The organism is Psychrobacter sp. I-STPA10 (assembly GCF_021012795.1).
In the GTDB taxonomy this organism is placed as follows: domain Bacteria; phylum Pseudomonadota; class Gammaproteobacteria; order Pseudomonadales; family Moraxellaceae; genus Psychrobacter.
On the sequence record NZ_VFYU01000004.1, the window covers coordinates 57,672 to 115,342 of the forward strand.

51 protein-coding genes and 1 pseudogene (2 of these 52 cut by a window edge) are annotated in these 57,671 nt (G+C 39.3%); 17 read left to right on the forward strand and 35 right to left on the reverse strand.

Annotated features, from left to right (window positions below):
• A protein-coding gene (gene tsaB, locus FHK89_RS02130; RefSeq protein ID WP_230656160.1) for a tRNA (adenosine(37)-N6)-threonylcarbamoyltransferase complex dimerization subunit type 1 TsaB crosses the window boundary here: on the forward strand, positions 1-611 show its 3' portion. 70 nt of this gene lie to the left of the window's left edge; 611 of the gene's 681 nt are visible here — the last part of the coding sequence; its start codon lies beyond the left edge, outside the window; its stop codon occupies positions 609-611.
• A gap of 90 nt (positions 612-701) precedes the next feature.
• Here the strand turns inward: tsaB and FHK89_RS02135 are convergent, their stop codons facing one another.
• From FHK89_RS02135 to FHK89_RS02145, 3 genes are all read right to left on the reverse strand, one after another.
• The gene (locus FHK89_RS02135) at positions 702-2,117 is read right to left on the reverse strand and encodes a T4 RnlA family RNA ligase (RefSeq protein ID WP_230656163.1); all 1,416 of its coding nucleotides are present in this window, start codon (positions 2,115-2,117) and stop codon (positions 702-704) included.
• A gap of 137 nt (positions 2,118-2,254) precedes the next feature.
• Positions 2,255-3,076, reverse strand: coding sequence for a 2,3,4,5-tetrahydropyridine-2,6-dicarboxylate N-succinyltransferase (dapD, locus tag FHK89_RS02140; RefSeq protein ID WP_230656166.1), 822 nt, complete (start codon positions 3,074-3,076; stop codon positions 2,255-2,257).
• Positions 3,077-3,179: 103 nt separating this feature from the next.
• Positions 3,180-4,103, reverse strand: a complete 924-nt coding sequence (locus FHK89_RS02145) for an alpha/beta fold hydrolase (protein WP_230656168.1) — start codon at positions 4,101-4,103, stop codon at positions 3,180-3,182.
• Positions 4,104-4,732: 629 nt separating this feature from the next.
• Between FHK89_RS02145 and FHK89_RS02150 the strand changes: the two genes are divergently transcribed.
• The 3 genes from FHK89_RS02150 to FHK89_RS02160 all read left to right on the forward strand — a co-directional run bounded on the left by FHK89_RS02150 (position 4,733) and on the right by FHK89_RS02160 (position 7,230).
• On the forward strand, positions 4,733-5,902 hold the full coding sequence (locus FHK89_RS02150; RefSeq protein ID WP_230656171.1) for an MFS transporter: 1,170 nt from the start codon (positions 4,733-4,735) through the stop codon (positions 5,900-5,902).
• Positions 5,903-6,012: 110 nt separating this feature from the next.
• Positions 6,013-6,492 carry a hypothetical protein gene (locus FHK89_RS02155; protein ID WP_230656174.1) on the forward strand — a complete coding sequence of 160 codons (480 nt, stop codon included), beginning with the start codon at positions 6,013-6,015 and terminating at the stop codon, positions 6,490-6,492.
• Between the two features lie 291 nt (positions 6,493-6,783).
• Positions 6,784-7,230, forward strand: a complete 447-nt coding sequence (locus FHK89_RS02160; RefSeq protein ID WP_230656177.1) for a hypothetical protein — start codon at positions 6,784-6,786, stop codon at positions 7,228-7,230.
• An 83-nt stretch (positions 7,231-7,313) separates the two neighbouring features.
• Here FHK89_RS02160 and FHK89_RS02165 read toward each other — a convergent pair.
• Positions 7,314-7,919 (reverse strand): annotated as a pseudogene (locus FHK89_RS02165) (IS5 family transposase); the annotation flags it as partial.
• A 375-nt stretch (positions 7,920-8,294) separates the two neighbouring features.
• Here FHK89_RS02165 and FHK89_RS02170 point away from each other — a divergent pair.
• On the forward strand, positions 8,295-8,903 hold the full coding sequence (locus FHK89_RS02170) for a class I SAM-dependent methyltransferase (RefSeq protein WP_230656179.1): 609 nt from the start codon (positions 8,295-8,297) through the stop codon (positions 8,901-8,903).
• A 116-nt stretch (positions 8,904-9,019) separates the two neighbouring features.
• Here the strand turns inward: FHK89_RS02170 and FHK89_RS02175 are convergent, their stop codons facing one another.
• Together FHK89_RS02175 and FHK89_RS02180 are read right to left on the reverse strand one after the other, a co-directional pair.
• Positions 9,020-10,282: an LptF/LptG family permease gene (locus FHK89_RS02175; protein WP_230656182.1), complete on the reverse strand. Its 1,263-nt coding sequence runs from the start codon at positions 10,280-10,282 to the stop codon at positions 9,020-9,022.
• Complete coding sequence (locus FHK89_RS02180) at positions 10,282-11,661, reverse strand: LPS export ABC transporter permease LptF (RefSeq protein ID WP_230656185.1); 1,380 nt, start codon at positions 11,659-11,661, stop codon at positions 10,282-10,284. The genes FHK89_RS02175 and FHK89_RS02180 overlap by 1 nt, the downstream gene beginning before the upstream one ends.
• Before the next feature lie 419 nt (positions 11,662-12,080).
• On the opposite strand from FHK89_RS02180, the gene FHK89_RS02185 reads away from it, so the two are divergent.
• The 3 genes from FHK89_RS02185 to sstT all read left to right on the forward strand — a co-directional run bounded on the left by FHK89_RS02185 (position 12,081) and on the right by sstT (position 15,688).
• Complete coding sequence (locus tag FHK89_RS02185; protein ID WP_230656188.1) at positions 12,081-13,733, forward strand: leucyl aminopeptidase; 1,653 nt, start codon at positions 12,081-12,083, stop codon at positions 13,731-13,733.
• A gap of 33 nt (positions 13,734-13,766) precedes the next feature.
• Complete coding sequence (locus FHK89_RS02190; RefSeq protein WP_230656191.1) at positions 13,767-14,216, forward strand: DNA polymerase III subunit chi; 450 nt, start codon at positions 13,767-13,769, stop codon at positions 14,214-14,216.
• 266 nt (positions 14,217-14,482) lie between these two features.
• On the forward strand, positions 14,483-15,688 hold the full coding sequence (sstT, locus tag FHK89_RS02195) for a serine/threonine transporter SstT (protein WP_230656194.1): 1,206 nt from the start codon (positions 14,483-14,485) through the stop codon (positions 15,686-15,688).
• A gap of 310 nt (positions 15,689-15,998) precedes the next feature.
• Here sstT and FHK89_RS02200 read toward each other — a convergent pair whose 3' ends face one another.
• From FHK89_RS02200 to FHK89_RS02255, 12 genes are all read right to left on the reverse strand, one after another.
• A complete protein-coding gene (locus FHK89_RS02200) occupies positions 15,999-16,352 on the reverse strand; it encodes a chaperone modulator CbpM (RefSeq protein WP_230656197.1) in 354 nt (117 codons plus the stop codon).
• Between the two features lie 46 nt (positions 16,353-16,398).
• Entirely contained in the window at positions 16,399-17,397 is a 999-nt protein-coding gene (locus FHK89_RS02205) for a DnaJ C-terminal domain-containing protein (RefSeq protein ID WP_230656200.1), read from the reverse strand.
• Between the two features lie 122 nt (positions 17,398-17,519).
• Positions 17,520-19,697: a lipoprotein N-acyltransferase Lnb domain-containing protein gene (locus FHK89_RS02210; RefSeq protein WP_230656203.1), complete on the reverse strand. Its 2,178-nt coding sequence runs from the start codon at positions 19,695-19,697 to the stop codon at positions 17,520-17,522.
• A gap of 88 nt (positions 19,698-19,785) precedes the next feature.
• A complete protein-coding gene (locus tag FHK89_RS02215) occupies positions 19,786-20,277 on the reverse strand; it encodes a DUF3015 family protein (protein WP_230656206.1) in 492 nt (163 codons plus the stop codon).
• Positions 20,278-20,420: 143 nt separating this feature from the next.
• Positions 20,421-20,972: a lysozyme inhibitor LprI family protein gene (locus FHK89_RS02220; RefSeq protein WP_230656209.1), complete on the reverse strand. Its 552-nt coding sequence runs from the start codon at positions 20,970-20,972 to the stop codon at positions 20,421-20,423.
• 133 nt (positions 20,973-21,105) lie between these two features.
• Positions 21,106-21,966, reverse strand: coding sequence for an NADPH-dependent 7-cyano-7-deazaguanine reductase QueF (queF, locus tag FHK89_RS02225; protein WP_230656212.1), 861 nt, complete (start codon positions 21,964-21,966; stop codon positions 21,106-21,108).
• Positions 21,967-22,036: 70 nt separating this feature from the next.
• Positions 22,037-22,909 carry a hypothetical protein gene (locus FHK89_RS02230; RefSeq protein WP_230656215.1) on the reverse strand — a complete coding sequence of 291 codons (873 nt, stop codon included), beginning with the start codon at positions 22,907-22,909 and terminating at the stop codon, positions 22,037-22,039.
• Positions 22,906-23,748 carry a hypothetical protein gene (locus FHK89_RS02235; RefSeq protein ID WP_230656218.1) on the reverse strand — a complete coding sequence of 281 codons (843 nt, stop codon included), beginning with the start codon at positions 23,746-23,748 and terminating at the stop codon, positions 22,906-22,908. The genes FHK89_RS02230 and FHK89_RS02235 overlap by 4 nt, the downstream gene beginning before the upstream one ends.
• 45 nt (positions 23,749-23,793) lie before the next feature.
• A complete protein-coding gene (locus FHK89_RS02240; RefSeq protein ID WP_230656221.1) occupies positions 23,794-24,705 on the reverse strand; it encodes a hypothetical protein in 912 nt (303 codons plus the stop codon).
• A gap of 92 nt (positions 24,706-24,797) precedes the next feature.
• Positions 24,798-25,571, reverse strand: a complete 774-nt coding sequence (locus FHK89_RS02245; RefSeq protein WP_230656365.1) for an ABC transporter permease — start codon at positions 25,569-25,571, stop codon at positions 24,798-24,800.
• Positions 25,572-25,582: 11 nt separating this feature from the next.
• Positions 25,583-26,572 (reverse strand): ABC transporter ATP-binding protein, encoded by a 990-nt coding sequence (locus FHK89_RS02250; RefSeq protein WP_230656224.1) that lies wholly within the window; start codon positions 26,570-26,572, stop codon positions 25,583-25,585.
• 610 nt (positions 26,573-27,182) lie between these two features.
• Positions 27,183-29,180: an ABC-F family ATP-binding cassette domain-containing protein gene (locus tag FHK89_RS02255; protein WP_230656227.1), complete on the reverse strand. Its 1,998-nt coding sequence runs from the start codon at positions 29,178-29,180 to the stop codon at positions 27,183-27,185.
• A 543-nt stretch (positions 29,181-29,723) separates the two neighbouring features.
• Between FHK89_RS02255 and erpA the strand changes: the two genes are divergently transcribed.
• From erpA to def, 7 genes are all read left to right on the forward strand, one after another.
• Complete coding sequence (erpA, locus tag FHK89_RS02260) at positions 29,724-30,056, forward strand: iron-sulfur cluster insertion protein ErpA (RefSeq protein WP_230656230.1); 333 nt, start codon at positions 29,724-29,726, stop codon at positions 30,054-30,056.
• 560 nt (positions 30,057-30,616) lie between these two features.
• Positions 30,617-30,973, forward strand: coding sequence for a roadblock/LC7 domain-containing protein (locus FHK89_RS02265; protein ID WP_230656233.1), 357 nt, complete (start codon positions 30,617-30,619; stop codon positions 30,971-30,973).
• Between the two features lie 488 nt (positions 30,974-31,461).
• Positions 31,462-33,039 carry a glutamate--cysteine ligase gene (gene gshA, locus FHK89_RS02270; protein WP_230656236.1) on the forward strand — a complete coding sequence of 526 codons (1,578 nt, stop codon included), beginning with the start codon at positions 31,462-31,464 and terminating at the stop codon, positions 33,037-33,039.
• Between the two features lie 79 nt (positions 33,040-33,118).
• Positions 33,119-33,643 carry a disulfide bond formation protein B gene (locus tag FHK89_RS02275; protein WP_230656239.1) on the forward strand — a complete coding sequence of 175 codons (525 nt, stop codon included), beginning with the start codon at positions 33,119-33,121 and terminating at the stop codon, positions 33,641-33,643.
• Positions 33,644-33,698: 55 nt separating this feature from the next.
• Complete coding sequence (mpl, locus tag FHK89_RS02280) at positions 33,699-35,237, forward strand: UDP-N-acetylmuramate:L-alanyl-gamma-D-glutamyl-meso-diaminopimelate ligase (RefSeq protein ID WP_230656242.1); 1,539 nt, start codon at positions 33,699-33,701, stop codon at positions 35,235-35,237.
• A gap of 191 nt (positions 35,238-35,428) precedes the next feature.
• Complete coding sequence (locus FHK89_RS02285) at positions 35,429-35,683, forward strand: GlsB/YeaQ/YmgE family stress response membrane protein (protein WP_230656245.1); 255 nt, start codon at positions 35,429-35,431, stop codon at positions 35,681-35,683.
• A gap of 255 nt (positions 35,684-35,938) precedes the next feature.
• Positions 35,939-36,469, forward strand: a complete 531-nt coding sequence (gene def, locus FHK89_RS02290) for a peptide deformylase (protein ID WP_230656248.1) — start codon at positions 35,939-35,941, stop codon at positions 36,467-36,469.
• A gap of 84 nt (positions 36,470-36,553) precedes the next feature.
• Here the strand turns inward: def and FHK89_RS02295 are convergent, their stop codons facing one another.
• From FHK89_RS02295 to dapB, 4 genes are read right to left on the reverse strand one after another with little or no spacing between them, the layout of a single operon-like run.
• Positions 36,554-37,411, reverse strand: coding sequence for a hypothetical protein (locus tag FHK89_RS02295; RefSeq protein WP_230656251.1), 858 nt, complete (start codon positions 37,409-37,411; stop codon positions 36,554-36,556).
• A complete protein-coding gene (locus tag FHK89_RS02300) occupies positions 37,395-37,892 on the reverse strand; it encodes a hypothetical protein (RefSeq protein ID WP_230656254.1) in 498 nt (165 codons plus the stop codon). The genes FHK89_RS02295 and FHK89_RS02300 overlap by 17 nt, the downstream gene beginning before the upstream one ends.
• Positions 37,893-39,170 carry an AAA family ATPase gene (locus FHK89_RS02305; protein ID WP_230656257.1) on the reverse strand — a complete coding sequence of 426 codons (1,278 nt, stop codon included), beginning with the start codon at positions 39,168-39,170 and terminating at the stop codon, positions 37,893-37,895.
• A gap of 40 nt (positions 39,171-39,210) precedes the next feature.
• Positions 39,211-40,047, reverse strand: coding sequence for a 4-hydroxy-tetrahydrodipicolinate reductase (gene dapB / locus FHK89_RS02310; protein ID WP_230656260.1), 837 nt, complete (start codon positions 40,045-40,047; stop codon positions 39,211-39,213).
• 212 nt (positions 40,048-40,259) lie between these two features.
• Here dapB and FHK89_RS02315 point away from each other — a divergent pair, with 212 nt between their 5' ends.
• Positions 40,260-40,898 (forward strand): PH domain-containing protein, encoded by a 639-nt coding sequence (locus tag FHK89_RS02315; RefSeq protein WP_230656263.1) that lies wholly within the window; start codon positions 40,260-40,262, stop codon positions 40,896-40,898.
• Between the two features lie 185 nt (positions 40,899-41,083).
• On the opposite strand, the gene FHK89_RS02320 is transcribed toward FHK89_RS02315, so the two are convergent.
• Together FHK89_RS02320 and FHK89_RS02325 are read right to left on the reverse strand one after the other, a co-directional pair.
• Positions 41,084-41,506 carry a tetratricopeptide repeat protein gene (locus FHK89_RS02320; protein WP_230656265.1) on the reverse strand — a complete coding sequence of 141 codons (423 nt, stop codon included), beginning with the start codon at positions 41,504-41,506 and terminating at the stop codon, positions 41,084-41,086.
• A gap of 333 nt (positions 41,507-41,839) precedes the next feature.
• Positions 41,840-43,714: an FAD-binding monooxygenase gene (locus FHK89_RS02325; RefSeq protein WP_230656268.1), complete on the reverse strand. Its 1,875-nt coding sequence runs from the start codon at positions 43,712-43,714 to the stop codon at positions 41,840-41,842.
• Positions 43,715-44,391: 677 nt separating this feature from the next.
• On the opposite strand from FHK89_RS02325, the gene FHK89_RS02330 reads away from it, so the two are divergent.
• Positions 44,392-45,801, forward strand: coding sequence for an APC family permease (locus FHK89_RS02330; protein WP_230656271.1), 1,410 nt, complete (start codon positions 44,392-44,394; stop codon positions 45,799-45,801).
• A 260-nt stretch (positions 45,802-46,061) separates the two neighbouring features.
• On the opposite strand, the gene hpaR is transcribed toward FHK89_RS02330, so the two are convergent.
• From hpaR to FHK89_RS02385, 11 genes are all read right to left on the reverse strand, one after another.
• Positions 46,062-46,490, reverse strand: coding sequence for a homoprotocatechuate degradation operon regulator HpaR (gene hpaR, locus FHK89_RS02335; RefSeq protein WP_268992912.1), 429 nt, complete (start codon positions 46,488-46,490; stop codon positions 46,062-46,064).
• A 449-nt stretch (positions 46,491-46,939) separates the two neighbouring features.
• The gene (locus FHK89_RS02340) at positions 46,940-47,731 is read right to left on the reverse strand and encodes an aldolase/citrate lyase family protein (RefSeq protein WP_442966549.1); all 792 of its coding nucleotides are present in this window, start codon (positions 47,729-47,731) and stop codon (positions 46,940-46,942) included.
• Positions 47,732-47,867: 136 nt separating this feature from the next.
• Positions 47,868-48,683 (reverse strand): 2-oxo-hept-4-ene-1,7-dioate hydratase, encoded by an 816-nt coding sequence (gene hpaH, locus FHK89_RS02345; RefSeq protein WP_230656280.1) that lies wholly within the window; start codon positions 48,681-48,683, stop codon positions 47,868-47,870.
• 116 nt (positions 48,684-48,799) lie between these two features.
• Entirely contained in the window at positions 48,800-49,195 is a 396-nt protein-coding gene (locus FHK89_RS02350) for a 5-carboxymethyl-2-hydroxymuconate Delta-isomerase (RefSeq protein ID WP_230656282.1), read from the reverse strand.
• An 87-nt stretch (positions 49,196-49,282) separates the two neighbouring features.
• The gene (gene hpaD, locus FHK89_RS02355) at positions 49,283-50,194 is read right to left on the reverse strand and encodes a 3,4-dihydroxyphenylacetate 2,3-dioxygenase (RefSeq protein WP_230656285.1); all 912 of its coding nucleotides are present in this window, start codon (positions 50,192-50,194) and stop codon (positions 49,283-49,285) included.
• Position 50,195: 1 nt separating this feature from the next.
• Positions 50,196-51,650 carry a 5-carboxymethyl-2-hydroxymuconate semialdehyde dehydrogenase gene (gene hpaE / locus FHK89_RS02360; protein WP_230656288.1) on the reverse strand — a complete coding sequence of 485 codons (1,455 nt, stop codon included), beginning with the start codon at positions 51,648-51,650 and terminating at the stop codon, positions 50,196-50,198.
• 159 nt (positions 51,651-51,809) lie between these two features.
• Positions 51,810-53,276, reverse strand: coding sequence for a fumarylacetoacetate hydrolase family protein (locus tag FHK89_RS02365; RefSeq protein ID WP_230656291.1), 1,467 nt, complete (start codon positions 53,274-53,276; stop codon positions 51,810-51,812).
• 347 nt (positions 53,277-53,623) lie between these two features.
• Positions 53,624-54,937 carry an NAD(P)/FAD-dependent oxidoreductase gene (locus FHK89_RS02370; protein ID WP_230656294.1) on the reverse strand — a complete coding sequence of 438 codons (1,314 nt, stop codon included), beginning with the start codon at positions 54,935-54,937 and terminating at the stop codon, positions 53,624-53,626.
• A gap of 32 nt (positions 54,938-54,969) precedes the next feature.
• Positions 54,970-55,386, reverse strand: coding sequence for a RidA family protein (locus FHK89_RS02375; protein WP_230656297.1), 417 nt, complete (start codon positions 55,384-55,386; stop codon positions 54,970-54,972).
• A gap of 257 nt (positions 55,387-55,643) precedes the next feature.
• Positions 55,644-56,804: a tyramine oxidase subunit B gene (locus FHK89_RS02380; protein WP_230656300.1), complete on the reverse strand. Its 1,161-nt coding sequence runs from the start codon at positions 56,802-56,804 to the stop codon at positions 55,644-55,646.
• A 163-nt stretch (positions 56,805-56,967) separates the two neighbouring features.
• Positions 56,968-57,671: the final stretch of an aldehyde dehydrogenase family protein gene (locus FHK89_RS02385; RefSeq protein WP_230656303.1), read on the reverse strand. Its footprint extends 718 nt past the window's final position; only the last 704 of its 1,422 coding nucleotides appear in the window; the start codon falls outside the window, past its right edge; its stop codon occupies positions 56,968-56,970.

Genomic DNA, 57,671 nt, shown 5'->3' on the forward strand with positions numbered 1-57,671 from the left:
TAAGTTTAGATACTAAGATGGGCAATCGTGAGCAAACACAGCAAATTTTGCCAATGATAGACACAGCGTTAAAAAATGCTGATGTCAACTTATCTGCATTACAGGCCCTTATCTTTAATCGAGGCCCGGGCGCATTTAGTGGTATTCGTATCAATACGGCGGTGGTGCAAGCGTTATCAGTAGCACAAGACATTCCCTGTGTGGGTGTGTCAAGTTTACAAATACTGGCACAAACGGCACATAAAGAGCACGGTATTAGCCAGTGTCATGCCCTACTCGATGCCAGAATGAAACAAGTCTATTGCGCACAATATCAGCTGCAAGCAGGCATCATGACCCAAGTGGAAAATAGCCAAGAATATCTACTTGATTATGATTCTTGCCTAGACGATACACTGGCTTTGGTGGGTAATGGTGCTCGGTTAGTAGAAGCAGCGCAAGCAGAAGTCTATGCAGATATCGAGCCAAACGCTGCGATTTTGGCAACACTTGGCAAAGTACAGTTTGAGCAAACGGGTGGCGTTGATGCTACCCATGCACTGCCCGTCTATCTGCGCAATGATGCGTGGAAAACGCTAAAGCAACAAAAAGCGCATAAAGGATTGGCTTAACTGAACAAGTTAGTTGGCTTAATCGATTGAATTAATTGCAACAGCTTAAGCCAATTGGGCGATTTGGGCGATAGTAATAAAAGCCATCACTTAATTTTTAGATTTATCCAACACTGCCATCATATCCAAAATAAAGCGTTTTTGGGCATTGGCGGTCATTCTGGCAAAATTTTCCTCAATCCCATGTCCTGATAGCAAGCTCAGGGCTAATTGTGCAATGCCTTTGGTCTGTGCCTGTGAAAAAACAAACTTCATCATCGCAGACACCAACTCAGGTTTGCCTTGAGCTTGCACTTGAGCCGTTATCATGGCTTTATAATCTTTTCCCACCTCGATATTTTCTTGCGTGATGTCTAAAAACTGCGCAACCACTTGATAAAATAACTGCTGTGCTTGAGCAATGGCAGTATCTCTTACACTAACATAAGGCAATATTTGTGAAGCATCATCAGGGAATGTTGCTAGCCACTCGTCTTCCTCAAAGGCAAAAATAATCTCAAACATGCGATTGGGTGACAATTCATTGTCATCACCTTGATGATGACGTGCGACAAACGCAGGCGACTTGATTTTTACCTTTGGTAAGCCATTGATGTATACCACATAACCCTCGCCATTTTCTTGCAGGGCTTTGGCAGACTCAATCATGTCATGCACCGTATTAAACTGATAGCTTTGGGGATACCGTATCGTAGGTGTGCTAAATGGCTTGTCTTGACTGCTATGGGCGATGGTGGTTTGTTGCCGTTGCAGCGCATCTAACAGTTGTTGTGCCTCGCCTTGATTATCATCAAGGCTGTCTGGCAAATAATGTATCTCATTCATCTCATCTTGCTGATTGTACAAACTTGCCAAAAAATACACGCTTAACGGATAAGTTAATACCCCTTTATTCAGTGGCGAACACAGCTCAAACACATAGGTGACATTGGGGTCTAAATTCTCAGATTGGGCAAATTCTTGTAAAAACTGCTGATTGCTTGCCAACTGATTTTGCGACAGCTCTTTTCTTTTGATAGTAAAGTTTTGTACCTCTTGTTCGCTTAATATTTTGCCTTGCAACGCCCAAACAAATAAATCGTAAAAATTAAGCTTGGCATTTGGCACATTGGTATCAGCAATGGCAGTACTGCGTGTGCCAACATACCAAACACCTTGATAACAAAACAACTTCATTAATGAGCCATCGATTTTTTCAAGAGTTTGACAATCAAACTGCGGACTATCCATCGCTGAGTCTAACAATAGCTGATAGTTTTGCTCATAATAATTAAAAAAACGGCTAAATGGACGTGCCACCACCGCCAATGTTTGTTTGTCTAATACCAAGCCACGACAACAGTTGGTAAAAAAATCATTGGAGCTGGCATTTGCTGAATAAGACAAATTAACCAAATTTATCTCAGGGTGTTCGGATATTTTAATATTGGCTTGCTGACACCGCTTTTCTAACTGGGCAAAATCTTTTAGTTGAAATTTTTCTTTAAACCAAAATTCATTGTGCATATTCTTTCCTTAGTTTTAATTTTATGATTTCCTGTTCATTATCCATAAAAAAAACAAGCCCAAAATGGACTTGTTTTATTGTTTTTAGCGATTGCTTAACTTTATTGTTAATCGCTTATGATATAAAAACAATCACGTTAATCCAAACGTAACAACTCATTTACCGCTGTTTTTGCCCGAGTTTGTGCATCGACTTTTTTAACAATCACCGCACAATATAAACTGTGCGTACCATCTTTGGCAGGCAGGCTACCGGGAACAACGACCGATCCTGCTGGTACACGCCCATAATGAATCTCGCCCGTTTCACGGTCATAAATCTTGGTGGACTGACCAATAAACACACCCATCGAAATCACTGAACCTTCCTCAACAATCACCCCTTCAACGATTTCTGAGCGTGCGCCGATAAAGCAGTTATCCTCAATAATGGTCGGATTGGCTTGCAATGGCTCTAATACACCACCGATACCAACACCCCCTGATAAATGCACGTTTTTGCCTATTTGCGCACATGAGCCAACCGTTGCCCATGTATCCACCATCGCGCCTTGGTCAACATACGCACCGATATTAACGTATGATGGCATTAACACCGCACCACGAGCGATAAATGAGCCTTTACGGGCAACCGCAGGTGGCACAACACGCACGCCAGCTTCACTAAACTGCTCGGCTGTCCAATCGGCAAATTTGGTAGGGACTTTGTCATAAAACTGTACAAACTCACCGCTTGGCATTGGCGCATTGTCATGTAGGCGAAATGACAGCAATACCGCTTTTTTTGCCCATTGATTGACCACCCATTCACCGTCCTTTTTTTCGGCAACACGTAAGCTACCGTTGTCTAGCTGCTCAAGTACAGATTCAACTGCCTCACGTACCTCTTGTGGCATAGTGCTTGGGCTATAATCAGCACGATTTTCAAAGGCTTGTTCGATGGTATCTTGTAATGACATAAAAATTCCTATTAAACTAAAATGATTATTAGAAAAAGCGACTCATTGTCGCTAATTTTATCCAGTTTGGCAAATCTGTCTTTTTTTAACATGATGCTACGCCCTACTTAGGTAGGTGCTGTAACAACCAATTTAACAAATCTCGATATACACGCTGATTATCTGTTTCATTCAGCGGCTCATGACGCATATCAGGATACAAATAATAGTCCACACCCGTATAACCCTGCTGCTCTAATCGAGCTACCAACTGGTGAATTCCCTCGCCCATATTACCAATCGGGTCATCTGCACCACTGACAAACAGCATGGCAAAGTCTTTATCAATACTCGCAGCCCACTGTTTATTTAGCCCTCTATGCATCAGTTGCATCAATGCCATAAAGCCATTATTGGTAAAGTCAAAGCCACATAACGGGTCTGTTTCATAGTCCTGAATATTATCAGGATTTTCACTGACCCATGCATAGTCAGAATCAAGATATGCCTCACCAAGCTTGGCATTTAACAGCTTATTCATCGTTTTGGCAAATAACTTATTACGCTGTTTGGGTGCAACCTTATTTAATACCTGAGTAACAGGCAAAAATATCTTGATTAATGGGTCAAAATCTCCTGTCCCCATCAAAATTGCGCCTGCAAACTCACTGGCATGATGCTGTAATACATTACGCACAATAAATGAGCCCATCGAATGTCCCATAATAAAATGTGGCACGTCAGGATGACGAGCTTTCAGGGCATCTGCCATGATAACGGTATCTTTGAGTAACGCTTGCATTGGATACTTTGGCGCAAAATACCCCAGTTCATCTGCATTTTTTGCGGTTTTACCATGTCCTAGATGATCGTAAGTAGCAACAGCAATGCCATTATCTGCCAAAAACTGCGCAAACGTTGTATAACGTCGACTATGTTCTGTCATACCATGAGCAATTAATAACGTGGCTTTGGCATCAGTTTTTGGGGTAAAAAAAGTATGGTGTAAATTGTGCTTTTTATCACTAGATAGTATTAAATCGCTCATAAACTGTCCTTGCTTTTGAGTCATATTTCCATTCTTGTTTATCTTTAAGTTTTCTATTCATGCTATCGTACCTAATAAAGACGCCTATATAGTCAATTTAAGCTTACTGATACTAGCAAGCCAAGCGAAGGTGTACAAGTAGTACTACAAGTGAGATAAACAACGTAACAGTTTTAGAACCTGTATTCATAATCCAAAATCAGGGGATTTTTAAACTAAAATTGCGTAATACAAGGCAAATTTGGGGGCGAATAGTCACTCTATTTAATCCAAAATTTAACGCCGTAGTACGTCTATTTTAGGCAAAAAGCCACCACTATGGGTTGTGAATACAGGTTCTTATAATATAGCTTCTTATATTGATATGACTATACTTAGCCTCTTATCATACGGCAAAATCCCACTTTTACGGCTAAAATTTTGCAACGCTCTGTGCCGTCCTTTCAACTTTTAGCAAAAATAAGATAAAAATTTCCCATTTTTCAGTATTTATTTCCCGTTTCTCTCATAATGACACCCCAAAAGCTACTGAAATAAAAGTAGAATACCTTTGTTTCAGACAAATAATAATAATTATCATCTAAGTCGCTTTATAAAATAAAATCCCTGATTACCCTGAGAGTATCTCCATGAAATCACTTTGGTCACTGCTCATCGCAAATGCCTTATGTACTGCCAGTTTGTTTGCGTTTATTCCTGTCATTGGTCCCATCATTCGTGAGCTACATTTAGCCGAGTGGCACAGTGGCATTATTGTTGGTATTGCTGGTATTGTCTGGATGATTTGCTCACCACTTTGGGGACGCTACAGTGATAAAGTGGGACGCAAACATATTTTACTCATTAGTATGCTGGGATTTGCCTTAGCTTATTTTGTGTTAGGTAGATTTTTGGGATATGTACTGGCAACACCGCTAGCTGCTAGCTATATGCTGACCATATTTATTGTATTGCGTGCCATCATGGGTGGGTTTTATGCCGCCATTCCGCCCGTCAGTGCCGCCAGAATGGCAGATGCCACCACCAGCTCACAGCGAACGGCTGCCATGGCAGTATTGGGTGCCTCTAACGCCATTGGTATGGTCATCGGTCCAACATTGTCAGGGCTGGTTGCCAAAAATAATCTGGCTCTGTCCTTATATATTGCCGCTGCCCTACCCTTTATTGCTTTTGTTTTACTGTGGGTATCTCTTCCCAAATCCACGCACTTTGTATCCTCTACCAATAACATTCGCATCAAGCTATTTGATGCACGGGTACGTTTGCCAGTCATCACCAGCTTTGTGTGTCTCAATACCATCATTACTGCACAGATGTTGGTGGGGTTTTTGGTCATGGATAGGCTTGGTATGGACAGCAATACGGCAGCAAAAACGGCAGATATGGTGATGGGTACTGTGGGTATTACTCTCATTGTGACTCAAGGGGTAATGAGTAAAGTCAGTGGGGTCAGTAATCAAACTTGGATTCGCTGGGGCGTTTTGTTCGCTTCAGTTGGTACATTTTGGGTACCATTTGCCACCAATCAATTTATACTGATGTTGACATACGCCATTGCAGCAGTCGGCTTAGGGGTGAGCTTGCCCGCCATGCAGGCATTTGCAGCAAATGTTGTTAATCAAGATGAGCAAGGTAGCGTAGCAGGAGCGGTGTCAGCAGCGCAAGGGCTGGCAATGGTGCTCACCCCTGTTATATCCACACTTTTGTATGGCATCAATATCCTTCTGCCGTTTATGTTGGCAGGCAGCTTGCTGGTTGTCTTAAGCTTTAGTGTGACTTACCTAACTCGACCCACCTAACTGGTACGCCACTCTCAACTTCATTCTCGGGTGAATTTGCTACGCTGTTTGGTCATACTAAGTTCCTTTTTTAAGTTAGTATAACCTCTTAGTTGCTGTCCAGTTTTATTATGACACTACAGGTACTGGTATCGTGTTTATGTAGCTCTAGTGTTTTAGCGAGTAATAATGCCTCACTACAAATTAATACAGTTAAGAGTTTGTATAATCAATGCATTGGTTACGAGAAAGAGAATAGAAGAAATATTGACAATCCTTACTATGAAAGTAAGGATTGTCGAGAAATTCTATATAAACTTGCAAGCAATGACTTTAAAAAAGCAATAGCTATGGAAAAAGATTTTGAAAAAAAATATTTTAATGAGGGATATATATGTGATGCTATATATATATGGGATTCGCAAGACCCAGATTATAATGCTAAACTGACATTTACTAACTTACCCAATAATAAAGTTAAAGTAAAGTTTGGCTATGGTGGACATGTCACCTATTCACTATCTTGCAATAAAAATAAATGTCAAATTACAGACTTATTCAATAGAAATAATTTATCACAAAAGAATATTATATTTCAAGAATGTCAGTAACAAAATATTTTATTCATATATTTAACATACTTACAAAATAAAATTAACAACATATTGACTTTAAATAATAATTTGTAAGAAATATTAACTTTATAGATTCTGCTAACACTAGACCTATTTTCTATAATGGATATCCAAATTGAGAATTTGGATATATTTTTTTCAAAGTATGACAGTATTATTATATTTATATATTGAAAAAGAAAATGATTTACAAAACTAATCATTAGTATGCTAAATTTTATATATTAAAAGACTAGGCTGAATACCTATTCTTGCTAAGGAAAAATTATGAAAGTTTTGACTAAAACAACACTAACCATATTATCCCTCTCGCTGGCAACTTCCTCTTATGCAATATGTGATAATCTATTTAGCTGTACTGTGAAAAGTAATCATAAAAAAGTGCAAGTATGTGATAGAGGCAACGGCTATATTAATTATCGATTTGGTAAAAACTTAAACAAACCTGAAATAAGTTTGACACAACCTTATAGAAAGACCAGTATATCTAATCAGTGGTATACTGGACGTTTTCGTGGTAGCGTATTGAGTATACCCAATGGCAATACTACATACAGTTTATTCCATTACTTTGATAGCTTCACTGATACCAAAGCTTTTCAAACTGGTATTGATGTAATAGTAAATGATGAATATGTAGCAAAACTAGAGTGTATACCTCATTCTGTAGAATCTAATTTAGCAAATATTGATTATCTGCCAGAAGTTCACTAGTGATAATTGCAACTAACTATTACATCGAAGACTAGGCTTAATGCCTAGTCTTTTTTTGCCATTAAATGACGGATTTTGTATTAATGCCAATCCATATGCTCATCTGATGACTTACTATTTTTTCTTCTTGGGATATTGGTATAAGTATCGGTTGCCTGTATTTGTTGCCTAAATGCCTCACTATCATAACCTTTATCAGCACAAAGCATGACAACATCTGTTAAGTCTACCTGTTCTATTAAATCAGGAACTACTTTAACATCATGTGTTGTACCCTCTGTAATAATAAAAGAAATTAGATTACCATGAGCATCAACGGCTAAAACGCCTAAGTATATTTTTGTGGTATTACCACCTGCACTTTTTGCAATACCTTGTGATTTGGGGTCTGCACCACTGCTATGTTGATGTGCTTTGACATAACTTCCATCAATAAACACCCATTCCATATCTGGTTCTTCAATAATTCGGTTAAACAGCTTTATCAGCTTGTTCGATTTTGACCACCGATTAAAGGCCTTATATACAGTGTTATGTCGTCCAAAATATCTTGGTAAATCTCGCCATGGTATACCTGTTCGCATTCAATACAAAATACCTTCTACTATCTTTCTTAAATTGGCTTTGTCATATATTCCTATTTCTAGCAGTATAGACTTTAGCTTCAGCCATCGCTTTTTATTGAGCATGAATCGGGGCTTAGCGAGTAGTTTTCTTTTTGGGTCAGAGCTTAAAGTTTACTATTTCGCTATTTTTTTGTCTCTAGCTTCTTACTCTCATACCCTCAATATTCAACACGTCCTAATATTGATGCACCACTAATGTAACAGAAACTATCTGTTAGTTGTAGTACAAAGATTATTGCTGCGTCAAATAATGACGCAGCAATATAAATATGCAAAAGAGCAATGAGTGTCGTCAAAGGTGACCAAAATAAATAAAATGGCATTTTTGATATCTAGTTAATTTGTATATAGTGATAGGTAACGTTAAACTTAAGAATAAACTCATAGTATACTAATGCTCATTTACTTTTATGAACCATGTTTAGCTAAGGCATACCCATGACTCACACCCCAAACTCAGAACTACTGACCAAAGCCCAACGCTGGCGTGAAGACATCGCCTTTACCCAAGATGTCTTAGGCAAGCCGTTTCACTTTACCACCACATGGGGTATTTTCTCTCCTGAAAAGCTCGATGACGGCAGTCTGATGTTGCTTGATTATGTGGATTTTCAAGCTAATGATGACTCCATAGATTTGGGTTGTGGTTATGGGGTTTTAGGTATGACAGCCGCTAGAGAATGCCCACAAGGTCAGCATACACTGATTGATAAAGACTTTATGGCGGTAGAATACGCACGCAAAAATTGCCAAAAAAATGGGCTAAATAATGTTGATGTGCATCTATCCAATGGCTTTAACCATGTAGATAGCAATAAAGATTTTAGTTTAGTGATGTCCAACCTGCCAGCCAAAGTTGGCAAAGAACAGCACTATCTATATCTGCTCGATGCTTATAGCAAGATGCGTGAGGGTGGGCGGTTTTATGTAGTGACGATTAATGGATTACGTCAGTTTATGAAACGGGCATTTACCGAAGTCTTTGGCAATGCGGATAAGGTAAAACAAGGCAAAACTTATACAGTGACACTGGCGATAAAAGAGTAGGATGCATTGCAAGCCTAATAATAATACAAAATACACAAGCCAAAAAAACGCCAGTATTGAGTCAATACTGGCGTTTTTTATATCTGTTTGTCCCTGCTTCATGCTCCATTGCATAGCTAACTTTGGCGTTTAATCAAGTACAACCCCAATAATGTACTCACAATAATGGGTAACAATACCATCAACAGTGGTGAGACACCTGTGGCTAATGAAACAAAGCCAGTTAAATCTTGTAGGTAACTAAACAATAAACCAAATAACAATGCCACCACAATACGCAGACCTAAGCTGTGGCTACGTAGCGAGCCAAATACAAATGAGCATGCCACAATCACCAATGATAAAATAGAAAATGGGGACAATAGCTTTTTCCATAAGGTAAGCTCATGCTCTAATGAGCGTGTACCTTGATGCTGACTATAGCGATAATACTCAACCAACTGAGTCAATGATAAATCGTTAGGCGGTCGGGTCAAAAGATACACTGAGCTAGGAGCAATAGGCAACGTGATGTTAACTTGCCGCTCTCGCTTTAATTGGGCAATGGGTACAGCATGAGTCATGATAGAAGCATCGCTTATTGCTACATTGGTTATGTCACTGGTTGCGTTAGAGTTTAGTGTGGATGCTCTCAAATCCGCTTGTGGTGATAATAATTGCAATTGCGTCAAATTATTAAGCTGCCACTGATATTGTGTCTCTGCCGATGTATTGTTGTGCACATTTGCTGCAACGGTATGTTTTGGATCAGCATGACCATCAATATAGTATCCATCAGTAGCTTTAGAGACTGCTGTTAGATTATTAGCAGCATCTAAGTGCCAGCGTTTTACTTCTCCAATATTGCCTTTCTCATCGGCATAATCAATAAAAACCACATCACTACTTACCTCACCCTCATCACTAGTATTATTTTGTACTGTCCAATAACCACTCACTGTGGCTAAAGGTGCGCTATCTGTCTGCTGTATTTGATGCGCTTTTTGATTGCTCAATGGCAATACAAACTGGTTAATTGCCAGCGACAATAGCACAAACAATAAGGCAGGCTGTAATACCCAAAGTACAATACGATAAATACTCACACCAGCAGCTCGCATCACCACCAACTCGCTTTTATTTGCAAGCAGACCCAAACCCACAACCGCCCCTAATAATGCACCTGTAGGCGTAAACTGCACCAAAAATTGCGGCGAACGATAACCAATGTATTGTAGTGCCTGCCAGTAACTATAGCTGTCTGAGACTTCATCTAACTCCGCAAGATATGAAAATAATAGCTGTAATCCCCATAAAGCAATAACCGCACCCAATATCGCAAAAAATGCATTTTTTTTGACATAACGAGATAAAATTTGTCCTGATCGTACTGCTTTCATCATCGTCCCCCTACATTACTGTCATTACCATCATGGCTATCATCACTGTGTAGCACACTTTGACGGCTAAAGCCAAAGCGTAATCGATGATGAATACGACTTGCCCAGTTCATATAAAGTGCGACTACCATAAACGCAACGATGGTGATAGGGTATGTCCAGACACCCAGTGTGCCTTTGGAGACGATATTTTTTAGTGACATGAGAACCAAGGCGCAACTGGCAAAAATCAAAATGGCTGGCAACAAACGTAGCCAGCGACCTTGACGAGGACGTACTTGTGCCAAAGGCACAGCCAACATTGGGGCAATAATCATAAGCCAAGGCAGTGCAAAACGATAACCCAGCTCAGCTTGAGCAGGTAGCTTGGCAATAACGCCTGTTGCTGCTGTATTGGACTGAGTAGCACTACACCAAAGTTTGGGAAGAGTTTGTGCGCTAATATTATCACTGGTGACCGTTTCGGTCGATGGCTTGGTCATACTAATACGATATTTTTCAAAGCTAACTTGGTTATATACCAGACTGTCTGCACCAATCTCATAGCGACGACCCTGATAGAGGTCAATCTGAGTTGTTGGGCTATCTTCCTCCCCTTCTACTTGTACCGCTCGCTTGGCAAGTATCACCGTATCTTTAGCCTCTAACTGCTTTGGCATGGTTGGTAAGCGGGCAAAATCACTGCTATTGGTATGAGTATGAGCGGCAGTATTATTGGTCTGATCCCTGTTATTGATCACCTCGCTTTCTAAAACATCATCTGAGCCTGTACTTTCACGGTTATTTTGCTTACTTTTACTTTGAATTAAAATAACATCTTGTAGCTGCTTTTTATCCTCACTAAAGCTACCCACATACAGGTGATAGTCATTGCTACTAATAAACTGCTTGGGGCGAATCAAATCAAAAGCACTGCTTAACGCTTGCTGTTGCCACACACTCTCAGCATGTCGCACCCCCCAAGGTTTACCATATAAAGAAAGCCCTGCTTCAATCACAAATAACAGAACTATCAAAGGCGTCATAAGGCGAGCCAAACGTCCACGAGAAATACCACTGCCATTGATAACTGCCATTTCATGGTCAACATATAATCGACCAAATACCAGCATCAAGCCAATAAAAAATGACAAGGGTAAAATCAACTCTAAAAAATAAGGCAGATTATAACCAATAATCGAAAATAACAGCCCCACATCAAGCCGCCCTTCTGCGGCAATACCAAAATAACGAATTAAGCGTCCACCAAGCAAAAGCACCACCAAAAATCCTAAAACAATGGCGGTGGTAGAAGCAACTTGCTGGGTTATATAGCGACGTAATATCACAAACAATCTCTTATGGTTGGCTACTTTTGCAATAGTGGCAAAATGGCTCATATTAATACTAGCCGCTAATGCTAGCATATTTTTATAAAACTGGCTGTGACAAGTGTTTACAAATATGACATTCTATTCAAAAGTATGCTTCAATATCATCATTAGGTCTTATGCAGTTTTAAAGATTATTGGCAATTGTTTATTTTGTTACACTGAGCCTGTCTGCCACCCTATCAGTTTGTTATCATAAGCCAATGTCATACTTTTTATAAGATTGACCATAGTATTTATATAAAATGACCACAATATAGTAGAGGTTCATATAAACATTGAATCATTGTATTTTGGTATCGTATTTTGGTGATGTTACAAAAATATGCCGTGGCTATTTTTCGTCCATCACCATGATTTCTGCCCTCTTTATTTTTTATTAAATCTTTTTATTAAATTTCATTCACAATTTAAAACAAGGAGCAGTCATGAAACTGTCTGTTATTCCCACGTTAACCAACAAAAAATCTGGCACTAAAAAAAGTGATAAAAACACCAACACTGAACAAAATAACTGCTTAGTGGTATTGGTTAATGAAAATAAACAGCCCATTGGTACAACGGACTTAAACAAAAGTCTGCCTGCCTATCAAGCACGTATTGATAACTTAATCACCGTAGCGCAATTTACAGGAAAATTGGGGGAAAGTGTCGCTGACTATGCCCTAGCCAGTGACAGTAAAAAAGCACCTCTACCTTTATTATTGGTCGGTATTGGAGATAGCAACAAACTATCTGCCACCAACTTACAAAAGATAGCCACGGCTATTTATAAAGCCATGAGCAAGCGAGTGACGACGCTGACCATTGCACTATCTGATGCTTTGGATACAGAGCAAAACACTCAGTTTGCCTTAGCCCTACTCAATGCCAGCTACCGCTTTGATAAATACAAAGCAGAAAGCAAAGCAGACAGCCTTGAACAAATCAATGTTGTTAGTAAAAGCATCACACAAGCAGATATTGACTATATTAATGCAGTTTTTGTAGGACAAACCACTACTCGCAATGTTGCCAATGAGCCGGGCAACGTCTGCTTTCCTGAATATATGGCGCAGCAAGCACAAGACATGGCAAAACGCTACCCTGAGTTACTCAAAGTATCTGTTCTTGGTGAAAAAGAGATGCAACAGCTGGGTATGGAGTGCTTTTTGGCAGTGGCGAAAGGTTCTGCCAAAGAAGGCAAACTGGTCATCATGGAATATCAAGGCAAATCTGCGGCTGCCATAACAAATACCACAAACCCAAACAGCCTAACTGCCAACCTAAAAGAAGCGGTCACCAGCAAGCTACCTGCTGCAATAGGCAAAAATAAAGCCAAAGCAAAATCTGCCAAAACAGACGCAAACAGCAACGATACCGATGCCCCAATTGTCTTGGTTGGTAAAGGGGTTACCTTTGACTCAGGTGGTATCTCTATCAAACCGGGTGCAGCCATGGATGAAATGAAATTTGACATGGGCGGCTCAGCCTCAGTACTTGGAACAATGCAAGCCTTATGCGAAGCTCGCCTGCCCATCAATGTGGTTGGTGCATTGGCATGTGCTGAAAACATGCCATCAGGAGATGCCACTCGTCCTGGTGATATTGTTAAAGCAATGAATGGTAAGACCGTAGAAATATTAAACACCGATGCCGAAGGACGCTTAGTATTGGCAGATACATTATGCTATGTGCAACGTTATAACCCCAAAGTTATCATTGATGTGGCGACACTGACAGGGGCATGTATCATTGCGCTAGGGCATGTCCGCTCTGCTGTCTATAGCAATGATGAAGATGTGTTATTTGAACTAGAAAACGCCAGTGAGCAGTCAGGTGATTTGATTTGGCACATGCCCCTAGATGATGCCTACCAGTCTCAGCTTGACTCTCCAATTGCAGATATCCAAAATATTGGTGGTCGTCCAGCAGGTTCAGTCACAGCGGCGTGCTTCTTAAAACGCTTTATCAAAGAGGGACAAGCTTGGGCACACTTAGATATTGCTGGCACAGCTTGGAACTCTGGTAAAGAAAAAGGTGCAACAGGTCGTCCTGTGCCTTTATTTATGCAGTATCTAAAAAACTGTAGCCAATGTTAAATGCGCTGCGCTAAGTCAGGCTAATTACTTATCATGCAAGCCAGCTTTTATGTATTAAATGCACACACTGCATCAGACACTCAAGCCGTCTTGGATTTTGTGTGCAAACTGATACAAACGGTTCTTAAAAAAAGCGAACATAGCCTTGTTGTTGTCGACAATGATGACGCAAGGCTTGTTATGCTTGACAAATACTTATGGGAGTTTGAAGCAACCAGCTTTATTCCGCATCAACTCAATATCTCAAATGCTATCAATACACCAGATATACGGTCTCCTGTACTACTTACTGACACCTTCCCCGCCCACTTTGACGGCATTATCCTAAATCTTAGTCCCACTGCTGTTCCCTTAAATAACCAACTTACACCTGAGCGTATCCTAGAGATTATCACTCCTGATAATGACAGTCAGCAACAGGGTCGAGACAAATATAAGCACTACCGTAGCTTAGGACTTACCCTGAATCACTTTAAGTTATAAATACCTCTTAAATTCAGAAAAATAAGCGCAACGCTCTTATTACTGCCACCCATATCCTGCTCAAATATGACTACATAGTAAAAACTAAATGATTATCATTAACAATGTTGCGCTAAAATAAAAAGCTTTGTGGGTAGGTATGGTTATTAAAAAAGCTTCTTTAATCTAGTAATTGGTATATTAATTATTTTTCTACTGCTTAAAAAATGCTACTATCCCGCCCCAACGTATTACTTTAGTATCTTTTTTTATCATAAGGATTGCTCATGAACTCACTAGTGACACTATACCGACGCATAGGACTTGTGCCACTGATTATTATTGGTTTAATAGTTGGTATATTGATTGGCTGGCTAGCACCGTCTATTGGTATCAGTATCGGTCTACTAGGTACATTATTTGTCGGGGCGTTAAAAGCAGTTGCCCCTATTTTAGTATTTGTACTGGTCATTGCTGCGGTGTGTCAGCATCGCTCAGGCAATAAAGTATATGTCAAACCTGTGTTAATTTTATATATCTTCGGCACATTTTTGGCAGCGTTAACCGCTGTTACCGCCAGCTTTTTATTTCCAACCAAACTGGTTCTGATTCAAGGTTCCATTGAGCAAATCCCACCCGCCACACTACAAGAAGTATTAACCACCCTGTTAATGAATCTGGTAGCAAACCCTGTCAATGCGATTGCCAATGCCAACTATATAGGCATTTTGGCATGGGCATTGGTCATCGGTTTTGCCCTGCGTCATGCCAGTGAGGGTACTCGTCAAGTGGTTGCAGATTTTTCCGATGCCATCTCACAAGTGGTCAAATGGGTCATTGCCACTGCCCCACTGGGTATCATGGGATTGGTTGCCAATACAGTTGCTGAAACAGGATTTTCGGCATTACTTGGATACGCACGTATCTTAGCCATATTGGTTGGTTGTATGTTATTTATTGCATTGATTGTTAACCCCATCATTGTTGCTGTCAAAACTGGTAAAAACCCTTATCCATTGGTATTTACTTGCTTACAAGAATCTGGCATCACCGCCTTTTTTACCCGTAGTTCAGCAGCAAATATTCCAGTTAATATGAACTTGGCTCACAAACTTGGTCTACACGAAGACACCTATTCAGTTACCCTACCACTAGGAGCAACCATTAACATGGCAGGGGCAGCAATTACCATTAATGTACTCACCCTTGCAGCGGCATACACACAGGGTATCGATGTCAGCTTTGGCTCAGCATTATTGCTCAGTGTTGTTGCTACCATTAGTGCGTGTGGCGCATCGGGCGTCGCTGGCGGTTCTTTATTACTGATTCCATTGGCATGTAGCTTATTTAGTATACCTAATGACATCGCCATGCAAGTTGTCGCCATTGGCTTTATTATTGGGGTAGTACAAGACTCAGCAGAAACCGCTCTCAACTCTTCTACTGATGTGCTATTTACAGCAGCCGCTGACCCTAAATATGCCCGCTCATAAAAGCGACACCCATCTCATACTCATGGCAAAAGCTTGTATGTCAGCGGTCTAAATATCATAAAAAAAGCATCACCATTATGATGGTGATGCTTTTTTATTATTACGTTCAAGATATATAAAACAACTCAATCTAAGTTAGGAGTTACGCATTTTTATAGATTATTAGCCACCAGTCATCATTTACTCACTGGCTGTACGTAGTTCCAGAAGCTCAATATAATTCCCAGTCACTTTATAAGACTAATATCGTGTACTTTTGCGTAAATCCTATAAATAATGGTGACTCATTATATCCAATCTAGATAACCAACTATTCCCACGTCACCTCAACCACCTGTGTGCTCTGTGGCTCAAACTGCCGCTTAAACTGTCGTAATTGTTCTACTTCTTCTAGTAACTCTAAAATCAAACCAATCGCTGGCACACTAGCATCAAAATCTCGACTCAGCCGTGATGCTCGGCGTACAGTTGATAATTGATAGCCAGAAAAATACTGACTGCTACTATCAGCCGTCACTCTTTGCTCATTTACTTTTGGACTCACATCAGGGGTAATGATGCTTTCTTCAATTAATGCCAATACCCATGTACGCTCTTGACCACAAGCCGTTACCAGTTCATCCAAACTCATAATAATGTCATTTAATTCTGTTGAATGTTGCATTATTTTATCCTTATTTATCTGTCACTATGCTTATCATTCTAAGGTATCAACGTGCAATTTGTGTATCATTAAAAGCCGCTTGTAATGCTGCAAATGCCGCTTTTTGTGCGTCAGTACTGACTTCTGGATTCACAATATTCAACGTCAAATATAAATCTCCAGCATTTTTAGCCGGAATACCTTTGCCTTTGAGACGTAAATGACTACCTGACTTACTATTTTTGGGAATGGTCACACCAAGCGTACCTGCAGGCGTGCTCACATTAATTTTATCTCCCAAAGCAGCTTCCCACGGTGTGATATTGACTGTCTGATACACGTCCGCACCATCAAGGCGAATATTATCGGCATGGCTGATGTTCACTTTTAAGAACAGATCACCATTGTCACCACTCCCCATACTTGCCGCACCCTGACCTGTTAGGCGGATTTGCTTGCCCTCAGTAATGCCTTTGGGTATTTTTATTTTTAGGGTTTTGTTTTCATGGGTTACTTGTCCATTTGGCTGACGCACAGGCACATTTAATTTAATGTTGTATTCATCGCCTTGATATACAGAATCCAATGCCACAGAGATCTCAGCATGTTGATCTTGACCTTTACCAGCGCCAGATGCAAAGCCTTCAAATCCAGTGCCACCCGCACCATGATGATTTTGATGGCTTTGACGACCTTGTCCGCGTGCACCAAAGGCAGAGAATATGTCATCAAAACGGAAACCACCATCACCAAATGCCTGTCCTTCACCAAACTGACCTTTTAGATCCTCCCAGCGAAAGCCACCTTGTCCACCCGCACTAGAACCAGTAAAACCACCTTGACCAGCAAACGGATTGGCTTGGATTGCATCATACTCAGCGCGCTTATCTTTATCGCGCAAGGTCTCATAGGCATTGTTAATTTCGGCTATCTTTTCATCTGCATTGGGCAAATCACTGACATCAGGGTGATATTTTCGCACCAGCTTACGGTAGGCTTTTTTAATATCCTGCTCTGATGCATCTTTTTTCACCCCTAAAATGTCATAATAGTTTTTTTCTGCCATGTTATTTATCCTTGGTTATATCCACAGTTTATATAATTATATAGATAAGGTCACATCAAGAGAGTTTAAAGAGAATGAAGGTATAAAATACGTAAGTACGGTTATATGCAATCAATTGTATGCTACCAATAATGATGCCATACCACACTCAAGGCATTGTCTTTATCACTGCTGCTATGTTGATTATTTATGTTCTGGTGATTATCTTGTGAATCTTGATGTATATAGTCTGCTACTAACCTAATGTCATTATTTTTATTGATTTGTTGGCGTAGAGTCAATTGTGCTTGTTGCACAATCTCATGACTGGCTCGCTTGGTGGCAGTATAAGATAACTGCGCTGATTGCTTTTGTTGCTTGGGATTTTTGATCCGTAAGCCCAGCTCAACACTGGTATCTAAATGACTGTCTTGATCATGTATACTGGCATTGACCATGCCATAACCAAGCAGATACTCTCCTGACTTTGCCCCCACACCCACACCTGCCTGTGCATAAACACTGTGCTTATCTGGCTCAAACAAATCTGGCTTCACCCCCGTTTGCAATTGCCAAGACATTTTTGGTTCACCTGCCAATGGCTGAGCCATATTTTCAATCTGCTGCATGTCCAAAAAGACAAATTCATCAAATTCAGGCTTATCTTTATCATAATCATAGCGCACCGAAAGTTGCACTGCCTTAAAACGTTTATCAATGTCTGTATAAGTATTGAGTGGGTCTTTGACAAATAAAGCAACGCCCAATTGACTGTCATTTGTCCCCAAAGAGACATGCGCCTGACTGGTCTTGTTACTCAAGGCTGGAGACGGTTTGTCTTGTAATGCTAAATTAGACAATCTCTTTCCTGCTGGCAACATAAAACGCTTACTAAGCAGTTGCTTTTTAATAGCGTGATCATGCTCATTGTCATCTTGTGACAGTTTATAATTACGATGGCTGATCAAAAACTCCAACGCCAGTGCTTGCTTTTCTGGATTTAATGTCTCTAATACACTGATATCTTCATGACGAATAAAGTCATTAATCACTGTTTGCAACGGTTTTTCTAATTGCACAAACTGCTGACGTAACTGGGTCTGCTCTGATGGCAAATAGCGCACAGACTCAATCAATGGTTCACCTTTATCATCACTATACTCAACAAGCTGATCAAAAACAAAGTCTGGCGCATACCAAGGTGATGTACGTTGGGTGGTTTTAATATCACTGACCAGCTCTAATAACTCTCCTGAGCGATAACCACAGTTTTGCTTAATAAAATAGTAGTCAAAGCGTGCCGACTTAGCTTCGTATAAGTGATAATTTAATAATTGGGTATTAAATTCATCAAGATTGAGCACATATTCCCACATATCACGCTGTTCTGTTTTGGAATATACGGCATCTTGCTTAAAAAACTCTGACTCTGAAAATCCTGCATCATACCAACCAAATAGCCCTTTAATGGCATACATGACTCCGTTCTCATTTTCAGGGATACGCGCACCAAAGTTATACGAATTATTTAATAAATCGTTCGATGATAGTTGATGTTCAGATGTAGCAAAAGATGCTGCATTATCATCGCTATCTACATCTATATGGTCATGGGTCTTAATTAATACATGACCAAAGGTTGAGGCGGGATTTTTAAGATAGCTACTGACCAATATCACACTCATCTTTTCAGAAGTCTTTGGCAATTGTGGACAGGCATCTAAATCTATAGATAACTTGGGTAGATGGTGGCTTAACCAAAAATAGCGAGCAGGAAAACGACACACCACTTCTGGATTGGTGCTGTTTTTTAAAGTTGCTATTAACTCTTGATAGGGACTAAAATTCTGACGGCTTTGTGCCGTTGGTGCAGACAGATAGAAATCTGCTGAGATAACTTCAGGTTGATGATTTTTATAAAATAGTAAATGTTGCCACTGACGATGATTTGCCAATGTTTGTAATGTGGTTTCAGAATCAACAATGGTAGAGATCTCAAACGGTGGCTGAGCATCACTATAATGAGTTTGAACTTGATTACTCATTGCCTGACTATTTGTTTTCTGACTACTTGTTTTCTGCTTTGTAGGCAAGGGAGCTGTCATTACCTGATTGCTCGCCATATTACTCGACATAGCAGATGGTATCGGTGCTGCATGGACAGGTTGTGTTGCTACCAAAAGACAGCAAGATAAAAAAAGCACACCAGAGATAATACTGGTATGCTTTTTATTCAGCCTTTTTGAAGCAATAAAGTGCATATATGTTATTGGCAAAATATCTGGCAAACCATCATGCTCCTTATTGCTATTATTAGGCATTGGATTAAGCTATTACTTCAACTCAATTTGCAATATTAATTAAATAGTTTTATATAAAAAATTTAATTAAATAAATCATACCACACAATTACATGGCACATTTTTGGCTAACAATATTGTATAGTGCTTCTGCATTTTGCTCTTGAGTTGCATTTTGATAAGCAGAAGTTTGTGTGTACACACCATACTCAGCACGTACCGCATTTACAGAATCACAGCTTGCAACATTTGCAAGGGCTGATAAATGTGCACCTTGACCAGCAGCTAAGTCTTGCTCAACACTTGGGAAGGCTTCTTTGATTAGTACTGCTGCTTTAACATTGCCACCTTGGCAAGTATCTGGAGACATTGAGTCAGAGATAGCCGCTGTTGTACCTAAATCCCAAGTTACGTTTGAGATGATGGCTAAAATTGGGCTAGATTTGCCAAATATTGCCCCACCGATACCACACTGCTTATAAATCTGCTCGATAGTACGACCTGTATCATGCTTTTTGAATTTTGAGCCGATATCAGCATTTGCCGCTGAAAAAGGTACTAAAGCTACTAAAGCTGTTGCAACTGCAAGTTTTTTTAACATAACTAATCCTTTAAAATATTTAAAATCAGGTGGTTTATTAAGTAGTGGTAGTTCCCTTTATTTATTGTCCTGTATTTTCTATTTTTTAGTCTTATTTGATACTTAATTATAAACTTAATCTCCCTCTCAACTTCAACCCCCTCCTAGCTGTCTGCATTGCTCACACTAAAACAGACAGCACAAGGGGAATAATCATCATCTGGTGCTGATATATTAAATGTCCCTTTCACCACTGTTTCACCTTTATAATAGGTAACAGTACCATCAGTTTTTATCTTTTTAAAATCAGCAGCTCCTGCTAAACTCGCTACGTTAAAGTCAGTAAGATAGTATCGGGTCATATCTTGGGTTGCATACGCCACACACGTATTGGCGGATATTTCTTGCCAGACCGAATCATTATTAACAATTTGTCTATCTTCTTCTACACCACAATTTTCATCACGTTTTTTATTCCAAGCAATTTGCTTATTATCCATTTGCTGTTTTTGAGTAGCAGTTAAGTTGCGATAAATATTCATATAAACGCCATTTAATCGCTGTTTTTCAGTCTTTACAGCTTCAATAGAACACTGATAAGAGTCTTTTAAATTGGCTTTTTCGCAGTCATAATTGTGCTCTTCAAATGCTGCTTGAGCACCCATCGCTGTCAAACACACTGTAGTCATGACAAATAATCTATTTGGTAACTTCATATAATAGTCCTATTTATTGTATTAAATTGATAACGCAGTAAAGTTGAGGTAAAGCTTTATCTTATAGTAATCAATAAATACCAGCGTTAACAGTATTGTTTGTAACGGTGTTTTTAGTATCTCTTTGACTATATTACTGACGAACAAGACGAGTTGGCTTTGGTAACACACTTATATCACTAGCCCGACAAGGATTAATATCAATGCCACCACGACGGGTATACCATGCCCGTACCATCAACGACGCAGGATGAAAATACTGGCTTAAATCAGCAAATATCTGTTCAACGCATTGCTCATGGAAGCCATTATGCTGACGAAAACTAAGTATATACTTAAGCAAATTTGCTTGATTTACCTCTATATCGGTGGTCATTTCTATCGCTACTGTACCCCAATCAGGTTGATTGGTGACGGGACAATTACTACGCAATAAATTAGAATAAAGCTGATAGTCTTGTAATTCTGCTGTATCTGATTGCATATCAAGTTTGCCCAAAAGACAAGCATCAGGGTGTTCAGTCAATGCGATTTTTTCTGCTGTCTGTACCAATGCTTGGTCAATACATTGTCCTTGTGGCTGATCTATCAGCAGTCCAGAAATGCTATTAATAGTAGATAAATCAAAAAGTTGCACAGTGACAGACGCCCCTACCGCCTCAGATAAGTCTTTGCTGATGGTCTGTTGTACTGTTTGCCAGTCATCAAATTCTGTAAAATTGAGACTGTTAAGATACAGCTTTAATGATTTGGATTCGACGATATTAGTAGAGGTAGCAGGAATAGAAAAACGTGCCAACGCCACTTGTGAAATACCTTGTGAGTTGAGCCATGACACTTCAAAGGCATGCCACCAATCAACGCCAACGCATAGCTTATTGGTATCATAATTGATATGCCCACGCCCAAGTGTTCTGCTAATCGGATATAACACCTCAGGAGAATAAGATTTGGGATAGCTGGTAGACTCACCCAATACACCATGTATACTCATAATTAGTCCTAATACTTAATTAATTTTTTCAAGACTGCAACTGTGATTGTAATTATGACGGCGACTGCGACTATCTGACGGCAATAACTTGCCATTTTGATGAGTCATCAGGTTTTATATAATTAAAACGTACTCGATAAGCCACTGTGTCATCAATATTTATTTTATAATAAAAATCTACCAATAAGCTGTTGCTATTAAGCCACTGTAAATTCACTTTATGCAGATTGACTGTATTATTTGTGCCATTATAAAAAGCCAATTGATCGGTAAAAACATCATAGCCATTATCTTCCATATTACCAAGATGATACACGCCTTGTGCATCTTTCTTCCACAGCATTACTTGTTCAAAATCTGGATAAGTCTCCACCGTTACTATATAAGAGCCATCAGGTGAAAAACTCAAATCGCTACCATAAAATTCTTGGTGGCGACCTGTGTTTAAATCAACAACTATGGTATTTGACGTCTCCCACATTTGCTTTTCTATCAACAGTTGCTGATGATTTTTGTCAAAACCACTCAATGCCAGATAGTCAATGGCTTCTTCATAGACGGCGGATTGATTTTCACGAAAACTCAAGGGATATTGGCGATTGGGTACATTAATATAAAGAGTATCTAACTCACGTACCATTCGATCAGCCAACCCCCACTGCTGAATCAAATTATTATCATGTGCTTCTAGTATCTGCTGGCGACAATATTGATAGGAAGCAAAATTATCTGGCTGACATAACCTACTTGAGTCATAGATCGCTCCAAACCCCTCCTCTTCTGCCACTACTTCCCAAATATAATCATCCATGCGTGCCTTGGGTATGTCGGCTTGTGCATGGATAGGCAATGACATGGTTAATATGGACAACAATATCCATACGATCATGTTAACAATAATATTTATGGGTCTTAAATCAAAGTTTTTAGGAGTTATTGTCATATTTTTGTCACCTGCCAATCACCATTATCATCTCTCACAAAAGCGTAGCGTACCCAAACAACATCACTATCTGCTTGTATGTGATAGGAAAACTCGACAATAAACTTATTTGTATTTATCCAGATGAGCTTTTTATCCTCATAAGCGGCAGGCAATGAGGGTAATTCCGCCACATATTCATACAAAATATTACTGCCATAATCATGTATATATTGCTCATCTTGACTCTCTTGTCGTTGCCAAACAACGATGGCATAAGAGGGTAGCCCCAATCGTCCATAAAAACCAGCCACAAACTGACCATTAGGTGAAAATTCTAACTGAACCCCAGCAAATTCCTGCCAATATCCTATGGTCATATCAACAATGACAGTAGAGACGGATTCGTACCAAATACGGTAAAGATATAATTTTTGTTGCTCTGCATCATAGTGTTGTAAACCATAAGTCGTACCATGCTCTTCATCAAAAGGGTATACCTCATCTTTAAATGCCAACGCATGTTTGCGATTTGCTACAGTGATATAAATCGTATCTTTTTCTCTGACGACTTTATCGTTTAAACCCCACTGCTGACTTAATCCATTATCACGATTCTCAAGTGTGCGATGCAAACACTGCTGATACTCATTAAAAGTTGCAAATTCAAGGTAATCCTGACACTCATACTCAGTATTTACTATTGCTAGTGATTTTGTATTATTTTTTTCTGTCTGTGCATAAGACTGACAGGCAACAAATAAGAAAGACGCTAAAGATAATACTCTTAGGCTAAGCAAGATAGAGATGACAATACGATCAAGAAGAATCATATAAACAAGAGGGGCAATATTTAGCATATCAATATGAGCCTTGGATAAAACAAAAATTATCCCCTATATGAATCATTTTGTATGCGGCTGACTGGCAACTTTCATATACCATTGACCACTGACAGCATCATGCAAAAAGGTATGTCGAATATGAAAGGCAACGGTATCTTCATCATGTATTTTATGAAAATAATCCACATAAAACTTATTATTATTGACCCATGTTATCTGCCGTAAATTTTCAACTTCATGGGTACTGTCTGTCTGATAATAATCATAATCTAACTGTCGTAGTTGTTCTTGGTTTTTTAGTTTATCTATCGGATGGAAATAACCTTTGTAATATCCATCCTGATGACGCTCCCAAATATTAATATCCCGCGTCAACTCAGCATCCCTATCAAAATTGGCAGCGTACTGTTTATTAGGCGATAACTGCAAATGGCTACCATAAAAATCTTGCCAAAACCCTGTGGCTAAGTCTACGATGACATCTTTTTTTGACACAGTTGAATGATTTTGTAAATAAAGTAACTGCTGAGATTTATCATACTGCTCTAGAAAATAATATGATTTATAAATGTTTTCAGGATCATCATAAATATAAGCATCGTCTTTAAATATCAAAGGATATTGGCGATTAGGCACTGTCACATAAAGGGTGTCTTTTTCTCTAATCACCTTATCACTCATGCCCCACTTTTTGCTTAGTTCATTATCGATACGCCCATGAGTAGGATAAAGACAATGCAAGTCAGGGTGTAAGGTGGAATAACTATCATCTTTATCGCTATTGTTACTGTTATTGTTATGACAGTCATCTTGATGATGATCAGCTTCGCTTTTTTTATCTAAGGCAATCCATACATAGTCATTCATGCTGGCTGTTAGTGGTGTTGCTGGTGTTACAGCTACTGCCAATACACCATTATCGATAGTAACGACCAAGGATAATATCGCCAATTGTAAAAATATTTTTGCCATTAAAAAAAGCCCAAGACCTATTGAGCTTTTATCATAACCAATGCTTAGTGTGACCACAAGCAGCGATGGATTTAACCACTTACAAATTAGCTTTATAACCTGATACGTGAGCCATCCTGTAAAAAACGATAGGCAATCACATACAATACCGCACAAAAGGCAAAAATTGCCACCATTGAATACCAAACATTGACATCAGAATGACCTAAAATACCATAACGAAAAGAGTTCACCATATATACAATGGGATTGAATAAGGATAGTTTTTGCCAAAAGGGTGATAAGTTTTCCATCGAATAAAACACCCCACCCAAATAGGTCAATGGGGTTAATACAAAACTGGGCACAATAGAAATATCATCAAATGAGCGTGCAAACATGGCATTAATAAAGCCACCTAATGAAAATAAAATAGATGTACCCAAGACAGTAAATATAGTCACAAACAGATGTACAACACCAAGCTGAGTAAAAAATAACGCCACAATAGAGACGATGATGGCAATAATGAGTCCACGGAAGATACCACCGCTCACATAGCCCATCAAGATGGCATGTTTTGAGATAGGAGATACCAACATCTCTTCAATACTGGCATGAAATTTTGCACTAAAAAAGCTCGACATCACATTAGAGTAGCTATTGGTAATCACTGCCATCATAATCAGCCCCGGTACAATAAATTGCATATAGGGCACACCACCCATCTCGCCTACCCGTGAGCCAATCATCTTACCAAAGATAATAAAATATAAGGTCATGGTAATCACAGGGGGCAATAGAGTTTGTGGCCAGATACGTAAAATACGGCGCAACTCTTTGTACATGATGGTGCTAAATGCAATCCATTTTTGTGACCATGTCATGCCATCTTGCTTCATCGGTTTGCCTCCGTCATACTATTAACACCTGTATCATCACTGCTCTCAACCAAGCGCATAAATAATTCTTCCAAACGGTTAGCTTTATTACGCATACTGGCAACTTCAATGCCTTGTGCGCTTAACTGCTCAAAGACTTGATTGAGTGACTCACCCTCACTTAAGGTAATTTCAAGCGTTAATTCATCAGGCTGTGTCACTTCGGTAACATGAGTAATTACAGGTTTATTTGTCAGCGCATTGGTCAAATCTAGCACAAAGGTTTCAACCGATAACTGAGTTAATAATTCTTTCATCTCGGTATTAATGCGTATTTCACCGTGGTCAAGAATCGCAATATGGCGACACAATTGCTCCGCTTCTTCTAAATAGTGGGTGGTCAAAATAATGGTGGTATTTTCCTCTGCATTAATTTGTTGCATAAATGCCCACATCGAGCGGCGCAGCTCGATATCTACTCCCGCCGTTGGCTCATCTAATATCAATAACTTAGGCTTATGAATCAATGCCCGCGCAATCATCAACCGCCGCTTCATGCCTCCAGATAATTCACGAGATTTGTTATCTCGTTTATCCCACAGTCCCAATGCCGTTAATAACTTTTTGGCACGTGGCTTAGCTTCACTGGCAGCAATGCCAAAATAGCCTGCTTGGGTGATTAAAATGTCCTCAACTTTTTCAAACTGATTAAAGTTAAACTCTTGTGGCACGACGCCAAGATATTGCTTGGCAACTGATGGGTGCGCCAATAAATCTGTACCAAATATTTGCACACTGCCCGAAGTTGGACGAAATAACGAGCTAATAATACCAATCATCGTCGATTTACCTGCCCCATTAGGACCAAGTAAAGCAAAAAATCCGCCTTGTGGTACTGTGAGGCTGACATTTTTTAGTGCAGAAAATCCATTATCATAAGTTTTTGATAAGTTATTTATCTGTAAGGCAGGTTTAGATAAGGCATCAAGGTCAGTCATATTGGTCATTATAGTGGCTACGATGGTTGTCTAGATTAAAATACAATATAGATAATATGTGCTAAATCAATAGGTAAGGCTTTAGTCTGTTGATTTTTTCTATAGTAAACAGAGTTTATGGGGATGGTGTTTGAGATTTAAAGCATCATTTATACTAAAGTCAGTATCTACATAATATGCTAATAAAAGATTTATTAGATTACGCCACTCTCAACTTATAAGACCCCCTCCTAACCTCCCCTTTACTACGCGAGCATAGCTCTTGTCTTGTACTACAAGCACAGCTTTTCGTCTTGCATCGCTAAAATAGTCCACTGGACTATTTATTAACGCTCTTCAGGGGCGAAACAGTGTTTCGCTATACTCCTCCTCAGGGAGAGGAACTGGTTTTTAAGTCCTCCCTTTACTTCAAGAGGAGGGTTTAGGAGGGGTTATATATCAATTTAGTAAAATAAGTTGAGAGCGAGGTAAACTTAAGAACAAATAGGATAAAAAATAAGAAAATGAGTATAAATAATTAAAAAAATTCACCAAGCTACATAGTGATTCTACAAAATTTTATAACTTTAGCAAGGTATTTATAATTTTTTTTACATTTAAGTAAGTTTCCCTATTATTTTTATCGTTCAGCTTCCATCTGTTCAAGCTCGGTCATTGCCATCAGCATCTCTTCTTCTACTTGCGCTTGCTGCTGTTGCAATTGTGCTTGCTCATCTAATAATGCTAACAACTCTGCTTTACGGCTGTCATCATACAGCTCGGTATCTGCCAATTGCATCTCTAATTGCTCAAGTTGCTGGGTTAATTTTTCAAGCTGTTTTTCAGATTGCTCAATACGTTTACGAATGGGAGCAGTTAGCTTACGCTGCTCGGCAGCTCGGCGGCGTAGCTCTTCTTTACTCAAAGCTTCCGTGGCAGTGGCTTGTTTGTTATCTGCCCCATTAGCATCATTTTTTCTATAAGCCGTTGGTGCCGATTTAGTACTACTTTTCTTCTCTACTGCATCGGCAGCCTGTGGTGTGGCACTGACATTTTTACGCTGCTCAGATAACCACTTGCCATAGTCAGATACATCACCAGAGAACTCAATAAATTTACCTGCATGTACCAAATACAGCTCATCACAGACATTGGCTATCAGCTCACGATCATGCGATACCAGCACCACCGCCCCAGCAAATCCTTGTAATGCCATGGTCAGTGCTTGGCGCATTTGTAAATCTAAATGGTTGGTTGGTTCATCTAATACCAAAACATTGGGACGCTGCCAGACGATAAGAGCCAATGTCAGACGAGCCCGCTCACCCCCAGAAAACAGCTTACTGGGGGTATCAATGCGATCACCCCGAAAATCAAAGCTACCCAAAAAAGCACGCAAGACAGCATCGGACGTTTTACCTGCTAAGCGACGCAACATCAACATCGGAGTTGCCTCAGCATCTAAACTATCCATTTGATGCTGATTAAAATAGCCAATTTTGAGGGTATCTGAAACCTTATAGCTACCTGATACTAAAGGTAAATCACCCACTAAAGCTTTGATTAGAGTTGATTTACCAGCACCATTCATTCCCAATAGCCCAATGCAAGAATCAGGGGTTATTTGCAAACTAACATTGTGCAGCAGTGCTGTACCATCATAACCAATATCGGCTTGGCGCATCTCTATTAATGGTGAACTCGTGTGGCTGGGCTGATAAAACTCAAATGAGAATGGGTTATCTGCCATCACTGGTGACAACTCTGCCATACGCTCAAGCTGCTTGATACGGCTTTGTGCTTGCTTTGCTTTGGATGCTTTGGCCCGAAAACGACGTATATAATCTTCTAAATGTGCGCGGGTGCTTTGCTGTTTTTCAAATGCTTGCTGCTGCTGAGACAATCGCTCACTGCGAGTGCGCACAAACTGCGAATAGTTACCTGTATATAAGGTGAGCTTGGTATTTTCAATATGCAAAATATGCCCTACTGTGGCATCCAAAAACGCCTGATCGTGAGAGATCAGCAGCACCGTACCATCAAATTTATTGATCCATTCCTCTAGCCATAAGATGGCATCTAAATCCAAGTGGTTGGTCGGCTCATCAAGCAGTAATAAATCAGCACGACTCATCAAAGTTTTGGCTAGATTAAGGCGCATACGCCAACCACCCGAAAAATCATTCACTGGTAGCTCATGCTGCTCGGTACGAAAGCCCAAACCTGACATCACTTGTGCTGCACGGGCAGGCGTACGATAGCCATCAATATCATCAAACTTTTGGTGCAATTGGGTTATCTGCTCCATACTCAGGGTATCTGATTGTGCCAACTGTTCATTGATAGCAAACCACTCTTTATCACCACTGAGTACATAATCTATCGCCTTTTGATTGCTGCCAGCGACTTCTTGCGCCATGTGGGCGATGTGCCAAGTACTCGGTAAAGAGACACTGCCTGTATCAATGCTCATATCACCGATGCCTTTATAATGCAGTAACACCGCAAACAGTGTTGACTTACCTGTACCATTGTTGCCCGTTAAACCCACCTTTTGTCCTGGATGAATCTGAAATGTTGCTTCAGTAAACAACACACGCCCATCACGACGAACACCCACATTATTAAACTCTATCATCAGTATCGCACTTATTTTGTTTAAGAAAGCTGCTATTATTTCAAAGCTGCTGCTGATAGGCAAAGGATTTATCAGTACATATATCCTTCTTCATATTGATTTGTATTGACAGCGACTTAACTGCCTTGCCGTTAATTTATATTTGCGTCATTGATATGCTGAAATAAACTAAGCCATGAATTGAAATGTATCGCAAACACCCTCATTAATGCTGCACGCATCAATAATTAAATGATTAATGGCAATGATTGCTAATATGGTTCATAAATGAACCTTGCTCTCAACTTATTTTACTAAATTGATATATGACCCCTCCCAAACCCTCCCCTTGAAGTAAGGGGAGGACTTAAAAACTAGTTCCTCCTCCTTTTTTAAGAGGGAGGCTAGGAGGGGGTTGAAGTTGAGAGTGTGGTTAAATGAATAATAAGATAATAAACAAATAAGATAATTAGCCTTATTTGTGCCTATGCTATACTGATTGCCAAAATTTATTATGACTGCTCACTGTTGTCATTGATTTACTGTATATTTTATGAGGACACTATGAATCCGACCATTACTCTAACTGACAGTGCGGCAAACAAAGTCCGTCGTCTACGCCTAGAAGAAGGTGATGACAACTTAATGCTTCGAGTATATGTCACAGGTGGAGGCTGCTCGGGATTTTCCTATGGTTTTAACTTTGCCGAAGAAGTGGGCGAAGACGATGCCAGTTTTGAAAATGAGGATGTTACCTTATTGGTAGATTCACTCAGCTACCAATATCTACAAGGCTCTACGGTAGACTATACAGAAGGGCTAGAAGGAGCACGCTTTATTGTCAGTAATCCGAATGCCACCACAACCTGTGGCTGCGGCTCATCTTTTTCTATTTAGTTACATACCGTATCATAAAATGTTACATCGTGTCATAAAACCTTAAAAAACAATCCCTACAATGAGTGATAGTAAAACTTACCACTAACTAAATTATGGCTGTTAGTTGTTATAAGATGCAACTAGCCAACAAATAAATAATACCCCACCTGATAAAAGCAAAATTTTTGGAATAGGTTGGTTGTAAAATTTACAATGAACTTGGTGAATGGTTTGGACTCAAAATGGTGTGTATGGTATACTACTTATGGTATAGAATGTATAAAGACATATTACTTAGTTAACTGATTTTTATAGGTAATATGCCAAAATTTGATAAATTTATTTTATATAAATCTGTATTATAATATGATACAATCAAACCGAGACTTATTAGATAATATAAAAATGATGTCATTTTAAGTTTCATCTTTTTTAAATATACTTTAAGTTTTACATTGATATTTTTTCCTTGATGGTTAATAGGCAACAATTATATTTAGAATAATAATCTCTATAATTGACGATCATTTGACCATACTAGGCACAATAATAAACATTTTCTCTTCAAGGAGTTATTTATGGCTAAGTTATCTTTAGATACATTAAATGAAATTGATGGTTTTATCGCTGCTGCACTAGTAGATAGCGAGTCTGGATTGTCACTAGCTACTGTTGGTTCTGGTATTGACCTTGAACTAGCGGCTGCTGGTAACACTGAAGTGGTACGCGCCAAGCGTAAAGTTGCTGATGTATTGGGCCTTAATGACAATATTGAAGACATCTTGATCACACTAGGTAAGCAATATCACTTGATTCGCCCACTAGTACGTAACGAAAACTTATTCTTGTATCTAGTACTAGATCGTCAAAAATCAAACCTTGCTATGGCACGCCATACTCTAAAATCATTTGAAACTGAACTTGACTTCTCATAATTTTTTATAGATTCTGATAAGTTTAACTCAAAAAAACCCCTACCAAAAGGTAGGGGTTTTTTTATGTCCTTCCCTGTTTATAGTATCCATTTGCTACCAACGACAAAAACTTAAGCTTATCCGCTTGGATTATTGTAAACATGGGTGTTTTTTATTAGACGGTACGGTAAACTAATCACACTATAAAAAGAGCATCTAATATGCTGAGCAATGTGCTGAACTTTGATACTGTCTTAATATTGTCTCTACCCATATATTAGCATGGGTATGTAACACTCAAAATATGGTTGAAAACTTCATTAAGACCACTGATTACCATCATCAATCTAATATAATTTCACCATAAGGCAAGCAAACATAGCTCATACTATGGTGGATTTATAGTAGGTAGACTATATATAATTACAATTCAAGCCATTGCTTTGCTTGCAAACCACTTATATCCCCTATTTATTGATTCATTATCCGTTTATTATCGTGAGTGTTATATGACTAATTTTGCTACCTATACTCTTCCTCATTGGCTACAAAGTCATCACCTTAATGGGATGCTACGTGGCATCGAAAAAGAGGGGTTACGTATGCAGCCAGATGGTTTTTTGGCACAAACACCACATCCGCAAACACTCGGATCAAAACTTACCCATCCTTATATCACTACAGACTACTCTGAAAGCTTACTTGAACTGATTACTGAGCCAAAAGCAAGCATTGTAGAAACCTTAGCCATGCTACGTGAGCTACATGTCCTCGTTGCCAAAGCGCTCCACAGTAATGATGAGCTGATGTGGCCACTGTCTATGCCATGTATGCTCAAATCGAATGATGACAATATTCCACTGGCAGATTATGGCAGCTCTAATATTGGTAAACTAAAAACCCTATACCGTAGTGGGCTTGGTGTGCGCTATGGTAGACGGATGCAAACCATTGCTGGTCTACACTATAATCTATCCTTTGATGATCTGCTATTTAGCACTTGGCAACAACACGAAGCTGCTACCAATTCCGATACAGCCACAATCAGCTTAACTGAGTTCAAAAATGACAAATACTTAGCGCTAATTCGCAATTTCAAGCGACTAAGTAGCTTGGTGCTTTATCTTACTGGCGCAAGCCCTTCAGTGTGTCCTTGTTTTTTAACCAGTCGTAAGCATGATTTAAGCTTGCTTAATAAGACAACCTATTACAAACCTTATGCCACCAGCCTACGTATGGGTAAACTTGGCTATACCAACAGTGTGCAAGATCAACTCGACATTCGTTATAACAACTTGCCTGAGTATATTAAGGGTCTTCGAGCAGCGATTGATACCCCTTTTGCACCATTTAGCCGTTTGGGGCTAGAAAATGAAGCAGGTGAGCCGATCCAGATTAATGATCATATCCTGCAAATAGAAAATGAATACTATAGCCCCATTCGCCCCAAACAAATTGCCAAATCAGAACAAGCGCCCAGTGATGCGCTAGAAGAACGTGGCATCGCTTATGTGGAGTTTCGAGCCATTGACCTTGATCCTTATAGTGACATTGGTATTCGCCTATCAACAGCCTGCTTTTTGGAAGTATTGGCATTGTACTGTTTATTGACTGACTCACCTGAGCTATACCCAGAAGAAGATCAACGCTTAGCAGAAAATTTAGAACGGGTAGTCAATAACGGACGAGAACCAAATTTATCTATCTTAACCACTCAAGGAGAGGTTGGTTTTGAAGAGTGGATGCTAGAGCATCTAGAAAAAATGATGCCGCTGGCAAATCTACTTGATGCGCATAACAAAAGTAACCATTACCGCAGTGCAGTGGCATTAATGCTTGGTAGAGCCACCCACCCTGATGCAACTTTATCGGCACAAATACTCGCGGATACCGAGCGACTGGGCAGTACTTGGCAGCTTGGGTACAATTTGGCATCACAGCATCATGAAGGCTTAGTTAAGCAAACACTTAGCCCTAATACACAGGCAAAATATGAAGTATTGGCAGAAAAATCATGGATGCAGCAGCAACAGCTTGAAGATGAACAAACGGTTGATTTTAAAACTTACTTACAAGCCTATCGCTAAAGTATAAATATCAGTAAAAACACACCAGATTTGATGCTGGCTCTCTTGCTGCTCTATTGTAATTAATAAGGTACATACTATGCATAAGCTACTAACATATCGAGGCTTAAATGCCATTTTGGTCATATTTGCTGCTATAGGAATGGCATTCGCGCTGTTTTTTTTACAACAACATATGGGGCTTGCACCTTGCCCATTATGTATATTTCAGCGTATTGGACTGATGGTTATGGGGGTATTTGCACTGTTAGCAGCATTATTCCATCCTAGAGGTCGTATTATACGGGTACTACTTTGGATTGGCTCTATGCTGGGTATCTTATGGTCAACGGGCGTTGCAGCCCGTCATGTTTGGCTACAACACCTGCCACCAGACCAAGTACCTTCATGTGGACCGGGGCTAGATTATTGGTTAGAGGCTCTACCAATGCAGCAAGTCGTCCATGAGGTGCTATCTGGCTCTGGTGAATGTGCTGCCATCTCATGGCAGTTTTTGGGTCTAAGTATTCCTGAGCAAGCATTAATATTTTTTAGTTTTTTATTAATTATTAATTTGATGGTACTGTGGCGGATTATTTCACCACCAACACGTGTATTAGGATAATGGATTCATAGTTTCTTCTTTCATCTCATTTTTTATAAACAGGGCAAACAGCGATATGCACGTTCATATTTTAGGCATTTGTGGTACTTTTATGGGGTCATTGGCATTATTAGCGCGTGAGCTTGGACACACTGTTACTGGCTCAGATGCTGGTATTTATCCACCGATGTCCACCCAGCTTGAATCAGCAGGTGTTACCATTCAAGAAGGCTATCATGCCACGCATCTACAACCAGCCCCCGATTTAGTTATTGTTGGTAATGCGATGAAGCGCGGCATTGAAGCAGTAGAATATATGCTAGATGCAGGTTTGCCTTATACCTCAGGACCGCAGTTTTTATCCGAACACGTGTTACAACACCGTCATGTTTTGGCAGTGGCGGGCACACATGGCAAAACCACCACCACCACCATGCTTGCTTGGATACTACAATATGCAGGCATAGATACGGGGTTTTTGATTGGTGGTGTACCGCAAGTAGCTGCACAGCTAGAAGATGAGCGTCTGCATCGAGCCTTTACCCATAGCAGCCACTTAGGTGCAGATAGTCACAATAATCAGCGAGGCTATTTTGTCATCGAAGCGGACGAATATGACTCGGCATTTTTTGATAAGCGATCAAAGTTTGTACATTATCGTCCACGTACAGCAATTTTAAATAATTTAGAGTTTGATCATGCTGATATTTTCTCTAGCCTAGCAGATATTCAGCGTCAGTTTCATCACATGATACGCATGATCCCAAGTACTGGTAAAATCATCATGCCAGCACAAACGCCTAGTTTAGAAGAGACCATTGATCAAGGCTGCTGGACACCCATCTGGCGTACCAAAACGCTTCAACCTCATGCCACCATCTCTACTACTGATGCAGATAACAATACAGGTAACAATACAGATAACAAGGCAGATACAGACTGGCAGGCTCAGCTTATCAACCAAGACGGCAGTCAATTTACCGTCAGTTATCATAATGAAGATAAGAGTATGCAAACAGGAGAAGTGAGTTGGGGCATGAGTGGCATCCATAATGTCAATAATGCATTGGTTGCCATTGCAGCAGCTTATGATATTGGTATTTCTGTGGCTAAAGCTTGTCAGGCATTATCTACATTTGCAGGTATCAAACGGCGTATGGAGCTGGTTGCGGATATGACTTACTCCAAAACGGATGGGGATACAGCTCAGGTACAAGTCTATGATGACTTTGCCCATCACCCCACTGCTATTACCACCACTCTTGATGGTGCACGCAAAAAACTACAAGGTAAAAAAATCTGGGCAATCATCGAGCCACGTAGCAATACCATGAAACTAGGTATCCATAAAGACAGCCTAGCAGCCTCAGCATCTCTTGCTGATCAGGTGATTTGGTATGAACCTAAAGGCTTGGCTTGGGGGCTAAGTGATATCATCAACACAGCAACCACAAATAATACGGTGAGCAATAATCAGCAAGTATTTGATAGCACTGATGCCATCATCGCCCATATCAAACAACATTTAGGCAATAATGATGCCATTGTTATTATGTCTAATGGTAGTTTTGAGGGTATCCATCAACGTCTAATAGAGGTGCTAAAAAACGCCTAAGCCACACGCTACTAGAACATATCCATAAAATGTACTATCACCAAATCGCTAATTTTTTTATACTTTTGTTGAGAAAAAAAACATAGCCTGTACATGGTTAACAATTTGCCCTTATTTTACAAAACCAAAAGTCTCTAAAATGGCTTTTAGGGCAACTGTACAAGTAAACAAAAGTTAATAAGGAGATATTCATGAACTTTATTTGGATGATTATAGTAGGGTTTGTTGCAGGTTTATTGGCTCGTGCCATTAAACCAGGCAATGATGCCATGGGCTGGATCATGACTATTGTCTTAGGTATTGCAGGAGCATTGGTGGGTGGTTTCTTAGCCAGTGTAATTGGTATCAATGCCGATGGTGGTTTTATAGGTTTGGTATTCTCAGTTATCGGAGCTATCATCTTACTGTTTATTTATGAGTTAATTACTGGCAAACGTCGTATATAGCACATAAAAATATAGTGTAAAGGTACTTATAGGTTACCAACTTACGTATTAACAATAACTGTTTCACCTTAAATAAAGCGAACGCTCTTAATGACGTTCGCTTTTTTATGGGTGTTGTATTGATGTGATCTGTAAAAATGATTATTAATTACTCCTATTGCAGTCATTCATTTGACTTATGCCACTTTTGTCCCCATTTATTTTATAATACTACGTATTGAATGACTTTAAACTTCTACGAGAAATATAAATATTATGGCTTTATTACCCATTTTAAGTTACCCAGATCCACGCTTGCGTACCATTGCTCAACCTGTCAAAAAGGTAGACGATGAAATCAAGACGCTAATCAAAGACATGCTTGAAACCATGTATGATGCTAAGGGTATCGGACTGGCTGCCACTCAGGTAGACCGCCATATTCAGCTTATCGTCATGGATTTATCAGAAGATGGCGATGCACCACGGGTATTTATCAACCCTAAAGTGACCCCTTTAATAGAAGATAAAAAGCCTTATGAAGAAGGTTGTTTGTCCGTTCCTGATGTCTATGACAAAGTAGAGCGCCCTGCTAAAGTTCGTATTGAAGCGATGGATGGTGAAGGTAATGAATTTACTGAAGAAGTCGATGGGCTATTGGCAGTATGTATCCAACATGAAATGGATCACTTAAATGGCGTATTGTTTGTTGATTATTTATCACGCCTTAAGCAGACTCGAGCGCGTGAAAAAGTACGCAAAGTCATCAAACAACGTGAAAAACAAGCCGTAACCGTTAAAGCCTAATAACACTAATAAATAAACAGTTATTTAGCCATCGTCGTTCATAAAGAAAACATTCAACTATCTGTATTTTCAGCAACCTTGATATTAATCAATCTTGATTTGTATTGGTTGCTGCGTGCTTGCTTCATATTGGTTATTATTATTGCTTCTTTGTGTATTCTGTACTACCTCACCAATCGTCACCCATTGTCCTTTGGGAATAATGACGGTAGTATTTAGTTGTTGTGATTTGAGGGGAAGTCGTTGATTGCCTGTGAGTTTGTCCTCAATTTGTTTTAGCCCAATTTCTACTTGTCCGTCAGCTAACAGTCGAGGAGTGACTGCAACCCCTTGAGTGCTGTTAACCAATGTTTGCCCATAGATTTGTATCTGTGGGCGATTTTCTTTAATACTCCCATAAGTATATTGCCGACTAGCTTGAGTTAATGACCATAATGTATTGGTGCTGATACTGGCAGCTTTGCCTGATAGCGTTTGTACCTGATACAGGCTGTTTTGTTGTCCACTGCTTTGCTGATTGGCAAACTGCCCATTTACTAAAATACCTGACTGGTCGATATAAACCTGCCCTTGCTGGATATTTTTTGTACCATTAGTGGTTGTGCCCACTCGGACTGCAACCAAAACTGGCTGTGGGACAGTATCAATTTTACTTAACAATTGCTTGACAGACTGATAGCCTTTCGGGGTAGTACGTAACACCAATTTATCTTGATAAACCGAAACGCTACCCCCTGCCGATACGTTGTCCAATTGCTGCTGTACTGTCGGAATAAGTGACTCACCGCCATATGTATCAATCACGTAGGTTTGATATTGGGCAATGACACTGATGGGCAATGCTAAAGTAAGCACACCTAAGAGGGTTTTTATTGTTGAGATAAATTTTGTTTTATTAGCTTTATTAGCTTTTTTAGCTTTGTTATTAAGGAAGATTGCCATAAGCAGATAAGTCCGAATCTAGTGACCAAATAAACACGTTAACATGTTGATGCTTATTGGCTTTATTTTTGGCTTGAATGTCTTCAAATTCTTTAATGATAGATAAATCGGTTAAGCTCATACCTTCATTGGGTTTACTAGCGGTTTTATTTTGTCCTGCTTTATCAATAAACTCAGTAATCCATTGTTGCCATTCTGCCTTTAAATCAAAATGGCTGATTTCAAACGGTAACTCTCCTGCAAAGGTCTTTTGCATCATATCAACAAATTTAGTGGCTGTTTTTCGGCGGATATGACCATCACCATTTTGGCTAATATGATTGCCTACTTCGACAGCAACGACAAAAGGAATGATAAACCGGCAATTTAGCTCAATATAGGTTTTAAAGTCTGCCAAGACTTTTTCTTTGTCATTATTGCGATTGGGTACATCTAAGAGATTTAATAAAATACTGGTGTCCAATAAACAAATATCTGCCATTTACTCAGCCTCTTGTAGCTGATTTAGCCAGTCTAAGGCTTGCTGTTTGCGCTGCTGTGGGGTAGTGGGGTGTTTCACAAAGCGTTCGACCACGCCTTTGGTTACCAGTTCTCCTAATGAGCCTTGCGATACCAGTCCTAAATAATCTTCCAAATCCCCTAGTCGTATTAAGCGACTATCGCCTTGTTGTGGGTCACGATAACAAAATACTACATCTGCTAATGCTTCATCAGGTAGGGCATCCATCAATGCAGGATTGTGAGTGGATAATAATAATTTTAACTTCCGTTCATTAGCATATTGATGCATTAAGGATAAAATATCATAAGCTCGGGTGGGATGGATACTGTTATCAATCTCTTCGATAACAATGGTTGAGCCTTTGGGGACGGATAATAATGCGGTGGCGATGCCTAAGACTTTTAGTGTACCATCAGATAATAAATCCATCGGACATTCTTTATCACTGCCAGCAAAACTTTCTACTAATGAAAATTCTACCCGTTGCCGATGGTCAACATAAAACTTAATGTCATGGATATTCTGCTCAGGTAAGCTACGAATCATTGCCAATAACTTATCTTTCACTACATTATCTTGGCAAAGCTGATACATCACCCCAGCCAAATTCATACCATTTTGACGCAAATCATTTTCTGCCAAACTGGCTGTTTGCATAGAGCTAGGAATAAAATCAAAGAAATAGGTATTGGTTAGATTGTTATCCATATTTTCAAGGCTATCTAAAAAATTACTAGATAATAGAGTATCCTTTTCAATATAGAATTGGGCTTTTTTTATTGCTGAAGAATCGCTTGTATTATAACTATCAAAAACAGTTATGGCATTATTAGACAATTTTTCTTGAGTATCTGATTTCTTATAAGGATAATCAATTCTATTATCTGCATAAAAACAAACTCTTTCCTCATTTATTTGTATGATTTCATGTTTAAAAAATAGTTTATTATTTTCAATTTTGAAAGTAGATTCATACATCAATTTTTTATATTGAAAAAATATAGCAAATTCATCTGTATCAAAATAAGCCAAATCCCTAGCACTACCCCGAACTACTTTATCACTATCATTCACCCAGTTTTTTAGGGTGGATAGACGTTCACCACCAGCAACCCAACTTAAAAAGCGAAATGCCTCAATAGCATTACTTTTACCAGACGCATTTGCCCCGATTAATAAGGTTAATGGGGCAAGTGGTAGCGTGGCATCTTGATAACTTTTAAAGTTTTTGATGGCAATGCTGGTGCTATCAGTCATTTTTTATTATCCACTTTATATATTTATACAACTAAAACAACTACTTAAGCCCTAACACATCTTGCATATCATAACGCCCTGCGTCTGATTGCTCTACTGCCCATACGGCAGCTCGTACTGCACCACTAGCAAAGGTCATGCGGTTTTGCGCTTTGTGGGTAATCTCTACAATCTCACCATCAGCGATAAACATCACTGTATGCTCACCTACGATTTCTCCACCACGAATGGCATGGATACCAATGCTACCTTGCTGACGCTCACCTGTTTGCCCTTCACGTCCATAGATGGCGACTTCTTTAAGGTTTTGTCCACGGGCAGTAGCGGCGGCATCTGCCATCATATAAGCAGTGCCTGATGGGGCATCAATTTTGTGCTTATGATGAGCTTCGATGACTTCAATATCGGCAGTTTCGCCAAAAGCTTTGGCTGCCATTTCAATAAGTTTGAGTGAGACATTAACCCCAGTTGAATAGTTACCTGCATAGACGATGGTAATTTGCTCACTGGCATCATTAAGCTGTTGCTCTTGGGTTTCATTTAGCCCTGTTGTACCAATAACCATCGCTGTGTTGTGTTTGGCACATAGCTGCACATTGTGTGCGGTGGCATCAGGTAGGCTAAAGTCAATCAATACGTCAATATCTGCAATGACTTTTTCTAGGTCATCGCTTAATGCTACGCCTAATACAGATATGCCGACTAATTCGCCTGCATCAACCCCAATAAGGCTTGAGCCTGCTCGCTCAATGGCGGCAGTCAGCTTGCTGTTTGGATTATCATTGACGGCTTCAATCAGCATCCGCCCCATACGTCCGCCTGCTCCGATAACACCGATTTTTGTTAGCTTGGTTGAACTGTTTGCCCCGTTTGTCATAATGCTTTGCTCTATTTGTTTAGTGGTGAAAAGTTATATTTATCTGTGTTTATCATAGCATATTCTTATTTTTTGATGGTGTTTGAAACCGTATTTGAAATACTGACACCATATAATAATCTAAAAGTTTCACGTGAAACTTTTAGATTAAGTGATATGATAGTGGCTTTGGTTGTTAACAACTTTGTATCAAGATTAATTGTCAATATTATATGCAATATTTAAAAATCATCATTATTGTCGCTATTATCAGCTTTTTTAGTAATATAGCTAGTAGATATCTTGAAAAAAAATTGAGAGCGACTAAAAAGTTTCAAGAACAATCAGCAGTACGACAAAAAAATATGATTTTTTTGCGTGAGCAGTCCGCTATTATTTCACACACTGATGAAACGATTAGCATAGAGCCGACGACATTTAAGCCCAAGATAAGTAAATTAGTCGTTTTAGCCTATTTTATGTTTATGATGTGTGGGATATTAATGTTCTTTAGTATAAACCCAGAAGAATCTCTAGCAGTGTGGTTGTTTCCATTATTTATTGTGGGTACTAGCGGTTTGCTATTATTAGAAACTTTTACCCTGAAATATCAGTTAGATAACACAACCTTACAAGTCTCTTCACTATTAGGGACTATTGAAATATCACTGGCTGATATTGTTGAGGTTAAAAAAAGGAAAATAAATTATATATTCAAACATGGGGCTAAAGGTAGGATTAGGTGTGAAACCTGCTCTGATACAATTTTCATTACCACATCCAAACCAATCAAATGGGAAAAATATACCATCATGATTTCTCCAAAAAATGAAAATGAATTTATTGAGTTTCTAAAAAGACGGTTAGTCTAAGTTTATGGTCAAGTTTTTATCCCAAGCCTCTTTACTGTTGCAAATTCTGCTAAATTGATATCTAGGGATTTGATTAGGTCAGTACCAGATTTATCTGAGGATAATATAATTTACCTCCATAGTTTTATTAATTTTTTACATATTTTTTAATACGATTATCTTACAACTCTACACACCCAATATAACTAACGCTCCAAACGCTGTAAGGCTTGTTGTGCTTGCTCATGCCCTTGTGTCCCCGATTTTTGATACCACTTAATGGCTTCAGTATAGGATTGTGGTACACCTAAACCATTTTCATACATCATCCCTAAATTAAATTGTGCATCAATGTTTCCTTGTAATGCTGCTTTTTGATACCATTTAGCTGCCTCAGTATAAGACTGCTCTACACCTAACCCTTGATGATACATAACCCCTAAATTATTTTGTGCTTTAGCATCTCCTTGCTCGGCGGCTGGATAACAATTCTTATAACTGGGATTATCTATACATAACTGGTTATTTATATTATCGGCTGTAGTATCAGCAAATGCAGTCATACTGGTAAGCAAAAGCGAGAGGGATAATAGTAGAGGTTTTGGACGAATGAACATTAGAGAGGGCATGTTAGAGCTGCCTTTTTAATTTATATATTGATAATTTTTTAAGCCAAAAAAACTTGCTAAGGCGTTTAGCTTAACAAGTTTTTTAGTTTTTTGAAAAAAATTTTAATATATAAAGTAGAGAATATAAGTATGTGTTTTTAGTACGTCGTCACAGTTACGCAAAAACAAACCCCAATCAAAAGATTGGGGCTTGTTTTATAGAATCTGTCCCTCAACCCATTCAGGTGATGGGTACATTAATAATAGCAGTGGATAAAGCTATGAATCACTTAACTAAAATCAGTGATCTCTTTTATCTATTTCAACCTAATTTTAAAGTCTGAGACTAAAAAATTAGACAGGCAGCATATTGTTAGCAAAAAAGTCTGCTAGCGCATCCGTTTGTGCCAATGGCAATACCGCAGCCACATACTGGTCTGGACGAACCACCACAATGACGCCACCACGATCAATTTCACGCTCATCAAAGATATCTTCATCTGCTTTGGCTGTATAAGCCTTTTCATAGTTAGCAACTTGGAAAGGTCCAGACAATGGCAAAAATACTTCATGCACATCTGTCATTTCGATATCATGATGCGATTGTTGATAAATGACTTTTACATCAAAGACACTGTCCATGTCCTCACCCTTAGGCGTATATACAGATAATGGTGAGTTAGCATCTGTGTGCAACCAATTCGCAAAGGTATCTAACAACTCTGCCTTGGCGTCGGCAAATGCATAGATACGCCAGCGACCATCAGCTTGAGCATGATGTCCTAAATGAATCGGTACAGCATCAGCAATACGTACTACAGGTGCTGATTTAAATCGTTTACCGATGGGATAACCCTTAGCAAGATGTTGATAACTATCATCACCAATCAACATAGAAGGCTCATACTGCGTCATAAACCCTGCTGGAAACTCAGCAGTACGAACATAATACTCACTTAACTCATCAGGGTTTTCAAACTCGTCAGGTTTTTTTGCCATTAGGCTAGACCATTCTTTATCGAATGTAATTAGATCTTGGGCAACAACTTGACGTTCAGCAGAGTAAGTAGCAAGTAATGACTCTGGGCTACGTTTGGTTAATACTGAGCCTAATTTCCAACCCAAATTAAAGGCATCTTGCATCGATACATTCATACCTTGCCCAGCTTTGGCACTATGAGTATGACAGGCATCACCACAAATAAAGACGTGTGGCATTTTATTGTCTTCTTCACCGACATCAACATCATCGAATTTATCAGTCACACGATGCCCAACTTCATAGACTGACCACCAAGCCACATTTTTCACATCGATGGTATAAGGGTGCATAATGGCATTGGCTTGAGCAATGATATCTTCCAGTGGTGTTGAACGTATTTGATGGTTGTCATTTTCATCGACATCACCAAGATCAATATACATTCTAAATAAGTAGCCACCTTCACGTGGTATCAGCAAAATACTACCATTATCTTGTGACTGAATGGCACACTTCATACGAATATCAGGAAAATCAGTGACTGCTAAAATATCAGCAACGCCCCAAGCGTGCAATGATGGCTGCCCGATATGTTTGCGACCTATAGATTCACGCACCTTACTACGAGCACCGTCACAACCCACGACATACTTAGCCTTGATGGTACGCTCTTCACCACTACGCTCTCCGGTTGTATAGCGAATATTAACAGTAACAGGATACTCGCCTTCACCCACTTGCAATCCACAGAACTCAACGCCAAAATCAGGCTCGATACGTGCAGGTGAAGTTTTAGCAACTTTAGCAAAATAATCTAGCACACGTGCTTGGTTCACAATCAGATGAGGAAATTCACTGATCCCATTTTCATCATCAAGTGTTCTTTTAGTACGTACAATCTTTGTTGGGTCTTCTTTTGAAGGCGCCCAAAAGTTCATCTCGCAAATTTGATACGCTTCGTTAGTGATTTCATCAGCAAATCCAAACGCTTGAAATGTTTCAACACTACGTGCCTGAATACCATCAGCATGACCAATGGCAAGTCGACCTTCACGTTTTTCAATAATGCGTGTGGTAATCGATGGGTATTGTGATAGCTGTGCAGCAAGCAACATACCAGCAGGGCCTGAGCCAACGATTAACACATCAATCTCATCAGGTATTTCGCTTGGTCGATCTAACCCCTTGCCTTGAGCAGGTTTGATGCGTGGGTCAGTAGAAACGTAACCATGGTGATGGAACTGCATAATATGACTTCCTTGTGGTTAGAATATGAATGGGAGTTGCCCATGACAAACCGAGGCAACCAGTTTTTGTTTTTTTGTACAATATAAATATAACCAGAGATAAAACTATCCAACATTTACATTATGTTCAACTTGCTCAAATATTACTAATATATTCGTAAAATATCAAGTATTTTAAATCGTGCTTATGCATTTTTATAGATTACGTAAGTCCTATATTTTTATCATCCTCGTTAGGCTAAAGCCTGTGTTCTTTTTTTTATAAATTTATTTATAAATTAGTTATATAGGCTTGACATTAAACAGTAGTAAAATTTTTTTATCTAAAAATTGTTGCAAGTTTACGAATATGTTAGTAGTATTTATGTTACAAATATATTAGTGATAATCAAGAGTATAAAAATTCTTTTTACCTGTATAGCAGAGCAATATAAGAACGCACTCTTTATCAGCAATGAGAATTTATCAGTTTCAAATCAAAATACTCTTATCAGTCTATATAATAAAACTAATCCAATCTTAAACTTATACCATTCTGGTTAATTGAACTATTTTGAGGAAGGCAACCAACATTACTACAATCAATAGTAGGCTAAATGACTGCGCTAAAGATAGATTGCTACAACGGATTGGTATAGATCAAACCACCATCTAATTATCTAGTAAAAGGATTTATTATGAAGACGTCAGGCGTGAGTAATGAAAAAAGCAAGTTTAAGCCACTTTTAAAGTTTAGTAGTTTATTTGCTATTGGGGTTGGCGTTGTTGTAGGACAAGGTCCTATTGTGTCACTGCTACAAGGCGTTGGCCTAGGTGGTACGGATTTTATTCTTGTATTAGTCATTGGTTTAATAATTGCTTTATGTAATGCCTTTACCTTTGCAGAGTTATCACTCATGTTTCCTAGTGCAGGCAGCTTGAGTACTTATACAGAAGTCGCCATGGGACATTTTCCTGCTATTCTTGCAACGATGACAGGTTATGTGATGCTGACCATGTTTGGATTATCGGCAGAAGTCATGCTTGTAGGTGCTGTCATGGATATGCTGTTCCCTGGTATCTTTTCTCCTTTGATGATTACTTTTATAGTCATCGGTTTATTTACCTTTTTAAATATCCTTGGTACAGACATCTTTGCCAATGTACAAAGCGCGCTAACCTATGTCATGTTAGTATTTTTGACAATTGTTAGTGTGGTCGCACTGAGCCAAACAGGTAATCCTATCCCTGAGCCTCATACTGCATTTGCTGACTGGGGTGCCATTGATGGCAGTTTTTTAGGTTTAATTGCGCTTGGTATGTGGGCATATTTCGGTCTTGAATTTGTCTGTCCGCTGATTGAAGAGTCCAAAAACCCTGCACGTGATATCCCTCGTGCTATGATTATGGGTGCATTGGCTATCTTTATCATTTATACATTGTTTGCATTAGGGGCTGGTACTTACATTAGTCGTGAAGCTTTATTGGCATCACCTGTTCCTCATTTTGACTATTTTATTAATATCTTTGGTGAAACTTCAAAATGGATATTAGCGGTGGTGTGTTTGACTGCCAGTGGTAGTACGGTGAATACTGTCTTGGCTGGTGTGTCACGTATGCTTTATGGCATGGCAGAAAATGGTCAAGCGTTTGGTATCTTCAAAAAAGTACACCCTAAATTTAAGACACCTTGGGTTGCTATCTTATTTATGGGTAGCATTACCCTACTGCCCACCATATTTTTAGGTGATGATAGTGATGCAATCATTACTTTATTAATCGCAGCCGCTGCGACTTGGTTATTTGCTTATGCTGTTGCACATGTTGATGTTTTAATCTTGCGTAAGATTGCACCAGATCGCTTTAGACCTTTTAAAACACCTTTATATCCTCTACCTCAAATCATAGGTATCGTGACCATGGTGTATTTATTTATTAATAACTCACCAACTCCAGAAATGACACAGACAATCTATACGCTAACAGGTGGATTAATGATTTCTGTTGCTATTATTGCTGCTATTTGGGTTAAATTTGTCATGAAAAAGGGCTTATTTGAACGCGAGCCAATGATGCCACCTAAGATTGATCTTAGAGTAAAAAAATAATAAACAAGTAACGATATAGATATATAGGTATAGGTACTCTCAACTTCATCCCCCTCCTAGCCTCTTACCTTAAAAAAGAGGCAGGAGCTGGCTTTTAACTCCTCCCCTTACTTTAAGGTGATGGTTTGGTAGGTGTGTGTAGTTGTAGTGTCATATATCAAATTAGTAAAATAAGTTGTGAGTCAGGTATAGGTTATAAAAAAACATCACTGCACATTAATGTCACAGTGATGTTTTTTTTAGCTTTAAGTAGCTACTGGCTACTTATCATCTTGCAATGTATCTAATAAATCATCTAAAGCTTTATAAAGCGCTTTCATCTCTTTTTTGCCAATCTTATCCTCAATAAGTTGGTACTGTATATTTGATTCTCTAAGTATATTAGCGTGCAGCGCGCGCGCTTTATCAGTTAACCGCACGTTGATTCGTCTTTGATCTTCCTTTGGAATTTTTTGTACCAAATCAACTTCTTCCATGCGTTTTAGAATACCTGCCATACTTGGACTGAGAATAATACAGTGTTCACATAGTTGACGAGGCTCTAAATCACCATGCTCTACTAAAGAGCGAATGATACGCCATTGTTGTTCAGTGACATTATATTCATTTAGAACAGGACGAAAGTAAGTCATAAGCTCTTCACGAGCCTTTAACAATAAAAAAGGGAGATTTCGGTGTGTGTTGCTCATAATATATTAAATAATAAATAAAAAAAAATAATACTACCGCACCAAAGCTTGGGTAGCAATTATTATCTGAATAAGATTTACGCAAAAGTACAATATTTTTTCCATAAAGAGAATAAGAATCATTTATAAAGCCTATAGAGCTATATACAGTCAGTTAAAGTATAAAATCGTCAATCATCTAGAAAATTGCGTCAGTCCTACTGAATTGATATGACCCCATTGGGTTAAGGTTAATTAACTGATCGAAGAAAAAGGAGGCAAGCACCACAAAGTATCACCAATAGCAGACTAAGTGAGTTTGATAAAGATGGGGTATTTTAAAAAATTGCGATGATAAGACATACCTACAAAAATTCAGCCACTATATTAGACATAATACAGTGGCTGATAGTAGGTAGGTAGATATTATTTAGATAACAGCTAGATGGTTTAAATCATTGAATAACGCACTAATAACTAGATAAATCTTCTGACTGTTTACCCATAAATTTATTAGCTAGCTCAATGGCTGCCTTGCGTAATAATAAAACATCAACACCCACAAGCATAAAACTGGCACCGAGTTTTTCATACTCTAGCGCAAGCTCAGGGTTAGCAGAAAACACCCCAGCAGCTTTACCAGCATTGGCAATATCCGCAATGGCTTTCGCCACAGCTTGTTTTACTTCAGGGTGTGATGGTTGGCCCAAATGCCCCATTGAAGCAGCTAAATCTGACGGGCCGATAAAGACAGCATCAACGCCCTCTACATTAGCAATGTCTACTAAGTTTTTAATGCCAGTAACTGATTCGATCTGCACAATAAGACACATTTGCTCATCTGCTTGCGCAAAGTAGTTATCGACACCATTCCAACGAGCTGCTCGCGCCATGGCGGTACCAACGCCACGCATACCATTGGGAGGATATCTCATGGCTTTTACCATTTGTTGTGCCTGCTCGGCTGTTTCTATCATCGGAATCATCAGCGTTTGCGCACCAATATCAAGCACTCGTTTGATGGTCGCTGTATTATGCTCTGGTAAGCGTACCACAACTTGCTGCTCTGGATAAGCCGCTAATACTTGCAGTTGATCGCGAATACTACGAACGTCATTTGGACCATGTTCACCATCTATTAATAACCAGTCAAAACCTGCTGTTGCCAATACTTCTGAGGTATAAGCATCACCTAAGCCCAAAAATAAGCCAATTTGACGTCGGTTTACTAATAAATTCTTTTTAAATTGATTAATTGGCATTTTCATTATATTTGCTTCACACTTATGTTTATTTTATTTTGCTATCAGTGGACTATGAATGCAACCAAGTCGCATTTCTAGCCCAGCACTTGATATCTGTCACAAAGAAAGTAAAAAATTAAAAGGTCATAATGATTTATTTCGCTTTATCTGAAACGAAATGACAACTGATACTACCAAATTTGCCATAATCTATATGGAAAGTATCATTGGCACGAATACGTACAGGACGGGTAAATGATCCAGCTAAGATAATCTGACCTGCTTCAAGCGCAATACCATGTGGTGCAAATTTTTTGGCTAACCAAGCAATACCATTTGCTGGGTGATTTAGCACACCAGCAGCAACGCCTGTTTCTTCAATACCGCCATTACGATATAGCAAAGCAGATACCCAGCGTAAATCAAAGTCCATCGGTTTAATAGGACGACCTCCCATGATGATGCCAAGATTTGCGGCATTATCAGAAATTGTATCCATCACTTTACGAGGGCGTTTACTCTCAGGGTCAATGCGATGACAACGAGCATCAATCAATTCAACGGCCGGAATGACATAATCTGTTGCTGATAATACGTCAGTTAAGCTAACGTTTGTGCCTTGCAAGGTATCTTTTAAAATAAATGCCAGCTCTACCTCAAGCATCGGGTCAATAAATTTATCTATATTGATATGACTACCATCTTCATAAACCATGTCATCAAGCAAAGTACCATAATCAGGCTCATCGATTTGTGATGATTGCTGCATTGCTTTTGAGGTTAATCCAATTTTGTGACCTACAATTTTGCGTCCCTCTGCCAGCTTTAAGGCAATGCCTGCTCTTTGAATGGCATAAGCATCTTCAATAGTAATATCTGGGTAGTCTAAAGATATTTGGCGTACTTGAACCGCATCCTTTTCTGCTTGAAATAAACGCTCAGCACTAGCCTGTATGTCTTTTTGTTCCATAAAAACTTCATCCTTTTTGTATAGGTTAATACCAAGTAACTAAAATAAACCAATCTTGACCTTATATCGCTTGATTAGTCAAAAAAGTATAAGCTTAGTTTAACTCATGCTTGTAGTTATGCTCGATAGCGTTGGTGTAGGTTATTACTTTTCCATGTGCCATTAGCAAATTCTGAATATTCAAATGAAAGTGCAAAGCCACGTTTATCAAAGACTGGTGCAAAGCTTTCTTGCATTAAGTTAAATAACTCATCACACACTTTTTTTAATTGCTGCTCAGTACGTCCTTTACCGATTTTAAGATGACCATGCACAAAGCCATCACTTTTGTGACTGCCATCTGCTATCACATATTCTGTCAACTTATGGGCTCTAACTCTAATCCCACCCGTCGGAAAAACATCACCTTGATTAATGATGACTTGAGCAGATTTTTCTAAAAATAGTTGCATGTCATCTTCTGAGACATCTTCTAATATATTGTCAGTATATTCATAAATTAAATGTGGCATTGCGTTCATCCTTTTATATCTTATTAGTATTAGATAGCGCTTATTGAATAGCCATGCTAAATAGCCATGACTAAAAACTGTGGTACATTAAGCTAACGCTTTATTAAACTGTTGATTAATGGCATCTGCTACTTCTGAATACTCTATCGGCTCAACAGGGAAAATAGCATTGATTTGTCCTGTACCTGATGAAGCAAACATTGGGGTGACCACATCAACCTTCCCGTGATATTTATTCCAGCCCACCAAACCCATTAGCATGGCAGTATCATGCATCATACCTTCGCCATAACATTTCTCAGCATACATAGGTAACATGCCACAAAACTCAGACCATTTACCCTCTTCCCAAAGACGAACAACATGCTCATCAACAGAGCCTAAGAATGGATCCCATATTTTATGAAAAAATTCACTGCCACTACCATTGTCAGCAAAACGATGCGATAAAGAGCCACTGGCAAAAACAGCCACTGTACCATCGTACTTCTCTTCAATTGCTTTGCGAACAGCAAGCCCAAATTTTGCGCTGTCTTCCAAGGTATGCACCATTAGTAAGCTTGAGATACAAACCACTTTATAATGTTTATCTGCATTCATATAGCGCATGGGCACAAGTGTGCCGTATTCTGGACCCAAGCTGGTATCAGAATGGGCGCGCGTATGCACACCCATTTCATTTGCCACCTCGGCTATCAGCTCACCAAGTTCAGGATTACCATCGTAGTCATAAGGCATGTTTTTAATAAAATGCGGCAGCTCATTACTGGTATAAATACCTTCAAAATGAGGAGCGCAGTTAATGTGATAACCGCCATTCACCAACCAATGAGTATCAAAAACAACGATTGTATCCACACCTAGTTCACGGCAGCGGCGATCGATTTCATAATGACCATCAATCGCTGCTTGTCGGCAGCCTTTATTTTCACCCTCAAGCTCTGATAGATACATAGAGGGTACATGAGTGATTTTGGCAGCAAGTGCTAAGGTTCCCATACTACACCCCCCAACGTGGTATGCGATGGTTGCCATAAGAGATAGCAACATTTTTCACTTCACAAAATACTTCATAGCTATAATGATTACCTTCACGACCAACACCTGAGCCTTTTGTACCACCAAAAGGTTGACGTAAATCACGCACGTTTTGGCTATTAACAAACGTCATACCTGCATCGATCGCCTTACCAAGACGCAACACGCGTCCTGTATTTTCTGTCCATAAGTATGATGACAAGCCATAAGGTGTATCGTTGGCAATCTGTAAAGCTTCTTCTTCGGTTTTAAACGGAATGATACAAGGGACAGGACCAAAAATTTCATCTTGTGCAATGCTCATTTTGTTATCAACATCTGCAAATACGGTCGGCTCTACCCAAAATCCACCTTTAAATTTATCAGCTACTTGTGGTGTACCACCACCTAATACCAAACGAGCACCTTCTTTTTGGCCTGCTTCGATATAGCTGGTGACTTTATTATAGTGGGCTTTGCTAATTAATGGTCCAATAATGGTATTTGGATCTAATGGATCGCCGACTATTAATTTAGAGGCACGATCCACATAATCAGCCACAAATTTTTCATAAATGGTATTTTGTACTAAGATACGTGAGCCTGCTGTACAGCGCTGACCATTATTTGAAAAGATCATAAATATAGCAGCATCTAACGCACGCTCGTAATCTGCATCATCAAAAATGATAAAAGGTGACTTACCACCTAGCTCCATAGAATATTTTTTCAGCCCTGCTTGGGTAATGATGTGATTACCTGTCGCTGTAGAACCTGTAAATGAGATGGCTCTCACATCAGGATGAGACACCAAAGGTTCACCTGCTTGCTGACCATAACCATGCACGATATTAAACACACCGTCAGGTACACCCGCTTCTAGCAGCAATTCGCCCAATCGAGTAACTGTCATAGGAGACAATTCAGACATTTTCATAACTGCGGTATTACCCAAAGCAAGACATGGACCTGTCTTCCATGTAGCAGTCATAAAAGGTACATTCCAAGGCGAAATCAATGCACAAACACCGACTGGTTTTTGTAAAGTATAGTTTAGGTGTCCGGTATCTGAGTCATATGTTTCACCATGCATATGCGATGCAAGCTCTGCAAAATAGTGAAAATTATGGGCAGAACGTGGTATCAAAGCGTTGAGTGTTTGCCCAATGACCTGACCACAATCATTGGTCTCCATCTCAGCAATTTCTGGCACATGCTTGGTGATTAGCTCACCCACCTTATGCATGATTTGTGAGCGTTTTTTAACTTCCATCGTTGACCAGTTGGGGAATGCTGCTTTTGCAGCAGCCACAGCCGCATCTACCTCTTGTTGACCACCACTTGCTACCTCTGCAATGACTTTACCAGTTGCAGGATTGATGGTTTCAAAAACTTCTTTACTCTCAACGTGCTTACCATTAATAAGATGCTTAATCATGATTTTTGCCTTGTTTTATATGTTTATAAATATATGTACGGTGTATGGATAAGTAAGCCACTAAAATAAATTTAATGAAGCAATTTTATATTGTTTTCATATTGTCCATATCGTTAAATTCACCTCATCAAACAAATATCTTTGGGCTTACTTTGCTATTTAATTAAAGTAGGTTTCGTCATCAACGATCGTATTGCGTAATACGCCCAATCCTTCAATTTCTGTTTCAATCACATCGCCATATTTTACATCAGCCAACCCTTCAGGCGTGCCTGTCAAAATGACGTCACCAGGATTTAGTGTCATGATGGATGACAAATACTCAATTAAATGGTACACACTAAAAATCATATCAGCAGTTGTACCTTCTTGTTTTACTTCACCATTGATGCGAGTAACCAATTTTAGTTGCATAGGATCAGCAATCTGATCTGCTCGAGTTAACCATGGTCCTATGGGTGTGCAGTGATCACGGTTTTTAACACGAAGATTGGGGCGATAGTAGTTTTCAAGATAATCACGAATCGCATAATCGTTGGCAACGGTATAACCTAAAATATAGTCTTTGGCTTCATCAGCACTGACATTGCGTGCAGTCTTGCCAACCACCACTGCCAGTTCGCATTCATAATGCATATAATCAACATTTGCAGGACGGCGAGTTTGGGCATTATGACCAACAAGCGTATTTTTACCTTTTAAAAATACCAAAGGTTTTTCTGGCGCATTAAATGCCAATTCTTTAGCATGGTCAGCATAATTAAGACCTAAAGCAAAGACACTACCAATCTCAACTGGTGGTAACCACTGTACATCAGATTCAGCCAAGATTTGACCAGCATCCGTTTTTACTTGACCGTCATCAGTTTGGGTAACTGCTGTCACGACACCATCAATTAATACCCGCCCTACTCGCGGTGCATCAACTTTTGTTTCAGTAGCAGCGATACCAGAGTCTGTCACTTGTGCAGCAGAATCTACGGTAAAGTTAACACTACCTAAATCATCTACAGTGACTTGCACACGATCACCGGCCTTCGCTTGTGGTGCTTGATATTCAACACCAAGCAGCAGCACATCACCTTCATTTAAGGTCATAAACTCGGTCACATCGACCAATAATTGGGCAGCATCACGCTTAAGTTCAGATAAATGACGGGTATTAACCTCCTCATCATTAATCAATGTTGTTAAAGTTAGGGTTTCAAGTTTTGGAGTGGCATAGATCTCACTAAAAACAAGTGAGCCATCAAAACATTTTTCACGGATTGCAGGGCGATAATAACTATCATGTGGCAAGCTTAAATCAGCAGCAACAACAACACCGCTGACATGTTCAAGTGCATTATCGACGGTTAAACGACTTGCAGTTTTGCCCATCACCAAACCAATGGTTGCGGCAACTTCTGCTGCTTTAGCATCCGCGGGCAGATGCACAACACCGTTATTACCCTCATTACCACTGTTATTTAGGGTATTAAAAGGTTTGATATATAGTACAGGTGCTTTAGCAGGGCTCTTATAAGGAGGCTGACCAAGCTCAGATTCTAAAGCAGCCAATGTTTTGTTATCATTTAAGATAACGCCATAGATCGTATTAGTTAGGTTGTTTATTGTCATAGCCATCCGAATTCCTTTCGAGGAGTTATTAAGATTTATCAAATACTCTATAGTCAATTAGTCGTAAAAGACTATATAGATAAGGGTTCATTACTGTGTCTGTTTTGCTAACTAGGCAGCGATGTTATTTTAACTCGTATGTAGTATATCTTCTCTTGCTAATTTGCTCACCACCTAGTTTGTCAATCACCTAGGTCATTCAAAGGATAAACCTTCTAGATAGTTAGCGATGATGAGCAATATGTATTTAGTATTGTTGCACTGATTAAAAATATCATCAATAAAATACTAATATATTAGTAATTAAGAGTCAAATATTTAATAGTCTCATCATTAAACTTATAATCTTTAGCTTACAATCTTTCAAAACAATAAGGTGTGGGGTCAATCAATGGCGTCGTACCCATCACCAAATCTGCTGCTAATTGACCAGCCGCTGGTGATGTACCAAATCCATGTCCACTAAATCCAATCGCAACCGTTAGTCCTGGTACTTTAGTGATATTGGCTATCACAGGGTTAGAGTCAGGGGTTACATCAATCACACCGCCCCACTCATTTTCAATTTCGGCATCCTTAAATTCAGGCCAAGCTGCTTTTAGGTTGTTTAGTGCATCTTGGTTAAAACTTTGATTTGGAGAGGGATCAAGTGTGCGTACTTTTTCAAATGGAGTTATCTGCTCTTTTGTCCAGCGACGACCAAGCTTCCAATCTTCTAAAAATACACTATTTAAGCGTATGTGCATGACATCTTTGCCATGCTTTAACGCACCTAAAAACTGTGTGCCTATTTTTAGATGGTCAATGGTTAGTGGTGCATCAAGCGCACCACGTTGCATCATGATAAAACCACCATCTATATGCTTACGGAATGAAAAGTTGGGTGCACCAACTGCTGTATTTATTGATATCTGTGGTAAAGGATTGGTCTTAAAAACGGATAAATACAAGGGTAGCGTTGGAAATGAAATACCCATATTACCTAAAAACCGTCGTGACCAAGCACCTGCTGCAAGTAGAACATTATCACATTGGATTTCGCCATGCTCTGTCACCACACCAGAGACTCGACCTGCTGTGGTAGATAGGGTACGTACTGCACAGTTTTCGATTAATATCGCCCCTTTTTTTTGTGCTGCATTGGCAATGGCACTGGCGGCCAATTGCGGCTCAGCATATCCATCCGAGGGGGTATATAAAGCCCCTTTCCACTCACCCACACCATTTGGTAACAGCTCATCAATTTGGGCAGGGGTCAGCAGTTTTGATCCAAGCTCTAAAGACTCAACTGCATCTAACCAGCCTTTATAAGCGGCTATATCATTGTCAGTCTTACCCAAGAACATAATGCCCGCTTGACGATAGCCAACCTCACTGCCAACACGCTCGTTCATCTTAGCCCATAATTTATCAGACTCGACTGCAAGTGGCACATCGTCTGGCGCACGATTGGTCTTGCGTATCCAGCCTAAGTTGCGTGAAGACTGTTCACCAACGAAGCGACCTTTTTCAAGTACCACCACAGGCACATCACGTTCGGCTAAAGTTAATGCAGCAGTTAAACCAACTATGCCACCACCGATAATCACCACCGTTGTTTTTTTGGGTAAATCTGCGGCATCTTTGATTTGTATTGCTTCAACTGGTTTGGTTTTTGGTGCGGTCATGGACTTTATCCTTTATACAAAACAAATTCGAATTAAATATTCATGTATTCAATATCCGCTTTTGATGCCCCTTTGTAAGCGGTGACCTCTATCTCAACTTTATATTCTTTAGAGCCTAAAGGGGGAGATGTAACGGTAGTGGTTGGATCAACCCCACGAAGTTTTTCACCGATGATGCCCATAACAGTATGCGTATCTTCTGGATTTTGAATAAATACTCGTGACATCACAACGTCTTGTAAGCTTGAACCCACCGCAACCAATGCTCGTTCTATATTGGCAAAAACCTGTAGTGTTTGTTCCTCTATGTCTTCTGGAATAAGTTTGCTGTCTGGATTACGTCCAGCAGTGTTAGAGACAAATATCCAGTTATCGACCACAACGGCACGTGAGTAACTCGCATGTTCTTCTAGTTTTGAGCCTGTTTTAACTTTGATGATTTTTGTCATTGCAACATCCTCACTTATGTTTGATTTCATTGATATATGAATATATAAATAGCTAATATTATGAATAGCTTAGTCATATCATTACTACTAGATTATAGCTATCTGATAAATCAGCTGTATATTAAAAACTACATTAAAAATAGGTAATTTGTACCTAATAAATCCTACGTTCTTTAAAAGGCTAGTTTCTAAACTAGCCTTTTATGTTCTATTCTTAACGCTTATCAATCCAAATACGATTATTGCAAATATGGTTGTTAGCGTAACACGGGTGTTTCCCAAAGGTTTAAAGAAACGCCAATGCCTTTTTCGATGGCATTACGATAAACAATAGTTGCCCATGCCACATCTTCTACTGGCATACCACCAACTGACATAATGATAATCTCTTCATCATTTTGACGACCTGGAGTTGCACCAGCAGTAATATAAGAGAGATCTTCAAGCTCTTCTTGCTTCATGATACCTTGCTCAATCATGTCCATAAATTTCACACCAATAATCGGCACATAATTATGGGCTGGGCGTGGCAATTCAGAGAACCATGCTTGATATAAACCAGTATTATCTAAAACTTTACGCACATCAGACTTTTGCATGTCTTCATCAATATTACAGTAAGCTGGCATGGCTAAAAATGCACCCGGTTTTACCCATTCACGCTTCACCATTGGATACGTTTCTGGATTTCCTGGTGCACCTGATGAACAGTAGGTGACGATATCTGAGTCACGTACCACCTCTTCAATGCTATTCACCACTTCGATATTGGTCACTTGTGGATATTCTTCTTTTAGCCATTCGATAAATGAATTCAGGCTTTTTTCACCACGTCCTTTAATTTTTACTGTATCAATATCAGGGCATACTGCAATAAAGGCACTTAATGAGGTTTTTGCCATGACACCAGGACCCATAATACCCACTACTTTGGAGTCTTTACGAGCAAGATGACGTGCGCCAACGCCTGGAATAGCGCCTGTGCGATAGGCTGATAATAAATTTGCAGACATAAAGGCTAATGGCGCACCAGTATCTTTATCATTTAAGATAAAAGTTAGGATTGAACGTGGCAAGCCTTTTTGACGGTTGTCGATATTTGAGCCATACCATTTCATACCTGCTGTTTGAAATCTACCACCAAGATAAGCTGGCATTGCCATAAAACGGCGGTCTTCGGCATTGTGAGGCATACCTTCAAATTCTGGATTATCCGGGAAGGTCATCATTGCCCCATGTGAATCATTGTTTGCCCCTGCCATACGATAGTCACCTTTATATAGCAAAGTAAACATCTCTTCCATGGCATCGACACATTTAGGCATGTCTGTCACACCTGCCTTGATCATATCTTGTTCTGATAGATAGATAAAATCGATTTTGGTATCTGGGGTAGTATCTGGATTGGTATTTGACATTTTTTTTATTCCTTTTAGTGAGTTACCTCACCTTTTTTTAGAAAGGTGAGGTAAGTATAGATTAAGTATTTATTAATATTTATTGAGTATTTTTCAAACTAACATTTGTAAAAAAATACTGTTTTTTATTTTTAGTAAAACTTAGCTCGTTTTATAAGTTAGTTTATTTTTGATGAATATGAACAGTTTGAATTGAAGTAAATTCTTTAAGCCCAACTTCACCAAACTCTGACCCAAAGCCAGATTGCTTAATACCACCAAACGGTGCGTTAGGCTGAATTGCACCATGGTGATTCACCCATGCACTACCACACTCTAGTCGCTGTGCAAGCTGAGTTGCTTTTTCGATATCTGTTGACCACACTGATCCACCTAAACCAAATTCACTGCTATTTGCACGCTCTAAAACCTCTTCCACATCGCTAAATTTGATGATTGGTAAGATAGGACCAAACTGCTCTTCATCTACCAAACGAACCCCATCACTAATATTATTAACTAAGGTGATGGGATAAAAGTAACCACTATCATCAACAACTTCACCACCGCACAAGAAGTTAGCACCGTTTGCTTTAGCATCTTCAGCCAGCTCTTTTACCAGGTTAAACTGGCTTTCATTTTGTAAGGGTCCAAAATCGCTGTCAGCATCCATACCATTGCCAGTTTTGACAGAATTGGCAAGTTTCACTAGCTCATCGCATAATTTGTCATGTACTGATTCATGCACATATAGACGTTTAAGCGCCGCACAAGTTTGACCATTGTTAATAAATGCGGTAGCAAATATCTTTGGTGCAATCGCTTCAATATCAGCATCTGCTAGTACGATACCAGCATCATTACCACCTAACTCTAACGTCAAACGCT

Excerpts from the sequence above, each read along its gene's own strand:
- FHK89_RS02135 (WP_230656163.1), bottom strand. The coding sequence starts at position 2,117 with ATGCACAATGAATTTTGGTTTAAAGAAAAATTTCAACTAAAAGATTTT.
- dapD (WP_230656166.1), bottom strand. The coding sequence starts at position 3,076 with ATGTCATTACAAGATACCATCGAACAAGCCTTTGAAAATCGTGCTGAT.
- FHK89_RS02145 (WP_230656168.1), bottom strand. The coding sequence starts at position 4,103 with ATGAGCGATTTAATACTATCTAGTGATAAAAAGCACAATTTACACCAT.
- FHK89_RS02150 (WP_230656171.1), top strand. The coding sequence starts at position 4,733 with ATGAAATCACTTTGGTCACTGCTCATCGCAAATGCCTTATGTACTGCC.
- FHK89_RS02155 (WP_230656174.1), top strand. The coding sequence starts at position 6,013 with ATGACACTACAGGTACTGGTATCGTGTTTATGTAGCTCTAGTGTTTTA.
- FHK89_RS02160 (WP_230656177.1), top strand. The coding sequence starts at position 6,784 with ATGAAAGTTTTGACTAAAACAACACTAACCATATTATCCCTCTCGCTG.
- FHK89_RS02170 (WP_230656179.1), top strand. The coding sequence starts at position 8,295 with ATGACTCACACCCCAAACTCAGAACTACTGACCAAAGCCCAACGCTGG.
- FHK89_RS02175 (WP_230656182.1), bottom strand. The coding sequence starts at position 10,282 with ATGAAAGCAGTACGATCAGGACAAATTTTATCTCGTTATGTCAAAAAA.
- FHK89_RS02180 (WP_230656185.1), bottom strand. The coding sequence starts at position 11,661 with ATGAGCCATTTTGCCACTATTGCAAAAGTAGCCAACCATAAGAGATTG.
- FHK89_RS02185 (WP_230656188.1), top strand. The coding sequence starts at position 12,081 with ATGAAACTGTCTGTTATTCCCACGTTAACCAACAAAAAATCTGGCACT.
- FHK89_RS02190 (WP_230656191.1), top strand. The coding sequence starts at position 13,767 with ATGCAAGCCAGCTTTTATGTATTAAATGCACACACTGCATCAGACACT.
- sstT (WP_230656194.1), top strand. The coding sequence starts at position 14,483 with ATGAACTCACTAGTGACACTATACCGACGCATAGGACTTGTGCCACTG.
- FHK89_RS02200 (WP_230656197.1), bottom strand. The coding sequence starts at position 16,352 with ATGCAACATTCAACAGAATTAAATGACATTATTATGAGTTTGGATGAA.
- FHK89_RS02205 (WP_230656200.1), bottom strand. The coding sequence starts at position 17,397 with ATGGCAGAAAAAAACTATTATGACATTTTAGGGGTGAAAAAAGATGCA.
- FHK89_RS02210 (WP_230656203.1), bottom strand. The coding sequence starts at position 19,697 with ATGCCTAATAATAGCAATAAGGAGCATGATGGTTTGCCAGATATTTTG.
- FHK89_RS02215 (WP_230656206.1), bottom strand. The coding sequence starts at position 20,277 with ATGTTAAAAAAACTTGCAGTTGCAACAGCTTTAGTAGCTTTAGTACCT.
- FHK89_RS02220 (WP_230656209.1), bottom strand. The coding sequence starts at position 20,972 with ATGAAGTTACCAAATAGATTATTTGTCATGACTACAGTGTGTTTGACA.
- queF (WP_230656212.1), bottom strand. The coding sequence starts at position 21,966 with ATGAGTATACATGGTGTATTGGGTGAGTCTACCAGCTATCCCAAATCT.
- FHK89_RS02230 (WP_230656215.1), bottom strand. The coding sequence starts at position 22,909 with ATGACAATAACTCCTAAAAACTTTGATTTAAGACCCATAAATATTATT.
- FHK89_RS02235 (WP_230656218.1), bottom strand. The coding sequence starts at position 23,748 with ATGCTAAATATTGCCCCTCTTGTTTATATGATTCTTCTTGATCGTATT.
- FHK89_RS02240 (WP_230656221.1), bottom strand. The coding sequence starts at position 24,705 with ATGGCAAAAATATTTTTACAATTGGCGATATTATCCTTGGTCGTTACT.
- FHK89_RS02245 (WP_230656365.1), bottom strand. The coding sequence starts at position 25,571 with ATGACATGGTCACAAAAATGGATTGCATTTAGCACCATCATGTACAAA.
- FHK89_RS02250 (WP_230656224.1), bottom strand. The coding sequence starts at position 26,572 with ATGACCAATATGACTGACCTTGATGCCTTATCTAAACCTGCCTTACAG.
- FHK89_RS02255 (WP_230656227.1), bottom strand. The coding sequence starts at position 29,180 with ATGATAGAGTTTAATAATGTGGGTGTTCGTCGTGATGGGCGTGTGTTG.
- erpA (WP_230656230.1), top strand. The coding sequence starts at position 29,724 with ATGAATCCGACCATTACTCTAACTGACAGTGCGGCAAACAAAGTCCGT.
- FHK89_RS02265 (WP_230656233.1), top strand. The coding sequence starts at position 30,617 with ATGGCTAAGTTATCTTTAGATACATTAAATGAAATTGATGGTTTTATC.
- gshA (WP_230656236.1), top strand. The coding sequence starts at position 31,462 with ATGACTAATTTTGCTACCTATACTCTTCCTCATTGGCTACAAAGTCAT.
- FHK89_RS02275 (WP_230656239.1), top strand. The coding sequence starts at position 33,119 with ATGCATAAGCTACTAACATATCGAGGCTTAAATGCCATTTTGGTCATA.
- mpl (WP_230656242.1), top strand. The coding sequence starts at position 33,699 with ATGCACGTTCATATTTTAGGCATTTGTGGTACTTTTATGGGGTCATTG.
- FHK89_RS02285 (WP_230656245.1), top strand. The coding sequence starts at position 35,429 with ATGAACTTTATTTGGATGATTATAGTAGGGTTTGTTGCAGGTTTATTG.
- def (WP_230656248.1), top strand. The coding sequence starts at position 35,939 with ATGGCTTTATTACCCATTTTAAGTTACCCAGATCCACGCTTGCGTACC.
- FHK89_RS02295 (WP_230656251.1), bottom strand. The coding sequence starts at position 37,411 with ATGGCAATCTTCCTTAATAACAAAGCTAAAAAAGCTAATAAAGCTAAT.
- FHK89_RS02300 (WP_230656254.1), bottom strand. The coding sequence starts at position 37,892 with ATGGCAGATATTTGTTTATTGGACACCAGTATTTTATTAAATCTCTTA.
- FHK89_RS02305 (WP_230656257.1), bottom strand. The coding sequence starts at position 39,170 with ATGACTGATAGCACCAGCATTGCCATCAAAAACTTTAAAAGTTATCAA.
- dapB (WP_230656260.1), bottom strand. The coding sequence starts at position 40,047 with ATGACAAACGGGGCAAACAGTTCAACCAAGCTAACAAAAATCGGTGTT.
- FHK89_RS02315 (WP_230656263.1), top strand. The coding sequence starts at position 40,260 with ATGCAATATTTAAAAATCATCATTATTGTCGCTATTATCAGCTTTTTT.
- FHK89_RS02320 (WP_230656265.1), bottom strand. The coding sequence starts at position 41,506 with ATGCCCTCTCTAATGTTCATTCGTCCAAAACCTCTACTATTATCCCTC.
- FHK89_RS02325 (WP_230656268.1), bottom strand. The coding sequence starts at position 43,714 with ATGCAGTTCCATCACCATGGTTACGTTTCTACTGACCCACGCATCAAA.
- FHK89_RS02330 (WP_230656271.1), top strand. The coding sequence starts at position 44,392 with ATGAAGACGTCAGGCGTGAGTAATGAAAAAAGCAAGTTTAAGCCACTT.
- hpaR (WP_268992912.1), bottom strand. The coding sequence starts at position 46,490 with ATGAGCAACACACACCGAAATCTCCCTTTTTTATTGTTAAAGGCTCGT.
- FHK89_RS02340 (WP_442966549.1), bottom strand. The coding sequence starts at position 47,731 with ATGCCAATTAATCAATTTAAAAAGAATTTATTAGTAAACCGACGTCAA.
- hpaH (WP_230656280.1), bottom strand. The coding sequence starts at position 48,683 with ATGGAACAAAAAGACATACAGGCTAGTGCTGAGCGTTTATTTCAAGCA.
- FHK89_RS02350 (WP_230656282.1), bottom strand. The coding sequence starts at position 49,195 with ATGCCACATTTAATTTATGAATATACTGACAATATATTAGAAGATGTC.
- hpaD (WP_230656285.1), bottom strand. The coding sequence starts at position 50,194 with ATGGGAACCTTAGCACTTGCTGCCAAAATCACTCATGTACCCTCTATG.
- hpaE (WP_230656288.1), bottom strand. The coding sequence starts at position 51,650 with ATGATTAAGCATCTTATTAATGGTAAGCACGTTGAGAGTAAAGAAGTT.
- FHK89_RS02365 (WP_230656291.1), bottom strand. The coding sequence starts at position 53,276 with ATGGCTATGACAATAAACAACCTAACTAATACGATCTATGGCGTTATC.
- FHK89_RS02370 (WP_230656294.1), bottom strand. The coding sequence starts at position 54,937 with ATGACCGCACCAAAAACCAAACCAGTTGAAGCAATACAAATCAAAGAT.
- FHK89_RS02375 (WP_230656297.1), bottom strand. The coding sequence starts at position 55,386 with ATGACAAAAATCATCAAAGTTAAAACAGGCTCAAAACTAGAAGAACAT.
- FHK89_RS02380 (WP_230656300.1), bottom strand. The coding sequence starts at position 56,804 with ATGTCAAATACCAATCCAGATACTACCCCAGATACCAAAATCGATTTT.